The 57,019-nt window shown below is 73.1% G+C and carries 52 protein-coding genes and 2 tRNA genes (1 of these 54 cut by a window edge); 19 read left to right on the top strand and 35 right to left on the bottom strand.

What is annotated here, in order from left to right; translation table 11 throughout:
• Positions 1–71 precede the first annotated feature (71 nt).
• Positions 72–1,352 (bottom strand): S8 family peptidase, encoded by a 1,281-nt coding sequence (locus AC4H2S_RS00005; protein WP_491494905.1) that lies wholly within the window; start codon positions 1,350–1,352, stop codon positions 72–74.
• Positions 1,353–1,529: 177 nt separating this feature from the next.
• On the opposite strand from AC4H2S_RS00005, the gene AC4H2S_RS00010 reads away from it, so the two are divergent.
• Complete coding sequence (locus AC4H2S_RS00010; protein WP_491494906.1) at positions 1,530–4,145, top strand: CHAT domain-containing protein; 2,616 nt, start codon at positions 1,530–1,532, stop codon at positions 4,143–4,145.
• A gap of 54 nt (positions 4,146–4,199) precedes the next feature.
• On the opposite strand, the gene AC4H2S_RS00015 is transcribed toward AC4H2S_RS00010, so the two are convergent.
• The 7 genes from AC4H2S_RS00015 to AC4H2S_RS00045 all read right to left on the bottom strand — a co-directional run bounded on the left by AC4H2S_RS00015 (position 4,200) and on the right by AC4H2S_RS00045 (position 9,668).
• Positions 4,200–4,272, bottom strand: a tRNA-Ala gene (locus AC4H2S_RS00015).
• Between the two features lie 125 nt (positions 4,273–4,397).
• Positions 4,398–5,390, bottom strand: a complete 993-nt coding sequence (sepX, locus tag AC4H2S_RS00020) for a divisome protein SepX/GlpR (protein WP_491494907.1) — start codon at positions 5,388–5,390, stop codon at positions 4,398–4,400.
• 60 nt (positions 5,391–5,450) lie between these two features.
• Positions 5,451–6,056 (bottom strand): GNAT family N-acetyltransferase, encoded by a 606-nt coding sequence (locus AC4H2S_RS00025; RefSeq protein ID WP_491495830.1) that lies wholly within the window; start codon positions 6,054–6,056, stop codon positions 5,451–5,453.
• Positions 6,053–6,529 (bottom strand): MogA/MoaB family molybdenum cofactor biosynthesis protein, encoded by a 477-nt coding sequence (locus AC4H2S_RS00030; protein ID WP_491495831.1) that lies wholly within the window; start codon positions 6,527–6,529, stop codon positions 6,053–6,055. The genes AC4H2S_RS00025 and AC4H2S_RS00030 overlap by 4 nt, the downstream gene beginning before the upstream one ends.
• 13 nt (positions 6,530–6,542) lie before the next feature.
• Complete coding sequence (gene moaC / locus AC4H2S_RS00035) at positions 6,543–7,016, bottom strand: cyclic pyranopterin monophosphate synthase MoaC (RefSeq protein WP_491494908.1); 474 nt, start codon at positions 7,014–7,016, stop codon at positions 6,543–6,545.
• The gene (gene glp / locus AC4H2S_RS00040; RefSeq protein ID WP_491494909.1) at positions 7,016–8,245 is read right to left on the bottom strand and encodes a molybdotransferase-like divisome protein Glp; all 1,230 of its coding nucleotides are present in this window, start codon (positions 8,243–8,245) and stop codon (positions 7,016–7,018) included. The genes moaC and glp overlap by 1 nt, the downstream gene beginning before the upstream one ends.
• Positions 8,238–9,668 (bottom strand): UTP--glucose-1-phosphate uridylyltransferase, encoded by a 1,431-nt coding sequence (locus tag AC4H2S_RS00045; protein ID WP_491494910.1) that lies wholly within the window; start codon positions 9,666–9,668, stop codon positions 8,238–8,240. The genes glp and AC4H2S_RS00045 overlap by 8 nt, the downstream gene beginning before the upstream one ends.
• Positions 9,669–9,691: 23 nt before the next feature.
• Here AC4H2S_RS00045 and AC4H2S_RS00050 point away from each other — a divergent pair, with 23 nt between their 5' ends.
• The gene (locus tag AC4H2S_RS00050; protein ID WP_491494911.1) at positions 9,692–10,279 is read left to right on the top strand and encodes a 5-formyltetrahydrofolate cyclo-ligase; all 588 of its coding nucleotides are present in this window, start codon (positions 9,692–9,694) and stop codon (positions 10,277–10,279) included.
• Between the two features lie 21 nt (positions 10,280–10,300).
• Here AC4H2S_RS00050 and AC4H2S_RS00055 read toward each other — a convergent pair whose 3' ends face one another.
• Entirely contained in the window at positions 10,301–12,949 is a 2,649-nt protein-coding gene (locus AC4H2S_RS00055) for a penicillin acylase family protein (protein WP_491494912.1), read from the bottom strand.
• A gap of 120 nt (positions 12,950–13,069) precedes the next feature.
• On the opposite strand from AC4H2S_RS00055, the gene AC4H2S_RS00060 reads away from it, so the two are divergent.
• Genes AC4H2S_RS00060 through AC4H2S_RS00070 form a run of 3 tightly spaced genes read left to right on the top strand, consistent with a single transcriptional unit; the run spans position 13,070 to position 14,485 of the window.
• Positions 13,070–13,390 (top strand): FmdB family zinc ribbon protein, encoded by a 321-nt coding sequence (locus AC4H2S_RS00060; RefSeq protein ID WP_491494913.1) that lies wholly within the window; start codon positions 13,070–13,072, stop codon positions 13,388–13,390.
• A 52-nt stretch (positions 13,391–13,442) separates the two neighbouring features.
• Positions 13,443–14,075, top strand: a complete 633-nt coding sequence (locus AC4H2S_RS00065) for an SAF domain-containing protein (protein WP_491494914.1) — start codon at positions 13,443–13,445, stop codon at positions 14,073–14,075.
• Between the two features lie 59 nt (positions 14,076–14,134).
• Complete coding sequence (locus AC4H2S_RS00070) at positions 14,135–14,485, top strand: MscL family protein (protein WP_491494915.1); 351 nt, start codon at positions 14,135–14,137, stop codon at positions 14,483–14,485.
• A 28-nt stretch (positions 14,486–14,513) separates the two neighbouring features.
• On the opposite strand, the gene AC4H2S_RS00075 is transcribed toward AC4H2S_RS00070, so the two are convergent.
• Together AC4H2S_RS00075 and AC4H2S_RS00080 are read right to left on the bottom strand one after the other, a co-directional pair.
• A complete protein-coding gene (locus AC4H2S_RS00075) occupies positions 14,514–14,774 on the bottom strand; it encodes a hypothetical protein (protein ID WP_491494916.1) in 261 nt (86 codons plus the stop codon).
• 11 nt (positions 14,775–14,785) lie between these two features.
• The gene (locus AC4H2S_RS00080) at positions 14,786–16,069 is read right to left on the bottom strand and encodes an LCP family protein (protein WP_491494917.1); all 1,284 of its coding nucleotides are present in this window, start codon (positions 16,067–16,069) and stop codon (positions 14,786–14,788) included.
• A gap of 160 nt (positions 16,070–16,229) precedes the next feature.
• Here AC4H2S_RS00080 and AC4H2S_RS00085 point away from each other — a divergent pair, with 160 nt between their 5' ends.
• Positions 16,230–17,744, top strand: coding sequence for a SulP family inorganic anion transporter (locus tag AC4H2S_RS00085; protein ID WP_491494918.1), 1,515 nt, complete (start codon positions 16,230–16,232; stop codon positions 17,742–17,744).
• Positions 17,745–17,835: 91 nt separating this feature from the next.
• Positions 17,836–17,908 (top strand) — tRNA-Arg (locus tag AC4H2S_RS00090).
• Between the two features lie 44 nt (positions 17,909–17,952).
• Here the strand turns inward: AC4H2S_RS00090 and AC4H2S_RS00095 are convergent.
• Entirely contained in the window at positions 17,953–18,714 is a 762-nt protein-coding gene (locus tag AC4H2S_RS00095) for an MmyB family transcriptional regulator (protein ID WP_491494919.1), read from the bottom strand.
• Positions 18,715–18,832: 118 nt separating this feature from the next.
• On the opposite strand from AC4H2S_RS00095, the gene AC4H2S_RS00100 reads away from it, so the two are divergent.
• Together AC4H2S_RS00100 and AC4H2S_RS00105 are read left to right on the top strand one after the other, a co-directional pair.
• Positions 18,833–19,177, top strand: coding sequence for a DUF1330 domain-containing protein (locus AC4H2S_RS00100; RefSeq protein ID WP_491494920.1), 345 nt, complete (start codon positions 18,833–18,835; stop codon positions 19,175–19,177).
• 92 nt (positions 19,178–19,269) lie between these two features.
• Positions 19,270–20,778 carry a serine hydrolase domain-containing protein gene (locus AC4H2S_RS00105; protein WP_491494921.1) on the top strand — a complete coding sequence of 503 codons (1,509 nt, stop codon included), beginning with the start codon at positions 19,270–19,272 and terminating at the stop codon, positions 20,776–20,778.
• Between the two features lie 48 nt (positions 20,779–20,826).
• On the opposite strand, the gene AC4H2S_RS00110 is transcribed toward AC4H2S_RS00105, so the two are convergent.
• The 5 genes from AC4H2S_RS00110 to AC4H2S_RS00130 are packed head-to-tail and all read right to left on the bottom strand — an operon-like array spanning position 20,827 to position 25,502.
• Positions 20,827–21,600, bottom strand: coding sequence for an ABC transporter ATP-binding protein (locus AC4H2S_RS00110; RefSeq protein ID WP_491494922.1), 774 nt, complete (start codon positions 21,598–21,600; stop codon positions 20,827–20,829).
• Positions 21,597–22,571, bottom strand: a complete 975-nt coding sequence (locus AC4H2S_RS00115; RefSeq protein WP_491494923.1) for a FecCD family ABC transporter permease — start codon at positions 22,569–22,571, stop codon at positions 21,597–21,599. Before AC4H2S_RS00115 ends, AC4H2S_RS00110 begins: the two co-directional genes overlap by 4 nt.
• 53 nt (positions 22,572–22,624) lie before the next feature.
• A complete protein-coding gene (locus AC4H2S_RS00120) occupies positions 22,625–23,614 on the bottom strand; it encodes a FecCD family ABC transporter permease (protein WP_491494924.1) in 990 nt (329 codons plus the stop codon).
• Entirely contained in the window at positions 23,611–24,486 is an 876-nt protein-coding gene (locus tag AC4H2S_RS00125; RefSeq protein WP_491494925.1) for a siderophore-interacting protein, read from the bottom strand. The genes AC4H2S_RS00120 and AC4H2S_RS00125 overlap by 4 nt, the downstream gene beginning before the upstream one ends.
• Positions 24,483–25,502, bottom strand: coding sequence for an ABC transporter substrate-binding protein (locus AC4H2S_RS00130; protein WP_491494926.1), 1,020 nt, complete (start codon positions 25,500–25,502; stop codon positions 24,483–24,485). Before AC4H2S_RS00130 ends, AC4H2S_RS00125 begins: the two co-directional genes overlap by 4 nt.
• Positions 25,503–25,663: 161 nt before the next feature.
• On the opposite strand from AC4H2S_RS00130, the gene AC4H2S_RS00135 reads away from it, so the two are divergent.
• The gene (locus tag AC4H2S_RS00135) at positions 25,664–26,479 is read left to right on the top strand and encodes a helix-turn-helix transcriptional regulator (protein WP_491494927.1); all 816 of its coding nucleotides are present in this window, start codon (positions 25,664–25,666) and stop codon (positions 26,477–26,479) included.
• Positions 26,480–26,491: 12 nt separating this feature from the next.
• Here the strand turns inward: AC4H2S_RS00135 and AC4H2S_RS00140 are convergent, their stop codons facing one another.
• Entirely contained in the window at positions 26,492–27,937 is a 1,446-nt protein-coding gene (locus AC4H2S_RS00140) for a DHA2 family efflux MFS transporter permease subunit (RefSeq protein WP_491494928.1), read from the bottom strand.
• 85 nt (positions 27,938–28,022) lie between these two features.
• A complete protein-coding gene (locus tag AC4H2S_RS00145) occupies positions 28,023–28,553 on the bottom strand; it encodes a helix-turn-helix domain-containing protein (RefSeq protein ID WP_491494929.1) in 531 nt (176 codons plus the stop codon).
• A gap of 75 nt (positions 28,554–28,628) precedes the next feature.
• Between AC4H2S_RS00145 and AC4H2S_RS00150 the strand changes: the two genes are divergently transcribed.
• On the top strand, positions 28,629–30,620 hold the full coding sequence (locus AC4H2S_RS00150) for a vWA domain-containing protein (RefSeq protein WP_491494930.1): 1,992 nt from the start codon (positions 28,629–28,631) through the stop codon (positions 30,618–30,620).
• A gap of 126 nt (positions 30,621–30,746) precedes the next feature.
• Here AC4H2S_RS00150 and AC4H2S_RS00155 read toward each other — a convergent pair whose 3' ends face one another.
• Together AC4H2S_RS00155 and AC4H2S_RS00160 are read right to left on the bottom strand one after the other, a co-directional pair.
• Positions 30,747–31,766 (bottom strand): serine/threonine-protein kinase, encoded by a 1,020-nt coding sequence (locus AC4H2S_RS00155; RefSeq protein ID WP_491494931.1) that lies wholly within the window; start codon positions 31,764–31,766, stop codon positions 30,747–30,749.
• A gap of 30 nt (positions 31,767–31,796) precedes the next feature.
• A complete protein-coding gene (locus tag AC4H2S_RS00160; protein WP_491494932.1) occupies positions 31,797–32,990 on the bottom strand; it encodes a saccharopine dehydrogenase family protein in 1,194 nt (397 codons plus the stop codon).
• A 52-nt stretch (positions 32,991–33,042) separates the two neighbouring features.
• On the opposite strand from AC4H2S_RS00160, the gene AC4H2S_RS00165 reads away from it, so the two are divergent.
• The 3 genes from AC4H2S_RS00165 to AC4H2S_RS00175 are packed head-to-tail and all read left to right on the top strand — an operon-like array spanning position 33,043 to position 36,043.
• Complete coding sequence (locus AC4H2S_RS00165) at positions 33,043–34,908, top strand: beta-propeller domain-containing protein (protein WP_491494933.1); 1,866 nt, start codon at positions 33,043–33,045, stop codon at positions 34,906–34,908.
• 47 nt (positions 34,909–34,955) lie between these two features.
• Positions 34,956–35,222 (top strand): DUF2277 domain-containing protein, encoded by a 267-nt coding sequence (locus AC4H2S_RS00170; protein ID WP_186339204.1) that lies wholly within the window; start codon positions 34,956–34,958, stop codon positions 35,220–35,222.
• Complete coding sequence (locus tag AC4H2S_RS00175) at positions 35,219–36,043, top strand: Sir2 family NAD-dependent protein deacetylase (RefSeq protein ID WP_491494934.1); 825 nt, start codon at positions 35,219–35,221, stop codon at positions 36,041–36,043. The genes AC4H2S_RS00170 and AC4H2S_RS00175 overlap by 4 nt, the downstream gene beginning before the upstream one ends.
• On the opposite strand, the gene AC4H2S_RS00180 is transcribed toward AC4H2S_RS00175, so the two are convergent.
• Entirely contained in the window at positions 36,040–36,720 is a 681-nt protein-coding gene (locus tag AC4H2S_RS00180) for an iron-dependent transcriptional repressor DtxR (protein ID WP_491494935.1), read from the bottom strand. The genes AC4H2S_RS00175 and AC4H2S_RS00180 overlap by 4 nt on opposite strands.
• A gap of 62 nt (positions 36,721–36,782) precedes the next feature.
• On the opposite strand from AC4H2S_RS00180, the gene AC4H2S_RS00185 reads away from it, so the two are divergent.
• Both AC4H2S_RS00185 and AC4H2S_RS00190 read left to right on the top strand, forming a co-directional pair.
• The gene (locus tag AC4H2S_RS00185) at positions 36,783–37,592 is read left to right on the top strand and encodes a hotdog family protein (protein ID WP_491494936.1); all 810 of its coding nucleotides are present in this window, start codon (positions 36,783–36,785) and stop codon (positions 37,590–37,592) included.
• Between the two features lie 13 nt (positions 37,593–37,605).
• A complete protein-coding gene (locus AC4H2S_RS00190; RefSeq protein WP_491494937.1) occupies positions 37,606–39,201 on the top strand; it encodes a glycoside hydrolase family 13 protein in 1,596 nt (531 codons plus the stop codon).
• A gap of 48 nt (positions 39,202–39,249) precedes the next feature.
• On the opposite strand, the gene AC4H2S_RS00195 is transcribed toward AC4H2S_RS00190, so the two are convergent.
• From AC4H2S_RS00195 to AC4H2S_RS00230, 8 genes are all read right to left on the bottom strand, one after another.
• The gene (locus AC4H2S_RS00195; RefSeq protein WP_491494938.1) at positions 39,250–39,696 is read right to left on the bottom strand and encodes a MarR family winged helix-turn-helix transcriptional regulator; all 447 of its coding nucleotides are present in this window, start codon (positions 39,694–39,696) and stop codon (positions 39,250–39,252) included.
• A gap of 8 nt (positions 39,697–39,704) precedes the next feature.
• Positions 39,705–41,291, bottom strand: coding sequence for an MDR family MFS transporter (locus tag AC4H2S_RS00200; RefSeq protein ID WP_491494939.1), 1,587 nt, complete (start codon positions 41,289–41,291; stop codon positions 39,705–39,707).
• 442 nt (positions 41,292–41,733) lie between these two features.
• A complete protein-coding gene (locus tag AC4H2S_RS00205) occupies positions 41,734–43,749 on the bottom strand; it encodes an ABC transporter ATP-binding protein (protein WP_491494940.1) in 2,016 nt (671 codons plus the stop codon).
• The gene (locus AC4H2S_RS00210; RefSeq protein ID WP_491494941.1) at positions 43,746–45,479 is read right to left on the bottom strand and encodes an ABC transporter ATP-binding protein; all 1,734 of its coding nucleotides are present in this window, start codon (positions 45,477–45,479) and stop codon (positions 43,746–43,748) included. Before AC4H2S_RS00210 ends, AC4H2S_RS00205 begins: the two co-directional genes overlap by 4 nt.
• Entirely contained in the window at positions 45,479–45,628 is a 150-nt protein-coding gene (locus tag AC4H2S_RS00215; protein ID WP_491494942.1) for a hypothetical protein, read from the bottom strand. The genes AC4H2S_RS00210 and AC4H2S_RS00215 overlap by 1 nt, the downstream gene beginning before the upstream one ends.
• A gap of 47 nt (positions 45,629–45,675) precedes the next feature.
• Positions 45,676–46,314 (bottom strand): pyridoxamine 5'-phosphate oxidase, encoded by a 639-nt coding sequence (gene pdxH / locus AC4H2S_RS00220; protein WP_491494943.1) that lies wholly within the window; start codon positions 46,312–46,314, stop codon positions 45,676–45,678.
• Positions 46,315–46,360: 46 nt separating this feature from the next.
• Positions 46,361–46,999, bottom strand: coding sequence for a VldE C-terminal domain-containing protein (locus AC4H2S_RS00225; protein ID WP_491494944.1), 639 nt, complete (start codon positions 46,997–46,999; stop codon positions 46,361–46,363).
• A gap of 87 nt (positions 47,000–47,086) precedes the next feature.
• Positions 47,087–47,452, bottom strand: a complete 366-nt coding sequence (locus AC4H2S_RS00230; protein WP_491494945.1) for a thiol-disulfide oxidoreductase DCC family protein — start codon at positions 47,450–47,452, stop codon at positions 47,087–47,089.
• 437 nt (positions 47,453–47,889) lie between these two features.
• On the opposite strand from AC4H2S_RS00230, the gene AC4H2S_RS00235 reads away from it, so the two are divergent.
• Complete coding sequence (locus AC4H2S_RS00235) at positions 47,890–50,043, top strand: DUF5005 domain-containing protein (protein WP_491494946.1); 2,154 nt, start codon at positions 47,890–47,892, stop codon at positions 50,041–50,043.
• Between the two features lie 40 nt (positions 50,044–50,083).
• Here AC4H2S_RS00235 and AC4H2S_RS00240 read toward each other — a convergent pair whose 3' ends face one another.
• Complete coding sequence (locus AC4H2S_RS00240) at positions 50,084–50,584, bottom strand: GNAT family N-acetyltransferase (protein ID WP_491494947.1); 501 nt, start codon at positions 50,582–50,584, stop codon at positions 50,084–50,086.
• A gap of 140 nt (positions 50,585–50,724) precedes the next feature.
• Here AC4H2S_RS00240 and serC point away from each other — a divergent pair, with 140 nt between their 5' ends.
• Positions 50,725–51,846, top strand: a complete 1,122-nt coding sequence (gene serC / locus AC4H2S_RS00245; RefSeq protein WP_491494948.1) for a phosphoserine transaminase — start codon at positions 50,725–50,727, stop codon at positions 51,844–51,846.
• 24 nt (positions 51,847–51,870) lie between these two features.
• On the opposite strand, the gene AC4H2S_RS00250 is transcribed toward serC, so the two are convergent.
• The 4 genes from AC4H2S_RS00250 to AC4H2S_RS00265 form a co-directional block, all read right to left on the bottom strand.
• Positions 51,871–52,866 (bottom strand): DNA topoisomerase IB, encoded by a 996-nt coding sequence (locus AC4H2S_RS00250; protein ID WP_491494949.1) that lies wholly within the window; start codon positions 52,864–52,866, stop codon positions 51,871–51,873.
• Between the two features lie 111 nt (positions 52,867–52,977).
• Positions 52,978–53,490, bottom strand: coding sequence for an O-acetyl-ADP-ribose deacetylase (locus AC4H2S_RS00255; protein WP_491494950.1), 513 nt, complete (start codon positions 53,488–53,490; stop codon positions 52,978–52,980).
• A 4-nt stretch (positions 53,491–53,494) separates the two neighbouring features.
• Positions 53,495–54,865 (bottom strand): protealysin inhibitor emfourin, encoded by a 1,371-nt coding sequence (locus AC4H2S_RS00260; protein WP_491494951.1) that lies wholly within the window; start codon positions 54,863–54,865, stop codon positions 53,495–53,497.
• Positions 54,866–54,928: 63 nt separating this feature from the next.
• Positions 54,929–55,750 (bottom strand): hypothetical protein, encoded by an 822-nt coding sequence (locus AC4H2S_RS00265; RefSeq protein WP_491494952.1) that lies wholly within the window; start codon positions 55,748–55,750, stop codon positions 54,929–54,931.
• 283 nt (positions 55,751–56,033) lie between these two features.
• Between AC4H2S_RS00265 and typA the strand changes: the two genes are divergently transcribed.
• Positions 56,034–57,019, top strand: the 5' portion of a protein-coding gene (gene typA, locus AC4H2S_RS00270; RefSeq protein ID WP_491494953.1) for a translational GTPase TypA. Its footprint extends 907 nt past the window's final position; only the first 986 of its 1,893 coding nucleotides appear in the window; its start codon is at positions 56,034–56,036; the stop codon falls past the right edge of the window.

Below are 57,019 nucleotides of genomic sequence, written 5' to 3' on the forward strand. Positions count from 1 at the left end.
AACCCACGAACATGTGTGAGTGAGGCCCCGGCCCGCAACCAACTCAGGACGAGCCGGTCAATCCATACCGTCTAGGCGTCGTAGGGCTGGCGCAGCGCCTGGAAGGGCCCCACCGCGGGATCGGACGTGTACACGCTGGTCGCCAGCACGGCCTCCGCGGCGTCGGCTGCGGACGAGCCCGACGCGTAGATCTCGCGGGCGATGAGGCCGGCCACGACCGGGGCGGAGAACGACGTGCCGGACCACCGCGCCATGCCGGTGCTGAAGACCCGGACGTCGCCCTTGCTGGGCGTCTCCTCGCACGTGAAGGTGCCGTCGGGGAACGCGTTGACGATGTTGCGTCCCAGGGCGTAGACGTCGGCGGAGACGCCGTAGTTGGAGTAGCTCGAGACGCGACCGTCGTGGTCGAGCGACCCGACGCCGATCGCCCACGGGGCCGCGGCCGGCCAGAACGGGGCGGGCGACGCGTCGTTGCCCGCGGCCGCGACGAGCACGCAGTCGCGCCCCTTGAGCAGCGTCTCGTAGAAGACCTCGAAGGCGAGCGAGGGGAAGTCGTCGTGGGTGCGGCACCCCGCGGAGAGGTTGATGACCTGCGGGTCGCGCGCGAGGGCCTCCTCGAGCTGGTCGACGATCTGGGACTCGAGGATCCCGCCGCCCCCGGCGCCGCCGATGCAGAACCCCTCGACGTAGATGTCGGTGTGGGGCGCGAGGCAGCGGATGACGCCTGCGATGAACGTGCCGTGCCCGGCGTACTCGCGAAGGTTGGGCCCGTTGAGCTCGTCGTCGCCCTCGACGCCCGCCAGCCACGGGGTGCGCGGGTCGGTCGCGGCCGGCGGGTGCCAGCCGGAGTCGACCACCGAGACCCGCACGGGCTTGCGCTTGCGCCTCCGGACCTCGCACTGCCCCGGCCACGGCTTCTTCAGGCCGGTCTCCTCCGGCTCGATCGCCGGGCAGAGGCTGCCGCCGCCCGGCGCGACGTGGACCCAGTGGTCGAGGCTCACGTCACCGGGCGGGAAGTCGCCGATGCGGCGCAGCTCGGTCACCACGTCGGGAAGCGCCAGACCGGCACGGCGGGGAGGGACGCGATAACGGGCGAGGCGGCCCGGGACCGTCTCCTCGGACCGGGTGAGCTCACCCTCGAACAGTTCGTCCTTGGTGGCCTCGACGGCACGCTCGAACGCCTCGACGGCGCTCGTCCGCACCAGCACGTGGTCGGGGTCGAAGAGAAAGGTGAAGTCGGCGGGGGCCTCGGTGTTCCATGCGACGGCGTCACCGTTGGCGTCGTGGAAGTTCACCACTTGGTCGGTCAGCTTGCGACGGGCGTCGTCCTTGATGTTGTGGTCGTGAGCCATGTTCGGACCCTAGACCCAGTCGAGGGGCTCCAGGCCGGTTTGCCGGCAACAGGATCTGCCGCGCGCGACCACGCCGCCGGCCGGATCGTCCACGGGGCGCGGAGTGGGCCCGCCGTACGCCGGACCTCAGTAGGATTTCGGTGGGCCCGCTGGGGTGGGCCGCCGAGAGGGGGCCCGTTGACCGACCGGTCCGCGCGCGTGGACGAGTCGCAGGCCGAGGCCGCCGAGCTCCTGCGCAGCATGTTCGCCGACGTCGGCGCCGCCCAGGCGCGCGCGGAGGCCCTCCTGCGCAGCAGCAGCGACCCGATCACCCAGTCGTACGCGCGCCAGGTCATCGGCATCGCCCGCCGCGAGCAGGGCGACGTGCCGGGCGCCCTGCGGGAGCTGCGCACCTCGATGCGCCTCGCCGACAAGGCGGGCGACCACTCGCGCAAGGCCGATGCCCAGGCCACGCTCGGCGGGACCCTCGCCACGGCCGGGCGGACCCGCGAGGGCCTCGAGCACCTCGACGCCGCCATCGTCGTCCTGCGCGGCAAGGACCGGGCCACGGCGCTCACGCGACGCGGGTGGGTCTACATCACGGTGCAGGGTCGCTTCGACGAGGGCGCCGCCGACATGACGAAGGCCGTCGAGCAGTTCACTGCCGACGGCAACGACGTCTGGCGTGCGCGCGCTCTCAACCTCCTCGGCTACGCGTGCCTGTTCCTCGGCGACCTGGAGGCGGCCGACCGGCACTTCGCCCTCTCCGGCAGCGTCTACGCCGAGCTCGGCCACCTGGCGGACCGCGCCGTGACGGTCCAGAACCGCGGCTACACCGCCTACCTGCGAGGTGACTTCCCTCGTACGTTCGCGCTGCTCAACGAGGCCGCGCCCGTCCTGGTCGCAGCCGACACCGGGGTCGCAGACCTCGTCATCGACCAGTGCACGGCCTACCTCGCCGCAGGGTTGCTGGCCGAGGCCACGGACACCATCGAGACGGCACTCGCCGGCCGGGTCGCGAGGGAGCAGGCCGAGCTCTTCAACGCACGCGCCCAGGTCGCCCTCGCCGCCGGCGACCTCGAGCGAGCCGAGAAGTCAGCCGCCACGGCTGCCCGGGCCCTGGCCCGGCAGGGTCGGGACTGGTTCGCTGCTCGTGCCGAGCTCGTCGCGCTCTCCGCCCGGCACGCCCGCAGCACGCGCAGCTCACCCGCGCTGCGGCGAGACGCCCTCGCCCTGGTCGAGACGTCACGTCGCCTCCGCATCCCCGAGCACGTCCAGGTGCTGCTGCTGGCGGCCACCATCGTCGAGGACCGCCAGCCCGAGGTCGCCGACCGGCTCCTGCGCGAGGCCGAACGCGCGCGACGGCACGACGCCGCCCTGACCCGTGCGCTCGGGTGGCTCGCCACGGCCCGCCGCCAGGCGGCGGCGGGGAGGACGGCGGCCACGTTGCGCGCGTGCGAGTCCGGCCTGTCGGCCATCGCCGAGCACCAGAGCCTGCTCGGCAGCGACGAGCTGCGCGCGCTGGCCTCGGCCCGCGGTCAGGACCTCGCGACGCTGGCGCTCCGCTCGGCGCTGGCTGCCGGCCGGCCGCGGCAGGTGCTGCACTGGACCGAGCGGTGGCGGGCGACCGTCGTGGACGCGCCGACGGTCGCGCACCGCGACGACGACACCGCGCGCGACCTCGCCGCCCTCCGGTCCCAGACCCAGCAGGCAAACTCCGCCCGCGACGCGGGCCAGCCCACCGAGCACCTCGACCGCCACATCGCCGCGCTCGAGCACCGCATCCGCGAGCGGCACCTGCTCCGCAGCGGGCAAGCGTCGGGCGGCGCCGACCGGACCGGCGCGGACGGGACGCGGGGCGAGGTCTCCGAGCTGCTCGACGCCCTGGCCGTCCTCGACACGACGCTCGTGGAGCTGCTCACGCTCGACGGGGACCTCCACGCGGTCGTCGCGCACCGCGGACGGGTCCGTCTCGTGCACGTCGGCAGCCTCGACAAGGCCGTGCAGGCGCAGGAGTACGCCCGGTTCCTGCTCACCCGGGCCGGGCGCGGGCAGTCGGTCGCGCTCGCCCAGGCCGGTGCCCGCCTCCAGGCCGCGCTCCTCGGTGACGAGGCGGTGCCCGGATCTGGACCGGTGCTGGTGTCGGCCCCCAACCAGCTCCAGCGACTCCCGTGGGCGCTGCTGCCGGCGCTGACCGACCGGGCCGTGGCGAGCACACCCTCCGCGCGGCTGTGGCTGCGCGCGTCGCGCCTGCGCCCGGCCAGCGACCGGCGCGGCTTCATCGTCGGCCCGGGGCTGGCCTCCGGGGGCGCCGAGGTCGAGACCCTCCGCCGCCACGACCCGGACGCCGTCCACCTGGCCGGCGACACCGCCACCGTCCAGGCCTGCCTCGCCGGCATCGACGGCGCCGCGCTCGTCCACATCGCCGCGCACGGCAGCTTCCGCAAGGACAACCCGCTGTTCTCCTCCATCGAGCTCGCCGACGGTCCGCTGATGGTCCACGACCTCGAGCGGCTCACCCGCCCGCCGCACCGGGTCGTGCTCTCGGCGTGCGAGACCGGCGACATGCAGCCCGTCGGCGCCGACGAGCTGCTCGGCCTCAGCGTCAGCCTGCTCGCGATGGGCAGCGCCGGCGTCGTCTCGAGCCTGGTCAAGGTCCACGACCACGCGACCGCCGAGGTGATGACGCACGTCCACGCGGCGTTGCGAGACGGCGAGAGCGGCGCGTCGGCGATGCTCCGCGCCCGTCGCGCCGTGGCGGACGACCACCTGCTGTACGCGACGGCCGTCAGCTTCACGGCCCTGGGGACCTGAGCCCGTTCGGCTGGGCGGAGCATGGTCCGTGCCTGCCGGACCGGTGATGGTGGGTGGAGCTGAGGGGATTCGAACCCCTGACCTTCTCATTGCGAACGAGACGCGCTACCAACTGCGCCACAGCCCCATGCGCCTCACGGCGCGTCGCCAAGATACACGAGCGGTTCGGGGCCCACCCAATCGGCCCGGCGGGACGTCATGAGGACGCCCGGTCCGGACCGGGGATTGCCATGACGTCCGGGTGGGGAGGGGTCAGGCGCCGCTGGCGCGGCGCGCCTCGCCGGCCTCGCGGGCCGACTTCTCGGACTGCTCGGCGGAGCGGGCGAGGGCGGAGTCGCCGTCGTGGTGGCCGCTGGACCACACCCCGGTGGAGTCGAGGTCGATCGTGGAGACGGTGCGCCGCTGCGCGGACTGCTTGCCGACGTAGGTCGGCAGCGTGGTGGGCACCATGTCCCAGCCGCCGACGACCGGGATGTCACCGGTGAGCACGGCCGGGGCGTCGGCCGCGGCCGGGGTGTCCCCCGCCTCGACGGGCTGGGCGGGCTGGACGGTCTCGACGGTCACGTCGGGCGTACGTGTCGGGGGCGACGTCACGGAGATCTCGCCGGTGGCGTCGAGCTCCTCCTCGACGGCCGGCGGCACGCCGACCTCGATGGCGGAGCGGGCGGCGCGCTGGCGCCGCTCGGCGCGGACCGAGACCCGGCAGGCGACCAGCCACGCGACGAGGACGGCGACGGGGACCGCGAGCCACGGCCAGGCGACGACGCGGGTGGCGGCCAGCACGGCGACGACGAGGTTGGCGAGCAGGACGAGGGCCAGCACGGTGCGACGGCGCTTGGCGGCGCGGCGCGCGGACGCCCGCTCCGCGGCCGGCGACGGCCGTCGCGAGGGCGTACGACCGGGAACGCCAGAGGCGGGCCCGGAGGGCGTGGACGTGGCGGTGACCTCGCGCGTCACCTCCGTGGTGACCGACGCCGACACGACCGCGGAGCCGGCGTCGGGGAGGGCCTGGGCGCGGGCCTTGGTCTCGACCGGCGGCCGCAGACCGGTGCGGATCGGCGAGACGACCAGGCGGGCGTTGCGGCGGTCGACGGGCTCGCGGCGGGCCAGGACGCGCATGGTGTGGGAGAACTTCTCGACCGAGCGGCTGCGCACCACCTCGTCGTGGTGCTTGAGGGCCTTGGGGATCAGGTAGACGGCCCACGCCACGGCAAGGGCGACGAAGATGAGAGCGCTCAGGTCCACGGTCGAAGCGTATGAGCGTGGAGCGTGACCGGGACGGATGTCAAGTGGTGTGTCGCAGAACTACTGGTGTGACTGGTGTGTTTCGAGCCGGACGAGCACGCCCTCCGGCGCCTCCTCGGCGGTGACGGCGAAGATCCGGTGGTCGCGCCAGGCGCCGTCGATGTGGAGGAAGTGCGGGGCGTAGCCCACCTGGTGCAGCCCCAGCTTCTCCACCACCCGCAGCGAGTTGGTGTTCTCGGGGCGGACGCAGATCTCCAGCCGGTGCAGGCCGACGGGACCGAGGCAGTGGTCGATCACCATGCCGACCGCGCGGGGCGCCACCCCGCGACCGGCGACGTCGGCGGAGACCCAGTAGCCGATGGACCCCCACTGCGCCGAGCCGCGCGCGACGTTGCTCACCGTCACCTGGCCGGAGAAACGGCCCTCGACCTCGATCACGAACGGCAGGCAATGCCCCTGGCGCGCCTGCTGGACGAGGGAGCGGGTGACCACCTTGTACGACGAGGGACGCGGCGCGGAGCCCGGCGGGACGGTCGCGTCCCACGGCCGCAGCCAGTCGTGGTTGCGGGCACGCACGGCCTGCCAGTCGTCGGCGTCGCTCCGGCGCAGCGAGCGGACGACGACCCCCTCCGACTCGAGGCGGGCGGGCCAGCCGGGGGCGCTCAGTGGTCGCTCCCGACGACCTGCTCGACGGCGTGGCGCACGACGGGCTCGAGCACGCCGAGGCCGTCCTTCACGCCCCCGCGCGAGCCCGGGAGGTTGATGACGAGGCACTGCCCCGCGATGCCGGCCCGGCCGCGGGACAGCATGGCGGTCGGCACGCCCTTGGCCACCCCGGCGGCACGGATCGCCTCGGCGATGCCGGGCACCTCGCGGTCGAGCAGCGGCGCCGTGGCCTCGGGGGTGCGGTCGGTGGGGGTGAGCCCGGTGCCGCCGGTCGTGAGGACCAGGCGAGCGCCGGCCGCGACCGCCGCGGCGATCGCCTCGCGGACCGGGTCGCCGTCGGGCACGACGGCCGGCTCACCGCACTCGAAGCCCTGCTCGCGCAGCCACACGACGATCACCGGCCCCGTCTCGTCGGCGTAGGTGCCCGCCGCGGCGCGGTTGGACGCCACGACCACCGCCGCCGGGAGGCTCACCCCTGCCACGGCGTCACCGGGTCCACGAGCCCGACCGGCCACCGGTCTTGGTCTCGACACGGATGTCGGTGATCGTCGCGGCCTTGTCGACGGCCTTGACCATGTCGACGACGGTGAGGGCGGCCACCGACACGGCGGTGAGCGCCTCCATCTCCACGCCGGTGCGGTCGGTGGTGCGCACCGTCGCGGTGATCTCGACCGCGTCGTCGGCCACCTCGAGGTCGACGGTGACGCCGGAGATCGCGAGCGGGTGGCACAGCGGGACCAGCGCGGGGGTCTGCTTGGCGCCCATGATCCCGGCGATCCGCGCGACGGCCAGCGCGTCGCCCTTGGGCACGCCCTCGCCGCGGAGCAGCTCGACCACGGCCGGGCTGACCAGGACGCGGCCGCTGGCCGACGCCGTACGCGTCGTGACCGGCTTGTCGCCGACGTCGACCATGCGGGCGGCGCCGTGCTCGTCGACGTGGGTCAGCCGCTGGTCGTCCATCAGAACTCCTCGTCGAGGCGGCGGATGGCGACCATCTCGCCGGCCGGGATCGACGTCGTCGCGGCCGGCACCTCGATGAGGCAGTTGGCGGCCGCGAGGTCGCCGATCAGGTGCGAGCCGTGGCCGCCGACGGGGGACACGAACGTGCCGCCGCGGTCGGTCTCGTAGAGCCCGCGCACCAGCTGCACCTTGCCCTCCGGGGAGGACAGCCCGTGGGTCAGGCGCGCCCGGCCGGCGGGGCGGACGTAGGGCAGCTTGCCCATCATCCGGCGGATCGCCGGCAGCACGAACATCTCGAAGGAGACGTAGGAGGAGACCGGGTTGCCGGGCAGGGTGAAGACCGGGGTGTCGTCCTCGCCGACGGTGCCGAAGCCCTGCGGCTTGCCGGGCTGCATGCCGACGCCGCCGAACCACATCGAGCCGTGGTGCGACAGCGACTCCTTGACGACGTCGAAGTCGCCCTCGCTCACGCCGCCGCTGGTGACGACGAGGTCGGCGCGCACGAGCTGGTCGCTCAGCGCCTCGGTGAAGGCGTGTGCCTCGTCGGGGACGATCCCGACCCGGTAGGCGATGGCACCGGCGGCGCGGGCCGCCGCGGCGAGGAGGTAGGAGTTGCCGTCGTAGATCGAGTCACGGCCCAGCGGGGTGCCGGGGTCGCGCAGCTCGGAGCCGGTCGAGATCACGACCACGCGCGGACGCGGACGCGTACGCACCGTGGCACGACCGACGGCGGCGAGCATGCCGAGGTGGCGCGGCCCCAGGACCGTGCCCTCCTCGAGCAGCATGTCGCCCTCGGCGATGTCGTCGCCGGTCGGGCGGATGTGCTGGCCGGGGGCCGCCGCGCGGGTGATCCGCACGGACGCGACGCCGCGGTCGGTCCACTCGTAGGGCACCACCGTCGTCGCGCCGGCCGGCACCGGCGCGCCGGTCATGATCTTCACCGCCGAGCCCGGCGAGATCGCCATGATCGAGGACCGCCCGGCGCCGATCTCGCCGACGACGGGGAGGGTGACCGGGGTGTCCTCGCTCGCACCGGCGACGTCCTCGGCGACCACGGCGTAGCCGTCCATCGAGGAGTTGTCGAAGCTCGGCAGCGAGATCGGGGCGACCACGTCCTCGGCGAGCGCCAGGCCGAGGGCCTCCATCAGCGGCTGCGGGAAGGCAGGCAGCGGGGAGACCGTGGCCAGGATGCGCTCGACGTAGTCGGCGACCGGCAGCAGGTCAGCCATCGCTGGCCCGGTCGTCGGACCCGTCGTCGGCCTGCTGCTCGCCGAGCACCGCGCCGGCCTCGACCCGCTGGGCGGCGGGCGCCGTGAGGGACACGTCGCCGACGACGCGGACGCCGGGGCCGAAGGTCCAGTCGCCCTCGACCGTGAACGACTCCGCCTCGCGCAGCGACGGCGCGCCCTCGGGGAAGCGCTTGTCGAAGTCACGCACGAGCTTGTAGAAGCCGCCGTCGAGCGAGACGAACGGCACCTCGTCGCCGGCCTGGTCGAGCACGAAGTCGCGGCGCAGGTCGTAGACGTCGGAGCGCAGGACCAGCAGGTCGTCGGTCGTCTTCACCGGCACGAAGCGATCGCGGCCCACCTCGATGGTGCGTGCCCCCTCGAACACCTCGATCGCGGCGCCCATCGCGGTCTCGATCTGGATGACCTCCGGCGTGGAGGGGTCGGCCGGGTCGAGGTGCTTGACGTTCTTGATCAGGGGCAGGCCGAGGATGCCGCCGCGCGCGTCGAGCGCCTCCACCATCGCCTGCAGGTCGAACCACAGGTTGTTGGTGGAGCAGTACTTGTGGCGGCTCAGGTCGGCCAGCGCCTCCCTGTCGGCGTCGAGCGTCTGGGCCGACTCGCGCAGCACGATGCGGCCGTCGGACTTGCGGCGCGCGAAGTGGCCGCCCTTGCGGTCCGACGGCGTACGCCGCACCGCCTCGATCGCGAACGGCGCGCCGCTGTGGGCGAACCAGCCCGCGACCCGGGCGTCGGGCACCGCGCCGAGGTTGTCTGAGTTGGAGACGAAGACGTGGCGGTAGCCGGCGTCGAGCAGCTGGGCCAGCAGCCCGGTGCCGCGCAGGGCGGTGTAGATGTCGCCGTGCCCGGGCGGGCACCACTCGAGGTCGGGCGCCTTGGGGTAGGCCGCGGGCATCAGGTCGGCGGCGAGCAGCTTGGGCTCCTTGTTCTGCAGGAACTCCAGCGGCAGGCCCTCGACCGGCAGGTCCTCGTAGCGCGCCAGCGCCGCCATCGTGTCGGCGGAGGTGCGGAACGAGTTCATGAACATCAGCGGCAGGGCGGCGTCGTGCTCCTTGCGGAGGTGCAGCACCTGCCGGGCGATGATGTCGAGGAAGCTCAGGCCGCGGCGCACGCACAGCAGCGACTTGGCGCGGTCCATGCCCATCGACGTGCCGAGCCCGCCGTTGAGCTTGATGACCGCCGTCCTGCGGATGGCCTCGGCGCCGGCGTCCTCGGGGACCTCGACGTCGTCCAGCGACTCCATGTCGAGGGGCTCGATCGAGTCCTCGGAGATCATCCCGGTCTCGCCGTGCTCGAGGAGCCGGTAGTAGTGCGCGAACGTGTCGATCGCGACCTCGTCGACACCGGCGCTGCGCATCTTCTCGCGCGCGAGCTGGAGGCCCTGCGCACTGCCCTTGCTTGCCATGGATCGATCGTAGGCTGCGGGGCGTGGAAGCAGGACACTCGGCGGCCAAGACCGCCCTTCGCGACCAGGTGCTGGCGGCCCGGAGACGTCGTCCGCTCGAGGCCGGTGCCGCGTTCGCGGCCTCCGTCGCGGAGGTCGCGCGGACGTGGGAGCCGGTCCGGCACGCGGGCACCGTCTCGGCGTACGTCTCGGTGGGCAGCGAGCCCGGCACCGGGCACCTGCTCGACGCGCTCCTGGCCGCCGGCACCCGGGTGCTGCTGCCGGTGCTGCGGCCCGACAACGACCTCGACTGGGCCGTCCACACCGGACCGGACAGCCTCGTCAAGGCCGCCCGCGGCCTCTACGAGCCGGCCGGCGCCCGGCTCGGCGTCGACGCCGTGCGCACCGCCGACGTCGTGATCGTGCCCGGGCTCGCCGTGTCCGCGACCGGCGACCGCCTCGGGCGCGGCGGCGGCTCCTACGACCGCGCGCTCGCCCGGGTGCCGGAGGGCACGCCCGTCGCGGTGCTGCTCTACGACGACGAGGTGGGGCTCGCGGTCCCGACCGACGCCCACGACGTCCCGGTGGGCTTCGCGCTGACGTCGAGCGGGGTCGTCCGACTCAGCCGGTGAGCGGGCGTCAGTCGGCGGGCGTCAGTCGGCGGTGGGCACCAGCGTCAGCCGGTCCTGGGTCGCCGCCTCGACGGCCTCGCGGCTCCACGCCCACGGCAGCGTCTCGCCGTCGACGTAGAGCTCGGTCTGGTCGGTGTAGTGCGACGACATCGGGTGCCCCGAGACGCCGGTGAGGTTGATCCACCGGGAGTCGTCCCAGTCGGCGAGCGAGACGACCATGCGCATCGACGGCGCGGCCGTGACCTCGAAGCCGTTGACGGCGTTCCACGACGTGGCGTCGACGAGGGAGGACCCGCCGCCGACCTCCCAGCCGTCGCGGTTGAAGAAGCGCTCGACCGGCGCGACGCCGGAGTCGCCCAGGGTGGCGTTGCGGAGGTTCATCCGGTGCAGGCGGCCCCACTCCCACAGCCGGGGGTCACGCGACTGGCGCCTGGTCATCTCGTCACGCGCCTCGATGAGCGCCGTTCGCAGGATGTCGTCACGCGTCTCGACGCGGTCGTCGGTGCGCGCGTCGTCCCACCACGGCCCCGCGGGGTCGGCGAGCATGTCGCCCACCACGCGGAACCAGCGGTCGCCGCCGTCGGGCCAGGTGCGTTGGCGCAGGTCGTCGTGGAAGGTCAGCTCGAGGATCGTGCGCCACACGACGTTGAAGTACGCGGCCGGAGCGCTGTCGGCCGGTGACGTGAAGTCCCAGTCGCGCAGCAGGTTCTGCGCGTTGCGGTAGTAGGGAGAGGGCAGCCGCTCCACGTCCAGGAGGTAGGGCACGAGCGTCTCGGCCATCGGGTTGACCGAGTCGAGCTGCAGGTCGTCCATCTCCGCGACGGAGAGCTCGCCCTCCGACTCGAGCACCTCGCGGATCCGCGTCGAGCGGTAGCCGTAGTCCCAGTCCTTCGTCAGCAGGTAGGGGTAGCGCTCGTCGATGACGGCCTGGTTGGCCGTGACGATGTAGCCCTCCTCGGGGTCGAGCACGCTGGGCAGGCCGTCGAAGGGGATGTAGTCGCCGGTCCAGTCGTTGGCGCTGACCCACCCCTCCACCGGCATGGTGCCGTCGTTGCCGCCGCGCCGGATCGGGATGCGCCCCGGGGCCTGGTAGCCGATGTGGCCCTCGCGGTCGGCGTAGACGAGGTTCTGCGCGGGGACCGCGAAGTCGGCGGCGGCCGCGCGGAACTCGTCCCAGTCGGAGGCGCGGTTGAGGGCGAGGATCGCGTCGGCGGTGGGGGCGGGATCGAGGGCGGTCCACGCCAGCGCGACGGCGTAGCCGCTCCCCCGGTCACCCGGCTCGTCGGTCGGCGCGTTGGCGCCCACCGTCGCGAACTCCGAGGACACGTCGCTGATCAGCGGGCCGTGCACCGTCTCGCGCACCCGCAGCTCGATGTCGTCCTCACCGCGCACCCCGATGGTCTCGGTGTGCACCTGCAGCGGCACGGTGGCGCCGTCGCGGACGTAGCGGTCGTCGCCCTCGGTCTGCTCCAGGAACAGGTCGGTGACGTCGGGGCCGAGGTTGGTGAAGCCCCACGCGATGTCGGCGTTGTGGCCGATGATGACGCCCGGCACGCCGGAGAAGGTGAAGCCCGAGGTGTCGAGCGTGCAGTCGGCGGCCTCCTCGCGGCAGTGCAGGCCCATCTGCATCCAGATGCCGGGCTGGCTGATGCCCAGGTGGGGGTCGTTGGCCAGGATCGGCATACCGGTGGCGCTGTGCTCGCCGTCGACCACCCACGAGTTGCTGCCGACGCCGCGTCCCTTGCCCATCAGCTCGGGCATCGCGTCGAGCCGGTCGCGGACCCGCTCGAGCGCGTCGACGACGGCCGGGGGGTAGGCCGGACGGCGCGGGTTGCGGGTCGCGTTGCCCGACGCGTTCTGCTCGAAGACCCCGTCGACGACGCCGCCGCCGCGGACGATCGGGGGGTGCTCGTCGAAGGCGTAGTCGGGCCAGAGAGCGGCGACCTCCTCCGCGGTGTGGTCGAGGGAGAGCAGCACCCGGTCGACCTCGGCGTCCATGTTGCCGCGCAGGTCCCACGCCATCGCCTTGAGCCAGGCGAGCGAGTCGATCGGGTCCCACTCGGCGGGCTTGTAGTCGAGGCCGGTCAGGCCGAGCACGCTGTACTCCGCCGCGAGCTGCGAGGGCCGGCGGTCGCCGATGTAGGCGTTGACGCCGGCGGCGTAGGAGGTGAGCGCGTCGCGGGTGGCCGGCTCGAGCAGGGCCCACTCCCGCTCGGCGACCCGGCGCCAGCCCATCGTGCGGATGAACTTGTCGGTCTCGAGGGTGTCGGGGCCGAAGATCTCCGAGAGCCGGCCGGCGGTCACGTGGCGGCGGAAGTCCATCTCGAAGAAGCGCTCCTGGGCGTGCACGAAGCCCTGGGCGAACATCAGGTCGGCGTCGGTGTCGGCGTAGACCTGCGCGATGCCCTGCTCGTCGCGCAGCACCTGGACGGAGGCCGACAATCCGGGCACCTCGATCTCGCCGTCGGTCTGCGGCAGCGGGCGGCGTACGACGACGACCGTCACGGCCGCGAGCGCGACGAGCACCACGACCAGGCCCAGCGCCGTCCACGCCGTCCAGCGCACCGCCCTCGGGGCGCGGCGGAATGCCTGCCAGCGGGAGCGCCGGGCGGGCTCGGTGGCCGGCTCGGTGGCGGCCGTCGGGTCGGTGGGGGGTGCAGGCTCGCTCATGTCCGAGCCATTGTGCCGTACCATTGGCAGTCGAAGGGCCCGAGTGCCAGCGCGTCGCGCCGGCCCGGCCGATCACCGCACCACCGTCGCTCCACCCCGTCGCTGTCAGAGGACCCACACATGCCGACCTACCAGTACGCCTGCACCGAGTGCGGCCACTCCTTCGAGCAGTTCCAGAGCTTCAGCGAGGACGCGCTGACCGTCTGCCCCGAGTGCCAGGGCCGGCTGCGCAAGCTCTACAACGCCGTGGGCGTGGTGTTCAAGGGCTCCGGCTTCTACCGCACCGACAGCCGTTCCGACGCCTCGTCGACCCCCGCGGCGTCCTCGTCGAGCTCGTCCGGCTCCTCCGACTCCTCGTCCTCGAAGACCGCCTCCACGACGACCTCCACGTCCTTAACGTCGTCCTCGTCGTCCTCGTCTTCCACGTCGTCCGCCGACTGACCCCTGTGGAGAGGCCCGGCGCGAGCCGGGCGTTCCGGCCTAGCGTCGGGGCATGTTCCCGGGACTCCCGCCGGCACGTCGCCGGCTGCGCGCCGTACGCCACCAGCTGCGGCGCCGCCGTCGGCTGATCGCCGCGACGCTCGCGGCCCTCGCCGCCCTCGCGGCGCTGCGCACGTGGGCGCCGCCGCCGCCCGAGACCGTCGAGGTGCTCGTCGCCGCGCGCGACCTCCCGTCGGGCACCCGGCTGGGCGCCGACGACCTCGCCGTGCGTGCCTATCCCGTCGGCCTGGCCCCGGCCGGTGCGGCCACCGTCGCGGCCGGGCGGGTGCTGGCGGCGCCCATCGGCCGCGGCGAGGTGGTGACCGACGTACGCCTCGTCGGTCCCGGCCTGGCGCTGGCGCAGCCGGGGCAGACGATCGTGCCGGTGCGCCTGCCCGACGCCGGCATGGCCGCGCTGCTGCGCGCCGGCGACGAGGTCGACCTGCTGGCGACCGACCCTGGCACCGGCGAGGCGGCCCTGGTCGCCGGCGACGTCACGGTCCTCGCGACGCCGAGGGGCCTGCCCGACGGCCCGGCGGGAGGCTCGGGCGGCGCGCTGGTCGTGGTCGGCGCCAGCGCCGAGGAGGCCGTGCGGATCGCGGGCGCCGCGCTGACGCAGTTCCTGAGCGTGTCGTGGGACCGTTAGCGTGGGTTGATCGACTCGCCATCGGCTCCACCCCGGGGCCTGAGCAGAGGAGCACCAGCATGAGCGGCTTCAAGGCATTCATCCTCAAGGGCAACCTGATCGAGATCGCCACCGGCCTGATCATGGCGCTCGCCTTCGCGGCGGTGGTCACGACCTTCACCGAGTGGCTCACTGGCCTGCTGCCCAACACCGACGACTTCTTCAACAACGAGACCGGCAGCTTCGGCGCGTTCCTCAACGCCCTCATCGCGTTCCTGATCATGGGCGCGGTCGTCTACTTCTTCGTCGTGCTGCCCTACACCAAGGCCCGCGAGCGCTTCTTCCCCACCGAGGAGGCCGGGGCCGCGCCCGACGTCGCCCTGCTGGAGGAGATCCGCGACCTGCTCCGCGCCCGCGGCGGCGCGGTCTGACCCACCGCCCCTCCCCTGGTCCCGCTCCTCAGCCGTGGTGCGGCGGGACCTGCTGGCGATACCAGTCGTCACCCTTGCCCGAGCGGTCCTCGCGCGGGTCGCGGTCGTCGCTCGTCTGCTCCGGCGCGCCCTCGCCGAAGACCGCCGCCAGGCGCCGGCGACGCTTCCACTCCGGCTCGGGCGCCGGGCTCGAGCCGTCGGCCGCGGGGTCCGGCTGATGACCGGGCTGATGGCCGGGCTGATGGCCGGGCTGGTGGTCGGGCTGGTGGTCGGAGTCGTCGGGGTGCACGTCGGATCAGGCTAGGCGCAGATGCCGGGGATGGGGTCCTGCTTCGTGGTGACCGGGGCCTGGGACTCGGGGCTCTCGGACTCGGGGCTCTCGGACTCGGGGCTCTCGGACTCCGGAGTCTCGGTCTCGGTGGTCCCGCTCGGCGAGTCGGGGTTGGACGGCGTCTCGCTGCCGGCCTCTCCGCCGGGCGACGAGGTCGACGCTCCCGGCGGCCCCTCGGCGCTGACGGACGTGCCGTTGATCAGCTTCGGCGGCAGCACCTTGTCCTGGTTGAGCAGCTCCCAGATGCGATCGGCCGCCGGCGTCCAGTAGACCTTGCCGCCGAACTCGGAGTCGCTGGGGTAGTACTCGGTCGGGAGCGTGACGAACTTGACCTGGTCGAGGCCGATGTCCTGCACCTGCATGGCGACCTTGCCCAGGCGCGTGACGGACGCGAACTCCTCGTCGGTCTGCAGCGACTTGGTCGCGGCGTCGAGGAAGCGCACGATCTTGTCGAGACGGGTCAGCGTCCCCGCCGACATCACCTTGCGCACGAGGGCCCCGATGAACTCCTGCTGGCGCCGGATGCGCGAGATGTCGTTCTGCTGGATCTTCTCGCCGACGTAGCGCGCGCGGACGTAGTCGAGGGCCTCGTCGCCGGTGAGGACCGACGGGTTGCCCTTGGGCACGAAGATCTGGCGCGGCTTGTCGACCAGGTCCTCGGGCACGCACACCGGCACCCCGCCGACGGCGTCGACCATGTCGCCGAAGCTGCCGAAGTCGACCACCACGAAGTGCTCGACGCGGATGCCGGTCATCTGCTCCACCTGCGCGAGCGTGCACACAGGGCCACCGATGCCGTAGGCCTCGTTCCACATCACGTCGGTCTCGGCCGGGGAGTCGCAGCCCTGCTCGGGCCGGTCGACGATCGAGTCGCGCGGGATCGACACGGCGTACGCCCGGGAGCGGTCCGCGGAGAGGTGCACCAGGATGGTGGTGTCGGAGCCGCCGCCGCCCTCCGTGTCGATGCCGCAGCCCTCGCAGTCGCGGGAGTCCGAGCCCATCACGAGGATGTCGAGGGGCTCGCCGTTGCCCGTGTAGACCTCCTCGGGACGGTCGTCGCCGAGGGCGTCGAGCGAGAGTCCCTCGATGTTGCCGTTGAGGTGGCGGATGAAGTAGACCGTGCCCAGGCCGGTGACCAGCGCCAGCACCACCACGCTGATGAGGATGACGCGGCCGACCGTGTGCTTTCGCGGGGGCTTGCCCCGGCGTTTGGGCGCACCCGAGGGAGGCTCCGGACGCGACTCGTCGGACACGGGCTCACCTTCGAACGGGTGGAGGGACTGACCGGGAAGGAATCTACTTCACCTCCGCAACATTTCCGTGCTCAGCGACGCCTGCGGGTCGGTGCCAGGACCGTGCCTGCGTCGGCCTCGACGACGAGCACACCTGGACGCGCGGGTAGGTTGGTCCCTCGTGCCTGACGCCACGGACCCGTTCGTCTCGACCGCACCGGAGGCCACCGTGCGCGGGGCGCTGCGCTCCCCGCGGTTGCTCCGGACCGAGGTGCTCGCCGGGCTCGTCGTCGCGCTGGCGCTGATCCCCGAGGCCATCTCGTTCTCCATCATCGCCGGGGTCGATCCGCGGGTGGGGTTGTTCGCATCGTTCACGATGGCGGTCTCGATCGCCTTCCTCGGCGGACGTCCGGCCATGATCTCGGCGGCCACGGGTGCGATCGCGCTGGTCATCGCCCCGGTCGTGCGTGAGCACGGCATGGACCACCTGGTGGCCACGGTCCTGCTGGGCGGCGCGATCCAGATCGCGCTGGGACTCCTGGGGGTCGCCCGGTTGATGCGGTTCATCCCCCGCCAGGTGATGGTCGGCTTCGTCAACGCCCTGGCCGTCCTGATCTTCCTGGCCCAGCTGCCGCATCTGGTCGACGTGCCGTGGGTGGTCTATCCGATGGTCGCGGTCGGCATCGCCGTGATCGTCGGCCTGCCGCGCGTCACCGACGTCGTACCGGCTCCGCTGGTCGCGATCGTCGCGCTCACCGGGTTCGCGCTCGCGACCGGCCTGTCGGTGCCGGACGTCGGCGACGAGGGCGTGCTGCCGGACAGCCTGCCGTCCCTGTTCCTGCCGGACGTGCCGTGGACCTTCGAGACGCTCCGCACGATCGCTCCCTACGCCGTCGCGATGGCGCTGGTCGGACTGCTCGAGTCGTTGCTGACGGCCAAGCTGGTCGACGACATCACCGACACCCCCTCCGACAAGACGCGTGAGGCGTGCGGCCAGGGCGCGGCCAACGTCATCACCGGCTTCTTCGGCGGGATGGGCGGTTGCGCGATGATCGGCCAGACGATGATCAACGTGAAGGTGTCCGGGGCGCGCACCCGGATCTCGACCTTCCTCGCCGGCGTCTTCCTGCTCGTCCTGGTCGTCGGCTTCGGCGACGTCGTCGCGCTCATCCCGATGGCTGCGCTCGTCGCGGTCATGATCATGGTCTCGGTCGGCACCTTCGACTGGCACTCCGTCCACCCGTCCACGCTGCGGCGGATGCCGAAGTCGGAGACGACGGTCATGCTCGCCACCGTGGTGGTCACCGTGCTCACCCACAACCTCGCCATCGGCGTCGGCGTGGGCGTCCTCGTCGCGATGACGCTGTTCGCCCGCCGCGTCGCGCACGTCACCGAGACCCACCGTGAGCTGGTCGAGGAGGACGACGGCACGACCACGGCCGTCTACCGGGTGACCGGCGAGCTCTTCTTCGCCTCCAGCAACGACCTCTACGCCCAGTTCGACTACGCCGCCGATCCCGCTCGGGTGGTCATCGACCTCTCCCTGTCGCACGTCTGGGACGCCTCCACCGTGGCCGCGCTCGACGCCATCACCACCAAGTACCACCGCAAGGGCAAGACGGTCGAGATCATCGGTCTCGACGCCGCGAGCGCCGAGCGCCACCAGCGGCTGTCCGGGACGCTGCCGCCGCTCTGAGGCTCGCGCGGATCAGTGTCCGGATGCGCGACGGGGCACGACGTCGTGGCAGGATGCTTCCCGCCGCAGCACGATCGCGTGACGTGGCACCGCCCCAGTAGCTCAGTGGATAGAGCAGCCGCCTCCTAAGCGAAAGGTCGCGCGTTCGACTCGCGCCTGGGGCACGCTCCCGGGGCTCTTGCGGGCCGAGCCGGCCACGGGCACCGGGTCACGACGCGCGGTTGAGGAACGTCCGGGTCACGTCGTCGGCCGGATAGAACGCCTCGATCGCGAGCTCCGACAGCGTCACCTCCCGCGGGGTGCCGAACACCGTGGTGGTGGAGATCAAGGACAGGACGGTGTCTGGCGTGACCCGCAGCTGCAGCGGCACGACCAGGGCCGATGACGGCGGCGCCTGCACGTCTCCCGAGCGCACCTCTGCCAGGAGCTCGCCTATGCCGGGGTCCCCGCTGGCCTCGTGCTCGCGCCGGAGGCGTTCGACCAGGTGCGCCCGCCACACCGGGAGGTTCTCGATCCGCGGGGCGAGCCCTCGTGGGTGGACCGACAGTCGGATGACGTTGACGGGCGGCGCGAGCAGGTCCGGGTCGAGGTCGCCGAGCAACGCGTACATCGCGTCGTTCGCCGCCACGAGGTCCCACTGCCGGTCGACGACCAGAGCCGGATAGGGGTGGTGTGCTTCGAGGATGGCCTCCAGAGCAGCGTTGGCCTCGGCCATGGATGCCTCACCCAGCTGGTGCTCGGGATGTGCTGGGGCATGGCCTGCCGCGAGCAGCATCCGGTTCTGTTCGCGCAGCGGGACCGCCAGGTGGTCGCACAGTCGCAGCACCATCGCGCTGGTGGGCCGGCTCCGTCCCGTCTCGACATAGCTGAGGTGACGCGAGGACACCTCGGCCCGGCTCGCGAGCTCGAGCTGTGACAGGCGCCTACGCACGCGCCATTGGCGGATCAGGGTTCCTGCGGGTGCGCTCATGGGCGCCAACGTAGCCACACCGGATCAGGCGGGACATGACCTCGGAGGTCATCGACTGCGACCCGTTCGCCAGGTGGACTTGGCACCGACGACTTCTTCGACACTGGAGGGCAACACCATGAACGCGGACACTGCCAAGACCTACGCCGTCGCCTACCTGCGCAACGTCGAGATGGGCGCCGAGATCATCGGCTACATCGAGCGGATCGACGAGACCCTGACGCCGTTCGGCGGCAGGTTCCTGGTGCACGGCGGCCACCTGACCGCCCTCGAGGGCGTCTGGGACGGCGACATCGTGATCCTGGAGTTCCCGGACGGCGCAGCCGCCCAGGCCTGGTACGACTCGCCGGGATACCGGGACATCCTGCCGCTCCGGGTGGAGCACTCGGACTCCATCGCCTGCCTGGTCGAGGGCGTTCCGGAGTCGTACCGCGCGGCAGACAAGCTCGCAGCCCTCCGCTGAAGGTGCAGGCCGGATCCGCCCCTCAACGGTCAGTCCCGGCACGTGAGATCCGCCGTCGTGACCGCCACCACCTTCGCCAAGGTGGCTGCGTGATGTCACACACACCTCGTGCCGGGGCCGCGAACCCCACCCCGGGCGTACGCCGGCTCCCGCACCGCGTGCTGCTGGCGCTCGCCCTGCTCGCGGCCGTCGCCGCGTCGTTGCTCCGACCGGCCTGGGCCGCTGTGGAGAGCAGCGAGCAGGCGCTCGACCCGGCGGCGGTCGACAGGTGGGTCCAGGAGTACGCCGAGCGCCACGGGCTGCCCGGCGTCGCCGTCGCCGTGGTCAAGGACGGTGTCACGGTGCACACGGCGGCGCACGGCGAGGGAGAGGCACCGGTCACCGACCGCACGCCGTGGGCCGTCGGGTCCGTGGCGAAGACGTTCACGGCGTTCGCGGTGCTTCAACTGGTCGACCGAGGCGAGATCGACCTGGACCACCCCGTGCAGCGGCACCTGCCGGAGCTCGCGGTGGACGATCCCCGCGCTGGAGAGATCACCGTGCGACACCTCCTCAGCCACACCTCGGGGCTGCCCAACCCGACGCTGGTGGCGCCGGCGCACTCGCTGGGCGAGGCGGTCGCCCGCGTCGCCGACGCGAAGCTGTCGTCCGACCCGGGGACGGCCTACTCCTACGCCAATCCCAACTACTGGGTGGCTGCCCGGCTCGTGGAGGTCGTGTCGGGCAGATCGTTCGAGCAGTACCTCGACGAGGAGGTCTTCACGCCGCTCGGGATGGCGGACACCCGCGCGGTGGTGCGCAGCGGGCCGGGCGTCGCGGGCATGGAGGACGGGCACGTCACCGCCTACGGCCTCGCCGTCCCGTTGCGGGAGATGGAGGCGGTCGTCGGTGGCGCCGGTGGCGTGGTCAGCACTGCTCGCGACATGGCGCTGTGGCTGGGCATGCAGCAGCGCGGAGGGGTGAGCGAGGACGGCGTCCGGCTCCTCTCCGAGGAGCTCATGGACGAGGCACACGCCAGACAGCCGGAGGCCGGTACGTACGGCCTCGGGTGGCAGCACACCAGCACGGCGGAGCCCCCGAGGGTCGGCCACGACGGCTCGCTGACCCGCTACAGCGCCCGGGTCGACCTGGTGCCATCGAGTGGTTATGGCGTGGTCGCCATGCTCAACAGCTACACGCCTACCTATACCCACCCGTTCTCGATCAGCACCGGCGTCATCGAGCTGACCGAGGGGCGTACGCCGAAGGTGGGAGCACCCGTGGCGAGCCTCGTCGACATCTCGCTGGGCGTCCTGACGGTCGTGGTGCTCGGTCTCGTGGCCCTCGGCCTGCGCCGATCCGGGGCCTGGGTGGAGAAGCGTCGCGGGCGACCGGCCTGGCGATTCGCGCTCCGTCTCCTGCCTCAGCTGTCACTGGCGGCGGCCGCGGTGACGGTCTACCTCGTGCTGCCCGCGGTCGAGGCCAACGAGGCGACGGTGGTCGACGTGATCGGTCTGTGGCCCGCGGCGATGGTCCTTCTCCTCGTCGCGGGGTCCGGGGCGGCGGTCCTCACCCTGGCCCGGGTCCGGGCTCGGGTCCGCAGCACATCCCCGACCGCATAGAAGGCAGGGCTCTCACCGCTTCGCAACCAGCGCCGACGCCGGGCGACGTCAGCGCGCGGGCACGACCATCGGCGTCCCGGTCACGGGGTCCGGCACGACGACGCAGTCCATGTCGAACACGTCGTGCACCAGCTCCGCGGTGACCACCTCCGACGGTGCCCCGCTCGCCACGATCCGGCCGTCGCGCATCGCGACGACGTGGTCGGCGAAGCGGCAGGCCTGGTTGAGGTCGTGGAGCACCACCACCACGGTGCGACCCTCGTCCACGAGCCGGCGGAGCAGGCGCAGCAGGTCGTACTGGTGGGCGATGTCGAGGAAGGTGGTCGGCTCGTCGAGCAGCAGGTAGGGGGTCTCCTGGGCCAGCACCATCGCGACCCACACCCGCTGCCGCTGCCCACCGGACAGCTCCGCGACGAGCCGGTCGGCCAGGGGCGCCACCCCGGCCGCCTCCATGGCCCGGGCGACGGCCTCGTCGTCCGCGGGGCGCCACGACCCCAGGATCGACTGATGGGCGTAGCGGCCGCGGCGCACGAGGGCCTCGACCCGGATGCCCTCCGGGGCGACCGTCGCCTGCGGCAGGAAGCCGACCTCGCGGGCCACGTCCTTGCTCCTCCACTCCGTGATCGCCCTGCCGTCGAGCTCGACCCCTCCGGAGCGGGCCGGGAGCAGCCGTACGAGGGCGCGCAGCAACGTCGACTTGCCGCACGCGTTGGGCCCCACCACCGCCGTGAACGCGTGGTGCGGGACAGCGAGGTCGAGCCCGTCGACCACCAGGCGGTCGCCGTAGCCGAGGGTCAGGCCGCGGGCCTGCAGGCGTGTCACGTGCGGATCTCCTTCGTCAGCAACCACAACAGGTAGAGCCCGCCCACCCCGGTGGTCACCACGCCGACCGGCAGCGCCTGAGGGGCCAGGATCCACTGCGCCAGCAGGTCGGAGGCGGTCAGCAGGAACGCGCCCGTCAGGGCGGCGGGCAGCAGCGGGACGCCGGCCGCGCGCGCCAGCCGACGTCCGATCTGGGGGGCGGCGAGCGCGATGAACGCGATCGGTCCGGCCATCGCGGTGACCGTCGCCGAGAGCGCGACGCCGACCACCACCAGCAGCAGGCGGAGCCGGCGTACGTCGGTGCCGGACGTGGTCGCCACGTCGTCGCCGAGCGCCAGCTGGTGCAGGGGGCGGGCGAGCAGGGCGAGCATCACGACGAGGACGGCGATCAGCACGAGCGGCGTGTCGACGTCCGACCAGTCCAGGCCGTTGAGCGAGCCCGCCTGCCACACGCTGGCGGCGATCGCGAGGTCCAGCTCCGCGCGCAGGATGATCCACGAGTTGACGGCTGTCAGCACCGCCTGGACCGCGATCCCGATCACGACCAGGCGCACGCCGGAGAAGCCCGTCCCGGTGGAGAGCAGGTAGACCACGAGCGCCGAGGCCAGCCCTCCCGCGACGGCCGCGGAGGTGATCGCCGGCTCGGTGACGGTGGTCAGCGTGAAGACGAGCAGGACCCCGGTGTAGGCGCCGGCGTCGAGCCCGATCACGTCGGGCGACCCGAGCGGGTTGCGGGTCAGGTTCTGGAAGACCGCTCCGGCCAGCCCGAGCGCCGCACCGAAGACCAGGGCGGCCACCACCCGGGGCATCCGCCACTCGGTCACCGAGATCCGGACCGGGCCGGCACCTCGCAGCGCGTCCAGCACGTCGGCGGGACGGTTCCACCCGTCGCCGAAGCAGAGCGCGGCGAAGGCGACGAGCAGCGCGGCCACCACCAGCCCCGCCGACACGTAGGCCGTCCGACGGTCCACGCGGAGCACCTGGCCGGCGCCCAGTGGGATCGACAGTGGGATCGACAGCGCCCTCACCCGCCCACCGCCCCGTGGCGCCGGACCACCCAGATGAGCGCCGGCCCGCCGAGCACCGCGGTCACGATGGCCACCGGCACCTCGCCGGTCTCCAGGAGGACACGGGCCAGCACGTCGGAGAGCACCATGAGCAGCGGGCCGAAGACCACGCACAGGCCGATCAGCCAGCCGATGGACGCACGGGCGAAGTGGCGTACGGCGTGCGGCACGATCAGCCCAACGAAGACGATCGGGCCCGCGACGGCCGTGGCCGTCGCTGCCAGCACCGTGGCCACCAGGAGGGTGAGGACCCGGGTGCGCACGACCGAGGCGCCGATCCCGTGGGCGACGTCGTCTCCCAGCATCACGGCGCTGAGCGCCCTGCCCAGCAGCAGGGCGGAGGCCAGCGCCACGACGAGGACGAGGCACGGCAGGAGCAGCGGCGCCTGCTCGCGGCCGGCGAGCGAGCCGACCGACCAGAAGCGGTAGACGTCGAAGGTGGCGGGATCGGTGAGCCGGATGCCGATCGACATCCCGGCCAGCACGGCGGTGAGGGCGACGCCGGCCAGGACCAGTCGCAGCTGGTCGGCTCGGCCGACGGCGTAGACGAGCGCCGCCGCCAGCGCCGCCCCGACGAAGGCCACCACCAGCGTGACGGCCTGCCCGGACGCGCCGAGCTGCGTGGCCACGACCACCGCGAACGACGCACCTCCGGTGACCCCGAGCAGCCCGGGCTCGGCCAGGGGGTTGCGCGTCAGGGTCTGCACCAGGGCACCGGAGACCGCCAGGGCCGCGCCCACCAGGACGGCGAGCAGGGCGCGCGGCAGGCGTACGTCGAGCACCGTGATGTGCGCGTTGTCGCCCGGGTCGTGGGCGACGATCGCGCGGTAGGCCTCCGCCATCGACACCGCGCCCTGGCCGACCGTCAGGCTGAGCATGACCGCCCCGGCGAGCAGCACGAGCCCGGCGCCGAGGGCGTACGCCGCTGTGCCCCCCTTCGCGCTCACGCCTCGTCGTCGTGGTCGTCGTGGTCGTCGTGGTCGTCGTGCTCGGTGGCGCCGCGCTTCCAGTAGCCGGTCACCAGGGCGTCGATGCCCCTGTCCCTGGCCCAGCGCCGCAGCGGCTTGACGTCGCCCGCCTCACCGGCGGCGAAGAGGAAGACGTCGGCCGGCTCGTGCCCGCCGAGGTCGAGGCCGGCGACCACCTCGGCCAGCCGGGACCCGCCGCTGCGCGAGAGCCACTCGACGCTCACGCCCGGTCGCTGTCGCAACGGGTATCCCGTCTCGTCGTCGTGGTCGTGGTCGATCACGACCTGCGCGCTCACGCCGCGCTCCTCGAGCCAGTCACCCTCGTCGAGCCAACGGGCGAGGGCGGGGAGCGCCGTGGTGTCGACGGCGAACACGTAGTGACCGTAGGTGTGGGGGAAGACGAGCGCTCCCGGCGGCCCGGCCAGCACCACCTCGGTGCCGACCCGGGCCTGCGACGCCCACTCGGACGCGAGGCCGCCGGGGTGGAGCACGACGTCGAGGTCCATCTCCCCCGTCTCGGCGTCGAGGCGGCGGATCGTGTACTTGCGCATGGTCGGCTGGGGGGAGCGCCAGTCGAGCATCTGCCGTTCGGGGTCGTAGGTCGGGTCGTTGCGCGTGCCGTCCTCGAGCGGGAACACGATGCCGACGTGGTCGTCGCACGCATGGCTGACCACGTCCCTGACGGCCGGGGACGCCACCGTGAGGCGCAGCATGTGGGGGGTGACCTGGGTGCGCGCGACCACGGTCGCGGTGCGGATGCCGATCGGGTAGCCGACCCGGCGGGTGCCGCGACCGCCCTGCTGGTGCGCGAGCACCCGGGGGCCCGGCCGGGACCTGTCGATCCCGCTCACTCCAGCTCCCCGGCGAACGCCTCCTCGAAGGCCTCGTCGATCGCGTCGAGGGTGCGCATCGCCGACTCGTAGGTCGCGGCCTCGGTGTGGCGCACGGCGATGGTCATGTCGTCCTTGACCGCCGGGAGGTTCTTCCACAGCGGGGAGTCGAGCACGTACTGCACGGCCTCGACCGGCGTGCCGTCCTGCTGGACGCTGTAGGTGATCACGTCGGCGTCGCCGAGGCTCTCGGGCAGCTCCTCGATCGAGGGGTACTCGCTGACCTCCGCCGAGCCGCCGTCGCTGGGGTCCTTCACCTCGCCGTAGTAGGTGACACCGATGTCGGCGGCGACGTTGGTGCCCCACGAGCCGGCGAACTCGCGGTGGAACTGCCCGGCCGTGACGTCGCCGTAGGAGCCGACGTGACCGAAGTCGAGCCCGTCGAGCACCGCGGCGTACTTCTCCGTCAGCTCGGCCGCGCGCGCCTCGTAGGCCTCCTGCTTCTCCGCGTACGTCGCCGACGAGCCCGCTGCCTCGCTCTGGCGCGCCCCGAGGTCCTTCCAGTCGTCGGGACGGCTCGGCCCCAGGACCACGACGGGCGCGATCGTCTCGAGCCGCTCCATGTTCACGTCGCCGAGCACCGGCAGTGGCACCCCGAGGATGATCACGTCGGGGTCGGCCTCCGCGACGGCGTCGTAGTTGATCGAGTCGGCGGACTCGCCCATGACCTTCGGGGTCTCCTCGTAGGTCGCCAGGTCCTCCTCGGTCATCAACGCGGTGCCGCGGCCCCACTCGGAGATGCCGACCAGGGGGGCGTCGACCTCGAGCAGCACCGGGACGGCGTAGCCGGTCGCCACGACGCGCTCGGGGGCGGCCGGGATCTCGACCTCGCCGTTGTCGGCGGTGAACGTCACCGTCTCGGGCCCGCCGTCGGCCTGGGCCTCGTCGCCCTCGTTGCCGCACGCGGCGAGGACGAGGCTGAGCGAGGCGGCCGTGGCGAGCGCGGCGGCGCGACGGACGGGGCTGTGGGTGCGCATGGGGGTTCCTCGGGTCGTCGATCGGCCACCGGCGACCCCGGCGGCGCAGCGGCAGCCGCGCACTGGTCGTCAGGGCGCGGCTCCGGGGGTCCACGGAGGGGAACCCGACGACTAAGGGTAGGCTAACCAACCCCGAGAAGTTGTCGCGAAGGAGACAGATGGTGTCGTCGAGCCGACACGTCGGCGTCGCCACGCACACCGCGACGGCGGCGGGGGCGATCACGGTCGAGGAGTACGGCTACGGCCTCGGTCCGCCCACCGGGATCCTCGTCCTGCGCTATCCCCCGCAGGCGGCGATCCCCGACTTCCCCGCCGACCGCGACGACTTCGTCCACCAGGTCTTCTGGTCGCCCGACGGCGTCCTCAGCGCGCACCGCGGCAACGCCTCGCGGTTCCTCTCCTCCTCCGAGATGCTCTGGGTCCGCCGCGGAGCGGTGGCCGAGGTCCGCGGCCTCGGTCGACAGACGGTCGTCCGGGTGTGCCTGCGGCAGTCGCACCCCGCCCTGAGTGCAGTCGAGGCGGGCGTCCTGACGCCCGACCCCGAGGTCGGGAGGCGACTGCTCGCGATCGCCCGCCCCGGCGTCGAGGAGGACGACGGCCTCCGCGCGCGACACGACATCGTCGAGGCCCTCGCCCGGTGCACCCCGGCGCGTGTCGACCACGTCGACCGCGGCCCCACCCCGGCGCGGGCAGTCACGCAGGCCCTGCTGCGCGACCCCGCCGACGCCACGAGCCTCGCAGCATGGGCGGCCATGCTGCACGTGAGCGAGAAGACGCTGCAGCGCCACTTCGAGCGCGAGCACGGCACGACCTTCACCGCGTGGCGCACGACGACCCGGATGCGGGCCGCGGCGGCCATGCTGCACCACCTGTCGGTCACCGAGACGGCGCACCGGGTGGGCTACTCCAGCGTCTCGGCCTTCGCGGCCGCCTTCACGCGCGAGTTCGGGACCAGCCCCGGACGCTACGTCGCCTGAGCGCGCCGCCGCTCACTGCGCCGCGGGCTCGCGCGGGCGGCGCACCAGCAGGGCGACGAGGACCGCCGCGGCGGAGATGACGCCGCCGTACATCAGCGCGGCGTGCACGCCGTCGGCGGTCGCCTCGACGAGGGTGGCACCCTCCTCGGTCCGGGCGACCGTCACGCGGGTCATCACGGTGACGAAGAGCGCCGTGCCGGCCGCGCCCGCGACCTGCTGGAGCGTCGAGACGATCGCGCTGCCGTGGGAGTAGAGCTGCGGCGGCAGCGAGCCCAGCGCGGAGGTGAGCAGCGGGGTGAACATGAACGCGAGCCCGACGCTCATCAGCACGTGCAGGCCGACGACGGTGGCCTGCCCGGTGCCGGCGTCCAGCGTGGTCATCCCCCACAGCGCGACGCTGACGAGCGCGGCGCCCGGCGAGACCAGCGGCCGGGGGCCGACCCGGTCGAAGAGGCGCCCGACGATCGGGGCGAGCAGGCCCATGGTGAGGCCGCCGGGGAGGAGGATGAGTCCGGTGTTGAGCACCGACAGGCCGAGGACGTTCTGCAGGTAGAGCGGCAGCAGGATCAGCGTGCCGAAGAGCGCCATCATGCTGACCGCGACCAGCAGCACGGCGACGCTGAACGAGCGCACGCGGAAGGCACGCAGGTCGAGCAGCGCCCGGTCGCGCAGCCGCAGCTGGCGCGCGACGAAGGTCACCAGCGCCAGGCCGCCGAGCACGAGCGGCACCCAGACGGGCACCGGGGTGTGGCCGGAGGCGCTCTCGCCGATGCTGCTCAGGCCGTAGATCAGCCCACCGAAGGCGAGCGCGGACAGCACGACGGACAGGACGTCGACCGGCACGTCGCGCGGCTCGGTCACGTTGCGCACCCACGCGGCACCGAGGGCGAGCGAGAGCAGCGCGATCGGCAGCACGATCCAGAACATCCAGCGCCACGACAGCTGGTCGAGCACGAGCCCGGAGATGGTCGGACCGATCGCCGGGGCCACGGAGATCACGATCGAGATCGTGCCCATCGTCTGCCCGCGCCGGCGCTCGTCGACGACGTTGAGGATCGTGGTGATGAGCAGCGGCATCATCAGGGCGGTGCCGACGGCCTGGACGACGCGCCCGGCCACCAGCATCGGGAAGACCGGCGCCAGCGCGGCCACCAGCGTGCCCGTGCTGAACGACGCCATCGCCGCGACGAACACGCTGCGCAGGGGGAAGCGCGTCAGCAGCCAGCCGGTGATCGGGATGACCACGGCCATGGTGAGCAGGAAGGCCGTGGTGAGCCACTGCGCCGTGGTGGCCTGCACGTCGAACTCGCGCATCAGGTCGGGCAGCGCGACGCTCATGATCGTCTCGTTGAGGATCACCACGAAGGCGGATGCGACGAGCAGCCCGATGAGGCGGCCGTGCCCCTGGGGCGACGCGGTCCCGACGTCGGGAGGTGTCGGCTGGGCGGTCGTGGTCACGTGGAACGTTCCTCCGGATCTGCGGGCACGGCGGCGTCCTCGCCGCCATCGGCGTCAGTGACTGCCAACCCGGTGGGAGCGGGCGCTATTCCCCCGGGCCGGACGGGTGCCGGGTGAGCCCGGTCAGCCCGTCGAGGTGGGCCCGCACGTCCTCGGCCGAGCCGGTCCCGTGCACGCGGATCAGCTCGGCGAGCGCCGGGTGGTCGGTGGCGAGCAGGTCGGCCGCCCGCAGGAGGTCCTGGCCGGAGGCCACGGCTCGCAGCAGCTCGGCAGTCGTCGGCTCGGCCGGCGGACGCGCGGCGGCACCCGTCAGGGTGGTGGAGTCCTGCTGGCGGATCTCCTCCAGGCGCACCGCGACCTGGCTGTGCGCCAAGCCGGCGGCGACCTCGTCGGACAGCTCGACGAGCGCGCGCAGCCGCTGGACCGCCAGCGGGTTGCCGATGGTGGTGCGCCGCCCGCTCGCCAGCTGCGACAGCATGGGCGCGCTCACCCCGATCGTGCGGGCCACGGCCGCCTGGCTGAGCCCGAGCGCCGCGGTGACCCGGTCGAGCACGTCGCCGATCGCGGCGCCGTAGAGCTCCTGCTGGCGCCGGCGGCTCTGCGACTGCCCGATCATGACCCGACGATAACGCACGCACATATTGTGTTTGCGATTGCTAACGCTGGGTAGGACCGTCCCAGGAGGTGCCCCATGACCCACCGGATCCGGACGATCCCCCACCGTGCGACGACGGCAGTCGCCACCCTCGCCGCACTGACCATGCTGGTCCTCGCGGCCGCGCTCGGCGCGAGCAGCCCGGCCGGCGCCACCAGCGGTGAGACCGACCCACCGGCGAGCGACACCGAGCCCGACGCCGAGCCCGACACCGACTACGCGCGGATGGTCCTGGTCCTCGACGCCTCGGGGTCCATGGCGGAGCCGGCGGGCGGCGGGACCACCAAGATCGACGCTGCCCGGCAGGCGCTAGGCACCGTCGTCGACGGGCTGCCCGACGAGGCCTACGTCGGGCTGCGGGTCTACGGCGCCACGGTGTTCTCCCGCGACCAGAAGGGCGCCTGCACCGACTCGCAGCTCATCGTCGACCCCGGCACCGACAACCGCGACGAGCTGCGGGCGGCGCTGGAGTCGTACGAGCCCTACGGCGAGACGCCGATCGGGTACGCCCTGCGCCAGGCGGCGGGCGACATCGGCGGCGAGTCGACCCGGTCGATCGTGCTGGTCTCCGACGGCATCGCCACCTGCGAGCCCGACCCCTGCGTCGTGGCGGGCGAGCTCGCCCAGCAGGGGATCGACCTCCAGATCGACGTCGTCGGCCTGAGCGTCGACGCCAAGGCCCGCGCCCAGCTGCGGTGCGTCGCGGCGAAGGGCAACGGCACCTACTACGACGCCGCGGACGCCGACGAGATCGTCGCCAGCCTGGAGACAGCGGCCGACCGCGCCGTGCGCCCCTTCGCACTCGACGGCACGCCACTGGCCGGCGGCGCCTCCGACGACCCGACGCCGGTCGAGGCCGGGCTGTGGAGCGACAAGGTGGGCACCACGCCGCAGGACTCCGAGCGCTGGTTCTCCTACACCCGCACGATGCCCGGCTCGACGGTCCGGGTCGGGCTGTCCAGCCTGGGCGGCGACCCCGACGAGTGGGACACCGTGCAGCTCGAGACCAGCACGCCGCTCGGGGATTCCTGCGGCACCGACAACAGCTTCAAGAACGTCAACTCCGCCGAGCTCCTCGGGGCCGAGGTCGCCGTGGGCGAGCCCCAGAGCAACGAGGCCTGCGTGAGCTCCGACGAGGTGCTGATCATGGTGTCCCGCTCGCTCAGCAACATGGGCCGCGGACAGTCGCCGTTCAGCCTCCAGGTGGTCGAGGAGCCACCGGCGGACGGCACGTCGCTCGCCGCGGCGGGCTCCTGGAGCGGCATCGTCCTCGACCCGCCGGTCGTCTCCGGCACGCCGGAGGAGGTGACGGGCGGCGACTCGTTCGCCACCGCGCCGGTCCTCACCGACGGCGTCTACAAGGGCACCATCGTGCCGGGCGAGACGCAGGCCTTCCGGGTGCAGCTGGCCTACGGCCAGAAGCTCAGCGCGCGGCTGCGCACTCCCCCCGCCTCCCCGGCGCTTCACGAGCAGATCGGCCACCAGGGCCCGTTCGCTTCGGTCCTGGTCTACAGCCCGATGCGCGGGAACGTGCCGATCAGTGGGGAGGGGATCAACACCCACGGGTTCGCCGCCACCAGCTCCTCGCAGGTGTTCGGCGTGCAGACCCCCGAGGTCCGCTACAACAACCGCGTCAGCTCGGTCACCGTGGGCACCAGCCTGCCCGGCTACTACTACCTCGTCTTCGCGGCCGATGCCGACCACCGCGGGGAGTCCTACGAGATGCCCTACCGGCTCGAGCTCCAGGTGCACGGCGAGGAGTCCGGCGCACCGGAGTACGCCGAGGGGCAGGCGCTCCTCACCGGCACGGACGCCCCGCTGGGCGCGCCCGTCAGTGCCGCGGCCGAGCCGGGCGACGAGCCGGGCGACGCGGCGGACGACGCGGCGGACGACTCCGGGCAGGCGGCGCAGGGCGAGCAGGACACGTCCCTCTCTGCCGGCACCCTCGCCGCCGCCGGCGCCCTGTGCGTCGTGGCGCTCGGGTGCGTCGCCGTCGCGGTCAACCTGCTCCGGGGACGTCGCGCCTGAGCGCGGGCTCCGACCAGAGTCAGCCACCGTGCAGGCAGTCCGGCGCTCGCTGCGCCCGGCCGAGCGTGGCCCGCGTCCGCAGGCAGGCGAACTGCCTCCAGGGTGCACGCCCGGCCACCGCAGCGGTCACCCCAGGAGCAGCCAGACCGCGCCGAGCAGGCAGCCAGCGGCCACCACGAGCAGCAGCACGGCCAGTCCGCGCCGGTCGGCGGGAGCAGCGGGCTCCCCGCCGGTCGGCCCAGTGACCGGGCTCGGCGCAGAGCCACTGGCCGCACCGCCGGGCTCGCTCTTCCCGGCGGTGCGGGTCTCGTCCCCGACGACTCCCGCCAGCTGGTCGAGGACGACCACCGGCTCCCCCGGCGCCGGGGTGCCCGACAGGTCGAGGGCGGTGAGCCGCTCGCGCAGGGCGGCGGCGGTGGCCGGACGCGCGGCGGGCTCGGTGCTGACCGTCTCGAGGAGCAGTGCCGCGAGCGGCTGCAGGCTCGGCTGGGCGGCGACGAGGGCGGTGACGGAGTCGGTGGCGTGGGGCGGGCGGACGCCGGTCAGCATCTCCAGCCCGACCATCCCCGCGGCGTAGACGTCCTGGGCGACCGACGGGTCCGCCCCGGCGAGCTGCTCCGGCGCCATGTAGCCCGGCGAGCCGATCACCTGGCTGGCACGCGTGAGCCGGGGGTCGTCGGTCCGGGCCGAGATCCCGAAGTCGGTGAGCAGCAGGTGGGGGCGCGCGGTCCCGGTCGCGCGGAGCAGCAGATTGGCCGGCTTGACGTCGCGGTGCACGACCCCGGTCGCGTGCACGGCCTCCAACGCGGTGAGCAGCTGCACGAGCAGCTCACGCACCCACGTCGCGGGCAGCGCGCCGTGGTCGCCGATCAGGGTCGCGACCGAGCCCCCGCGCACCAGCGGCATCGTGAACAGGACGCGGTCGTCCTCCCCCGCCCACGACAGCGGCGTGACGACGTGGTCGTGCGGGATGCGGGTGCCCTGCTCGCGCATGAACCGCACGAGCGACGCCGAGTCGGACTGGCGCAGCACCTTGCCGGCGTAGACCTCCCCGTCGCGGCGGTCGCGGACGACCCAGACCGAGCCCATGCCACCGTCGGCGATCGGCTCCAGCAGCTCGAACCGACCGGCGAAGACCTCACCCACGAGAGGCCGCCTCCCCCCGGGACCAGCGCCTCACAGCGTCTCGAAGCGCATACCGGCCTTCTGCAGCCGGGTGAGCAGCGCGTCGCCCATCGCCTGCGCGGTCGTGACCTGGCCGGCGGTCTCCGGGGTCTCGTCGAGGGCCAGGCAGAGCGCGGCCTCGGAGAGCATCTTGGCCGTCTCGGTGTAGCCGGGGTCGCCACCCGAGACGCGGGTGCGGACCGTGCGTCCGCCTGCCTCGCCGACGAAGTCGACGGTGAACCACGACCGCTCGCGCTTCTCCGGCGAGGGCCCCGACCCCTGCGGCACCTTGGACTTGATGAAGTCGCGCACCGGCGCGACCTGGGCGGCCAGGGCCAGCGCGCCGACGCCCACGACGCCGCCGACCGCGTAGGGCAGGGTCTTGGTGCCGGCCCAGTGCGAGTAGCGGAACCGCGGCCCGTACGACGCCAGCGCCGCTCCGGTGCGCGCGACGACGATCGGGTCGATGGTGGGCAGCGGGAGCAGCCAGTAGCCGAGCACCGGGTCGCGGTGGGGCCGTCCGCGCTCGGCACGGGACGAGCGTCCCTCGGGCCGCGGCTCCGCGCGACGGCGGGCGGCGTAGGCCTGCTTCATCTGGGTGCCGCGGGCGAACTGGTCGAGTGCGGAGTGGAGGGTGCCGCCGGAGAAGGTGCCGCCGGAGCGGACCACCCCGCGCAGCGTGATCGGCTCGTCGGACGGCAGCTGCTGCACGGTGAAGTAGGCACCCAGGTCGTGCGGGATCGAGTCGAAGCCACAGGCGTGCACGAGCCGCGCCCCGGTGCGGATCGCGGTCTGGTGGTGCTCGAGGTACATCCGGTCGACGAACTCCGGCTCGCCGGTGAGGTCGAGGTAGTCGGTGCCGGCCTCGGCGCACGCGGCGACGAGCGGCCCGCCGTGCTCGAGGTAGGGACCGATCGTGGTGGCGACGACGCGGGTGCGCCGGGCGACGTCGGACAGCGCGGCGGCGTCGGTGGAGTCGGCGACCAGCACCTCGACGTCGACGCCCCGCTCCTCGGCCAGTCGCCGGCGTACGTCGTCGAGCTTGTCGGGGTTGCGGCCGGCGATGGCCCACCGCAGCCCGGCCGGTGCCGCGGCGGCGAGGTAGTCGGCGGTCAGGCCCCCGGTGAAGCCGGTCGCCCCGAAGAGGACGAGGTCGAGGTCGCGGTCCTGGCGGCTGTCGGCGCGGCTGTCGAGGGGGTCGCTCATCGCGCCATCGTGTCACGCGGAACCCCGGCCGGGGCGGCTCCGTCCGACGGCCATGCGCGCTCGAAGCATCATCGCCCCGATCACCCTCGTCACCAGCCTGGCCGCGGCGCTCGGCATCGGCTACGCCCTGGGCAACGACCCGGGCCGCGAGGAACGACCGCCCACCTCCCCGCCCCTCGCGCTGGCCAACGCCGACCTCACCGTGGCCCCGAGCTGCGCCGCGCTGCTCAACAGCTATGTCGAGCGGGCGCTCACCGAGGTCGGGCCCTTCGGGTGGGGCGACCTCGGCGCCTCCGATGCGATGTCCGGAGCGGACGCGGCCGCGCCCAGCGATGCCGCGGAGAGCGCCCGCTCGACGGTCAGCACGTCGCGGAGCACCAGCGCCGGGTCGGGCACCAACGTCCAGGAGGCCGGCGTCGACGAGTCCGACGTGGTCAAGGTCGCCGGGAGCCTGCTGGTGCGGCTGCGCGAGGGCGAGCTGCTGGCCTACGACGTCTCGGGCGAGGAGCCGAGCCTGCTGTCGACCACGCGGCTCGACGACGCCCGGGGCAGCAACGGCTGGGTGGGCGACCCCGGCGGCGAGCTGCTGCTCGTGGACGGACGGGCCGTGGTGCTCGGCACGTCGGCTGACGGGTCGTCGACGACGATCACCACGGTCGACCTCGCCGACCCGACCGCGCCCGCCGTCGTCGACGCCACCACGATCGGCGGCCGCGCCTCCGCCGTGCGCCTGCACGGTGACGTCGTACGCGTGGTGGTGCACACCAGCCTGCCGCAGCTCGACTTCTCGATGCCTGAAGGGCCGCTGGGCGAGCTGCGCGCCCGGCTGGGCAACCGCGCGCTGGTGCGCGAGACCACGCTCGCCGACTGGCTCCCCACCGTGGACGGCGAACCGGTCGTGGACTGCGCGGACGTGGCGATCCCCGACGACCCCGAGGTCGCCCTCGGCACCACCACCGTGATCGCCCTCGACCCGACGGAGCCGACCGACCTGACCACCACGGCGGTGGCCACCGACTCCGACATCGCCTACTTCTCCACCGACCGCTTCTACCTGGCCGCGACCGCGCCCCAGTGGGGCTGGACCGACTGCATCACCTGCCGGTTCGCGCCCTCCGTGCCCAACGGCACGACGCCCCTCTTCGCCTTCGCGCTCGACGGCGCCGAGACGACGTACGTCGCGTCGGGCGAGGTGGAGGGGACGATCGCCGACCGCTGGTCGATGGATGCCGTGGGCGGGTCGCTGCGGGTCGCGGTCGGGCCGAGCAGCGAGACGGGCGACTTCAACTCGGTCGTCACGCTGCGCGAGGACGGCGCCGACCTCGTCGAGGACGGCCGCGTCGACGGCCTCGGCGTCGGGGAGGAGATCAAGTCCGTGCGCTGGTTCGACGAGCTGGCGATCGTGGTGACCTTCCGCCGCACCGACCCCCTCTACGCCGTCGAGCTCGCCGACCCGTCCTCCCCGCGGCTGCTGGGCGAGCTGAAGATCCCCGGATTCTCCGAGTACCTCCACCCGCTGGGCGAGCAGCGCCTGGTCGGGATGGGCCAGGACGCCTCGCTCGACGGCGTCGCCCGCGGCGCCCAGGCCGCCCTGTTCGACGTCACCGACCTCACCGCGCCGCGCCAGCTCGACGTGGTTCGCTACGCGCCGGGGACCCAGGCCGGGGCCGCCACGGACCCCCGCCAGTTCACCTGGCTGCCCGAGCGGCGCACCGTCCTGACCGTGGTGAGCCGCGGATGGACCGGCTCGACCGGGTGGGTCTCGGTGCTCTCGCTGGCCGACGGGTCGATGCGCAACCGGATGATCGAGGTCGAGCACGGCAGCGACGTCGCCGACGTACGCCTGGTGCCGCTCGCCTCGGGCGAGGTGGCGCTGGTGACGGGCGACGACGTGTCGTTCCTCCCCCTCGACGGATGAGGCGTGAGCCCTCGATCCGGGCCCCCGCCCCGTCGTAGGCTCGGAGCATGTGCCGCAACATCCGCCCGCTCAACAACTTCGAGCCGCCGGCGACGCGTGACGAGGTGACCGCGGCCGCCCTGCAGTACGTCCGCAAGGTGGCCGGCACCACGAAGCCCTCGCAGGCCAACGAGGCCGCCTTCCACGCCGCGGTGAGGGAGATCGCCCACATCACCGAGCACCTCCTCGACGAGCTGGTCACGACCGCGCCGCCGAAGAACCGCGAGGTCGAGGCCGCCAAGGCCCGCGCCCGCGCACAGGCGCGCTACGCGTGAGCCTCGCCGCGTCCGGCTCGGCCGAGGACGAGGCCCTCGACCTGCTCTGCTCGCGCCCGCTGGTCGTGCTGACCGGCGCCGGGCTCTCCACCGACTCCGGCATCCCCGACTACCGCGGCCCGGGCGCGCCGGTGCGGGCGCCGATGACCTACCAGGAGTTCGTCGCCACCCCGCAGGCCCAGCAGCGCTACTGGGCGCGCAGCCACCTCGGCTGGCAGCGCATGGGGCGGGCGCAGCCCAACGCCGGGCACCGCGCGCTCGCGGCGCTCGACCCCGAGCTGCTGATCACCCAGAACGTCGACGGCCTCCACGAGGCCGCCGGGTCGCGCCGGATGGTGGCGCTGCACGGACGGGTGGCCGACGTGGTGTGCCTGGCGTGCCGCACCACCTCCTCTCGTGCGGCGCTGGAGGCCGAGCTCGACGCGCTCAACCCGGGCTGGCTGGAGCGGCACGGCTGGGTCGCGTCGCGCCCCGACGGCGACGTCGACCTCGACGACACCCGCGACTTCGTGGTGCCGTGCTGCCCGTGCGGCGGCGCGCTCAAGCCGGACGTCGTGTTCTTCGGCGAGAACGTGCCTCCCGGCCGGGTGGCGCGCTGCTACGCCGCCGTAGAGGGGCTCGGCGGTGACGGCGCGCTGCTGGTGGCCGGCTCGTCGCTCACGGTGATGAGCGGGCTGCGCTTCGTCCGGCGTGCCGCCCAGGGAGGGACGCCGGTCGTCATCGTCAACCGTGGCCTGACCCGCGGCGACGCGCTGGCGTCGTACAAGCTCGACGTGGGGTGCAGCGAGTTCCTCGGTGAGCTGGCCGCGCGGGCTGCTTAGCGGCGTACGAAGATGTGCTCGGCGGCCTCCACCACGAGCTCGGCGGTCTCGCCGCCGGAGCCGATGAGGATGCCCTCCTCGGTGCGGGCGATGGTCACCGTCTTGCCCGGGAGCGCGCCGACGCGGCGCAGCAGGCCCATCAGCTCCTCGTCCTTCTGCATCTCCTCCGAGATCCGCTTGACGTGGACGCGCTGGTCCTCGACCTCCGCGGCGCCCGAGAGCGGCTCGACGTTGTCCATGAACTCCTCGCCGACCCGGTCGCCCAGCTCGTCGAGGCCGGGGATCGGGTTGCCGTAGGGCGACTCCGTCGGGTGGTCGAGCAGCTCCAGCAGCCGGCGCTCGACCGTCTCCGACATCACGTGCTCCCAGCGGCACGCCTCGGCGTGCACGAGCTCCCAGTCGAGGCCGATGACGTCGGTGAGCAGCCGCTCGGCGAGGCGGTGCTTGCGCATCACCCGCGTGGCCAGGCGCCTGCCCTCCTCGGTGAGCTCGAGGTGGCGGTCGCCCTGCACGGTGACCAGGCCGTCGCGCTCCATCCGGGCCACCGTCTGCGACACCGTCGGGCCCGACTGGTGCAGCCGCTCGGCGATGCGCGCGCGCAGCGGCGGGATGCCCTCCTCGACGAGCTCGTAGATCGTGCGGAGGTACATCTCGGTGGTGTCGATCAGGTCGCTCACGAGGCTCATTGTGTCCCATCCCCCAACTGCCGCGCCCACGCGAGGCGTGGCACAGTGAGCCGGTGACCGCGCTGATCGTGCCCCGACGCTTCTGCGGCCCGCCCGACTCCGGCAACGGGGGCTGGACGGCTGGATCGCTCGCCGCCTACGACGACGCGGACGCGCCCGACGACCACGGCACGAGCTGGCCGGCCATCGAGGTGTCGCTGCGCCAGCCGCCGCCCCTCGACACCCCGCTCGACGTCTCGACCGACGCAGGCGTCACCACCGCGTCGCGCGACGGCGTGCCGGTCGCGACCGCCCACCGCGTCGACCGCACGCTCACCGACGTCGAGCCGGTCGAGCCTGCGGTGGCCGAGGCGGCGACGGCGGGCTACCCCGGCCACACGTTCCACCCCTTCCCCACCTGCTTCGTCTGCGGCACCGACCGGGAGGAGGGTGACGGGCTGCGGATCTTCCCCGGACCGGTCGGCGGCGACCTCGAGGGCGAGCGGGTGGCCGCGCCCTGGACGCCCCACCCGAGCCTCCACGAGGACTGGCACACCTACGCCGACGACCAGCCCCGCGCGAGCGTCGCCGCGACCTGGGCGGCGCTCGACTGCATCGGCGGCTGGGCCGGCGACCTCACCGAGCGGCTGATGGTGCTCGGGCGGATGACCGCGCGGGTCGACGCCCTCCCCGTCATCGGCGAGGCCCACGTCGTCGTCGGTGAGCCCCGCGGTCGCGACGGTCGCAAGACGTTCACCGCATCGACGCTCCACGACGCCGACGGCCGGATCGTCGCCACCGCCGAGCACACCTGGATCGCCGTCGACCCCGCGCAGTTCGGCGGCCGCTCGCCCGGCGGCCGAGGAGCCGCTGGGACCGTTTGAGAAGATGCCTCGCATGGCTGATGTGAACGATCCAACGACGTACTGGTGGCGCAACGCCGTGATCTACCAGGTCTACGTCCGCAGCTTCGCCGACAGCGACGGCGACGGCGTCGGCGACCTGCCGGGCATCACCTCGCGCCTGCCCTACCTCGCCGACCTCGGCGTCGACGCGCTGTGGATCACGCCGTTCTACACCTCGCCCCAGCGCGACCACGGCTACGACGTCGCCGACTACCGCGACGTCGACCCGCTGTTCGGCACGCTCTCCGAGGCTGATCACCTGATCGCGCGCGCCCACGAGCTCGGCCTGCGGGTGGTCGTCGACCTCGTGCCCAACCACACGTCCGACCAGCACGAGTGGTTCCAGGCGGCACTGGCCGCCGGTCCGGGCAGCCCGGAGCGGGCCCGCTACCTCTTCCGCGACAGCGACGACGGCACCCCGCCCAACAACTGGCAGTCGGTCTTCGGCGGCCCGGCGTGGACCCAGGTCGACGACGGCCAGTGGTACCTCCACCTCTTCGACTCCTCCCAGCCCGACCTCGACTGGCGCAACCCGGAGGTCCCGGCGATGTTCGAGGACGTCCTGCGCTTCTGGCTCGACCGCGGCGTGGACGGCTTCCGCGTCGACGTCGCGCACGGGCTGTTCAAGGAGGAGAGCCTGCGCGACCAGGTGGTCGAGGAGGGCGCCCGGCCCAGCTCCGGGCAGGTCAACACCGACCACTCGATGGTGGCCCGCGAGCTCAAGGACGAGCCGATGTGGGACCAGCCGGAGGTGCACGACGTGTACCGCGCCTGGCACCGCGTCCTCGACGAGGCCGGACCCGACCGGATGGCCGTCGCGGAGGCGTGGACCCAGACGTCGGACTCGATGGCGGCGTTCGTGCGCCCCGACGAGCTCGACCAGGCGTTCAACTTCGCGTGGCTGCTGGCCGACTGGTCGGCCGACGACTTCGCGCGGGTCGTCACCGAGACCCTCGCGGCGGTCGGGCCGGCGGGCGCCTCACCGACGTGGGTGCTCAGCAACCACGACGTCGTACGCCACCCGACCCGCTACGGCGGCGGCGAGCAGGGCCTGGCCCGGGCACACGCGGCGACGCTGGCGATGCTCGCCCTGCCCGGCGCGTGCTACCTCTACCAGGGCGAGGAGCTCGGCCTGGAGCAGGTCGACGTCGCGCCCGAGGACCGGCAGGACCCCGCCTACCTGCGCACCGGGGAGGTCGGCCGTGACGGCTGCCGCGTCCCGATGCCCTGGGGTGGGAGCGAGCCGCCGTACGAGTTCGGGCCCGGCACCGGGCAGCCGTGGATCCCCCAGCCGGCCGACTGGGCAGGGCTGACGGTCGAGGCGCAGACCGGCACCAAGGGGTCGAGCCTCGAGTTCTACCGCCAGGCGCTGGCCGCGCGCCACGAGTTCGCGTGGACGGCCGGCGAGAAGGTCGAGCTCGTCGACCTCGGCCCGGACGTCCTCGCCTTCCGCCGCGGCCCGCTCACCGTCGTGCTCAACTGCGGCTCCACCCCCATCGACCTCCCCGACGGCGAGGTGCTCGTGGCCAGCGCTCCCGTCGAGGACGGCCGGCTCCCCGCGGGCGCCTCGGCCTGGCTGCGGCGCTGACGGCTTCCCCCTGCCTTTGCGTCATACGTCCGGCGACGGGAGGGCGGGTCAGTCGTCGCCGAGGGCGCGGTTGTACGCCGCAAGCTGGGCGCCGAAGGCGGAGAGCTCCTCGTCGCTCCAGGCCGAGAGCCGCTCGTCGAAGCGGTTGCTGCGCGCGCGGAACATCGCCTCGAGCCGCCGGCGGCCCTCCTCGCTCACGTCGAGCAGGATGGCGCGGCGGTCGTCGGCGGCCGGGTGGCGCTCGACCAGGCCGAGGTCGACGAGGGTCTGCACCTGGCGGCTCACGCCGCCCTTGTCCATCCCGAACGCGTCGGCCAGGTCGGCGGCACGCAGGGCGCCGTGCTGGGCCAGGTGGCTCAGGATGAAGTAGGTGATGGGGTGCAGGTCGGGGTGGACCTCCCTGGCCCGATCCGCCATCACCCGCTTGACCCGGCGGACCAGGATGCCGACCTCGGCCTCGATGAAGCGCAGGCCGTCCTGCCTCGTGGTCGTCACGGGCGCGCTCATGACTGCGGCGTCTCCGCCAGGAGCTCGTCCTCGCGCTTCACCGAGGTGCGCAGCGGGACCTCCTTGATGAAGAGCACCGCGATCAGCGCGCCCACCGCGAACGGCAGGGCGACCAGGAAGATGTGGCCGGTCGCGTCGCCGAACGCGCTCTCGAAGATCGCCCGCACCGGGGCCGGCAGGCCCGAGACGTCGGGGATGCTGCCGGTGTCGTGCGAGACGGCCGAGGCGTACTCCGGGTGGATCGCGAGCAGCTTCGTCAGCCCGGACTCCACGGCCGCGGCGACCTGGTGGGCCAGCACGGCGCCGAGCGCGGCGATGCCGATGGAGCCGCCGAGGGAGCGGAAGAAGGCGACGACGGAGGAGCCGGCGCCCATGTCGGAGAGCGCGATGGTGTTCTGCACGGCGAGGACGAGGTTCTGCATGGTCGCGCCGAGGCCGAGGCCCAGCACGGCCATGAACAGGCCGGTGCGCCACAGCGGGGTCGAGGCGTCGATCGTGGCGAGCAGCGCGATGCCGGCGATGACCGCCACCATGCCGCCGACGAGCCAGCGCTTCCAGATGCCGGTGTGGGAGATGATCCGCCCGCTCAGGATGCTGGAGACGAGCAGCCCGCCGACCATGCAGATCGACATCAGGCCGGCCTCGGTCGGGCTCATGTCCTTGGCGCGCTGGAAGTAGAGGCTCAGGTAGACCGTCGAGCCGAACATCGCGACGCCGATCAGCACCGACGCGACAGTGGCGAGGGTGAGGGTGCGCTCGCGGAACAGGCGCAGCGGGATCATCGGGTCCTTCGCGACGTTGGCCTCGACGTGGATCGCGAGACCGGTGACGACGACGGACGCGACGATCATCAGACCGCTGGTCCAGGAGATCCAGGCGAAGTTGTTGCCGCCGAGCGACATCCAGACCAGGAGGATGGACACGCCGCCGACGAGGAGGGTCGCTCCGAGGTAGTCGATCGAGACGTCACGCTTGACCACGACGGGCAGGCGCAGGGTGCGCTGGAGGACGACGAACGCCAGCAGGGCGACGGGCAGCCCGGCGAAGAAGCACCAGCGCCAGCCGATGGTGTCGACGAGCACGCCACCGACGAGCGGGCCGCTCACCGTGGCGAGCGCGAAGACCGCGCCGATGTAGCCGCTGTAGCGGCCACGCTCGCGCGGGGAGACCATCGTGGCGATCACGACCTGGACCAGCGCGGTCAGGCCGCCGACGCCGAGGCCCTGGACGAAGCGGGCCCCGATCAGGACCTCCATCGACGGCGCGAAGCCGGCGGCCAGCGAGCCGACCGAGAAGATCACCAGCGCGCTCTGCACCAGCGTCTTCTTGTTGAACATGTCGGCGAACTTGCCCCAGATCGGCGTGGTCGCCGTCATCGCGAGCATGGTGGCGACGACCACCCAGGTGTAGCCGGTCTGGCTGCCCTCGAGGTCGTCGACGATGGTCGGCAGGGCGTTGCTGACGATCGTGCTGGAGAGCATCGCGACGAACATCGCGAGCAGCAGGCCGCTGAGGGCCTCGAGCACCTGGCGGTGCGTCATCTCGCCGGCCTGCTCGGCGGTGATGGGGGGAGCCTGGGTCACTGCGATCCTTTTCGGTTGCTTAGAGCAATAGTTGCTTTCCACAACCATAAGGCCGGCCGTCCTGTTCCCCAACCCGGCCCAGACCCGGCGCACACGCGAGGTGGATCACGGCCCGGGCGCGTCAGGATGCGCCGACTCGACCCCGTCCTGGCGTCAGGACGCGCCGACTCGACCTCGACCGGGCGTCAGGACGCGCCCACTCGACCCCGGACATGCAGCGACCCGCAGGCCTGCTGCCCCTCTGGGAGGGGCCCCGGGGGATGACACCGGGAGCCTGCGGGTCGGGTGGCTGCAGTGGATTCGCCGGCAGCTGTCGGCGATGCGGGCTGCCTAGCTGGCAGCCACCTCACTCATCCGATAAGAACTCATTCCTCGGACCACCTCCCTTCTGTGTACGACCACCGTACGTCGCCGGGTGGGAGCGCTCAACGCATTAAGCCGATCAACCCACGACGTCCTCGACCGCCGCCTCGAACTGCGAGCGGTAGAGCCGGGCATAGGCCCCGCCGGCCGCGAGCAGCTGCTCGTGCGAGCCCTGCTCGACGATCGAGCCGTCCTCCATGACGAGGATCAGGTCGGCGTCGCGGATCGTGGAGAGCCGGTGGGCGATGACGAACGAGGTGCGGTCCGAGCGCAGGGCGGCCATCGCCTGCTGCAGGAGCAACTCGGTGCGCGTGTCCACCGACGACGTCGCCTCGTCGAGGATGAGCAGCGCCGGGTCGGAGAGGAACGCCCGCGCGATGGTCACCAGCTGCCGCTCGCCGGCCGAGAGGTTGGAGCCGTCCTCGTCGATGACGGTGTCGTAGCCCTCGGGCAGCGAGTGCACGAAGCGGTCGACGAAGGTCGCCCGGGCGGCCTCGAGGATCTGCTCCTCGCTGGCGTCGGGCCGGCCGTAGGCGATGTTGTCGCGGATGCTGCCGGCGAACAGCCAGGTGTCCTGCAGCACCATCCCGATGCGGGTGCGCAGCACGGAGCGCGGGATCGAGGTGATGTCGACGCCGTCGATGAGGATGCGCCCGGACTGCACGTCGTAGAAGCGCATCACGAGGTTGACCATCGTGGTCTTGCCGGCGCCCGTGGGCCCCACGATGGCGACGGTCTGGCCCGGCTCCGCGACGAGCGAGAGGTGCTCGATCAGCGGGCGCGCGGGGTCGTAGGAGAAGGACACGTCCTCGAAGCGCACCTCGCCCCGCGGGTGCTCGGCCGGCCGGCCCGACGCGTCGGGCGACTCCTCGGGCGCATCGAGCAGCTCGAAGACCCGCTCGGCCGAGGCGACGCCGGACTGCAGCAGGTTGAGCATGGAGGCGACCTGCGTGAGCGGTTGGGTGAACTGGCGGGAGTACTGGATGAACGCCTGCACGTCGCCGAGCGACATCGTGCCGCTGGCCACCCGCAGCCCGCCGAGGACCGCGATGACGACGTAGTTGAGGTTGCCGACGAACATCATGATCGGCATGATCAGGCCGCTGACGAACTGCGCGCCGTAGGAGGCCCGGTAGAGCTCGTCGTTCTGCTCGGCGAAGACCCGCTCGGCCTCGGCCTGGCGACCGAAGACCTTGACGATCGCGTGGCCAGAGAAGGTCTCCTCGATGTGGGCGTTGAGCGTGCCGGTGCGGCGCCACTGCTGGATGAACATGCCCTGCGAGCGCTTCATCACCGCGCCAGTGATGAGCATCGAGATCGGTACCGAGACCAGCGCGACCATCGCCAGGAGCGGCGAGATCCAGAACATCATCGCGAGCACCGCGAAGACGGTCAGCAGCGAGTTGAGCATCTGGCTCATCGTCTGCTGCAGCGTCTGGCTGATGTTGTCGATGTCGTTGGTGACACGGCTGAGCAGCTCGCCGCGCGGCTGCTTGTCGAAGTAGCCCAGGGGCAGCCGGTGCACCTTGTCCTCGACCTCCGAGCGCATCCGCAGCACCGTGCCCTGGACGACGTCGTTGAGCAGGTAGCCGCCCAGCCAGGACAGCAGCGACGCGCCGACGTAGACCGCGAGCACGATCAGCAGCACGTCGGCGACCGCGGAGAAGTCGACGCCGTCGGTGAGGTCCATCGAGGCGAGCATGTCGGCGCGGTCGTCCTCGCCGCTCGCGCGCAGCGACTCCACGGCCTGCTCCTTCGAGGCCCCGGAGCCGAGCACGTCCCTGCCGATCAGGCCGGCGAAGATCAGGTCGGTCGCCCGGCCCAGGATCCACGGGCCGAGGGCGGTGGCGACGACGCTGAGCAGCGTCAGCACCACGACGGCGTACGCCTTGTGGCGCTCGGGGTGCAGCCGCGCGAGCAGCCGCTTGAGCGAGGGCCAGAACGTGTCGGCCTTCTGCCCGATCATCCCGCCGCCCATCGGGCCGCGCCCGTGGCCGCCGCCGGACTGGACCCGCTCGGTCTCCTTCAACGTGCCGGAGTCGGCCGGGGAGTCGGCGGTCCCGGAGGTCGGGCCGGACTGCTCGCGGATGCTCATGCCACCTCCTCGGCGGTCAGCTGCGACGCGACGATCTCGCCGTAGGTCGAGCAGGTCTCGAGCAGCTCGTCGTGGGTGCCGGTGCCGACCACGGCGCCGTCCTCCATCACCACGATCCGGTCGGCGTGGCGGATGGTCGCGACGCGCTGGGCGACGATCACCACGGTCGCGTCCCGGGTCGCCGGTCGCAGCGCCGCGCGCAGGCGGGCGTCGGTGGTGAGGTCGAGGGCGGAGAACGAGTCGTCGAAGAGGTAGATCCCGGGGCGGCGGATCACCGCGCGGGCGATGGCCATCCGCTGGCGCTGCCCGCCGCTGAGGCTGGACCCGCCCTGGGCCACGTCGGACTGCAGTCCGTCGGGCATCGCCTCGACGAACTCGCGCGCCTGGGCGATCTCGAGCGCCGCCCACATCTCGTCCTCGGTCGCGTCGGGCTTGCCGTAGCGCAGGTTGTCGGCCACGGTGCCGCGGAACAGGAACGCCTTCTGCGGCACCAGCCCGAGCCGCGACCAGAGCGTCTCGGCGTCGAGGTCGCGCACGTCGACGCCCCCCACCCGCACCACTCCCCCGGTCGCGTCGAACAGTCGCGGCACCAGGTTGACCAGCGTGGACTTGCCGGCGCCGGTCGAGCCGACGATGGCCACGGTCTCGCCGGGGGCCGCGCGCAGCGAGACCTCGCGGAGCACGGGCTCGTCGGCGCCGGGGTAGGCGAAGCTCACGCGGTCGAGCTCGAGGCCCAGGCGCTCGGGCAGCGCGGTGACCGGGTCGGCGGGCGGGACGACGGAGGAGTCGGTGTGGAGCACCTCGGTGATGCGCTCGGCGCACACCGCCGCGCGGGGCACCATCATCAGCATGAACATCGCCATCATCACCGACATCACGATCTGCATGAGGTAGGAGATGTAGGCGGTCAGCGCACCAACCTCCATCTGGCCGGTCTCGACCCGGTGCCCGCCGAACCACAGCACGCCGACGGTCGCCACGTTGGCCACGATCATCACCGTGGGGAACATCGCGGCCTGCCAGCGCCCGGCCCGGATCGCGACGTCGGTGAGCTGGACGTTGGCGTCGGCGAACCGCGCGGTCTCGTGCTTCTCGCGCACGAACGCGCGCACCACCCGGACGCCGGTGATCTGCTCGCGCAGCAGCCGGTTGACCTCGTCGATGCGCTCCTGCATGAGCCGGAAGCTCGGCACCATCTGGCGCACGATGAGCCCGATGGACAGGCCGAGCACGGGCACCACGGCGAGCACCAGCCACGACAGGCCGATGTCCTCGCGGGCGGCCATGATGATGCCGCCGACCATCATCATCGGCGCCGCCACCATGAGCGTGCCGCCCATCAGCACCAGCATCTGCACCTGCTGCACGTCGTTGGTCTCGCGGGTGATCAGCGAGGGCGCACCGAACTGCTGCACCTCGCGCGCCGAGAACGACCCGACCCGGTGGAAGATCGCGGCGCGCAGGTCGCGACCGAAGCCCATGGCGTTGCGGGCCGAGAACCACACCGCCGTGATCGAGCAGGCGACCTGGACGAGCGACACGGCGAGCATCAGCCCGCCGTGGCTCACGATGTAGCCGGTGTCGCCGGTGACGACGCCGTTGTCGATGATGTCGGCGTTGAGGCTCGGCAGGTAGAGCGCGGCCAGCGTGCCGACGAACTGCAGCGCGACCACGGCGGCCAGCGGCACGGCGTACGGCCGGAGGTAGGTGCGGACGAGTCCGAGGAGCATCAGGAGTCCTTGCCGGTCGCGGTGGGCTCGGGCGCGGAGACGACCACGCCCTTCTCAGCGCGCCGCCCCTCCTCGAGGTGCCGGGAGGACACGGCCGGATCGAGGGGCCCCGTCGCGGTCGTCAGCGAGAGGACCCCGCGGAAGCGCACGCCGCCAGCATAGGTCGGCGCCCACCCGGCAACCACCGGTTTCGCGCTCAGGGGGCGAGCCGCTCCACGGTCCAGCCCGCGCCGTCGCGGCGGTAGACGAGCCGGTCGTGCATCCGGCTCCGGCGTCCCTGCCAGAACTCCACGGCCTCCGGCGCCACGCGGTAGCCGCCCCACTCGGGCGGCACCGGGACCGGCGCGTCGTCGCCGAAGCGCTCCTGCGCCCGCGCGTACGCCGCCGCGAGGTCGGCGCGCGAGGCGACGGGACGCGACTGGCTCGAGGCCCACGCGCCGAGCTGCGCACCGCGCGGCCGCGTGTGGAAGTAGGCCTCGACCTCGTCGTCGCCGAGCACCGACGCGGTGCCCTCGACGCGCACCTGACGCTCGAGCGGGTGCCACGGGAAGAGCAGCGCGCAGCGCGGGTCGGTGGCGAGCTCGGAGCCCTTGCGCGAGGAGCGGTTGGTGAAGAAGACGAAGCCGTCGGGGCCCACGCCCTTCAGCAGCACCATCCGGCTCGACGGACCGCCGTCGGGCGTCGCCGTCGCCAGCACCATCGCGTTGGGCTCGTGCAGCCCCGCCTCGACGGCCTGGCGCAGCCAGCGGCCGAACATCTCGACGGGGTCGTCGGCGAGGTCGGGCAGGTCGAGACCGCCGCGGCCGTACTCCTCACGCAGTCCGGCGATGTCCATGCCGCCGACCCTACGCCGGGCCGCGCACCCGCCCGGCGACCGAGGTTCAGGGCTGGGACGCCGCCTGGGCGTAGTACCACGAGGTCCTGGCCTTGGCGCCCTTGCGCGTCAGCGAGACGTGCAGGTGGTCGCGGTGGCGCAGCGTGGGCGAGCAGGTGCGGCGCGTGCGGCAGCCCGAGCTGAGGTAGCGCTTCGCCGCGAACCCGTCGTAGGAGGCGTACATCGTGTCGTCCCAGATGATGTACATGATGCCCATCCGGCGGGCCAGGGCGTGCGGCTGGCCGGTGTCGTCGGGCGCCAGGACCTCGTCGATCAGGGCCGCGGCGAGCGCGGCGTCGGCAGGGTCGGTGGCATCGAGCAGCCAGTCGAAGGCCCGCGACTCCTTGTGCTCGCTGCGGCTCGACCCGGCGCACGAGCGGCTGATCGGGCCGTAGCCGCCGCCGCGGGCGACCAGCCAGTCGGCGAGCATCAGCACACCCGCCTTCGGCCGGCGCCGGCACGTGGTCTGCGGCTGGTAGCCCGAGTAGGGCTCCATCGGCATCAGGAAGGGCGCGGAGGACGTGACGGTCCCGCGCCGGTTGCCGGGCTCCTCCGCGGAGGCGGCTCCCGGACCGCTCGCGAGCAGGCCGAGCAGCAGCACGACGGCGCCCGAGACGCGCGCGGCGACCCGCGCTGAGGCTTGCATCGAAACGTCCCACCCTCCCCTGTGACCACACCCGGCACAGGGACCGTAGGCGGGCCCGCGCGCCGCCGTCAGGGGTTCGTCAGAACATCACCGCTGTAGTTCGCAGGCGGGTGTCCCGCCGGGCAGCCGGTGCCGGTTGGCGGCGACCCAGGCGTAGGTGCGGCGGGCGATCGGGTCGACCCCCGGAGCGGTGATCAGGCGCCCCGCGAGCCGCGCCGGCAGCGGCCCGGTGCGCAGGATCGAGGCGAACGCGCGGTGGCCGTAGTCGACGCGACCGTCGGGGTGGACGTAGGGCATCTCGACGACGGCACGTGCCGGGTCGACACCGAGCTCCTCGAGGTCGGCGGCCTGCACGGTCGAGCTGTCGACGTCGACGCCCAGCCGCGGCACCAGGCGGGCGGTGCGCATGCAGAAGCCGCAGTCGGCGTCGTTGAGCATGAGACCTCGGTCCACGGCACAAGGCTACGTCGCGAGGTGGCACCAGCACGGCTCCGCAGTGGCGCGCGGGTGCGGTTGAGCGGGGGCGTCCCCGCTCAACGGCCCGGATCCGGGGGTCCTAGCGGGGACGAGACGTGTCCAGTGGTCGCCGGACGCGCGGGCGTCGTTCAGCCGGATCGAGGCGCCGGGGGACATACGCGCGCGCCGGGGTTGAGCGGGGACGTCCCCGCTCAACGGCCCGGATCCGGGTGTCCTAGCGAGGACGAGACGTGTCGAGTGTTCAGCGGGACCCGTGGGAGGCCGTTCTCATCGTCAGCAGTCTGTCCGCCTTGGCGGGGGCGCCATCCGGGCCAGCCGCGGCGAACGGGCCCCCGGCGACGGTCCGGGACGCTTCCCGCACCTCACCGACTCTGGGAGGATCGACCCACCTGGCCGACGGCGGATGGGGCGACGTGGCAGCGGAGCAGCGAGCGCGTCGTGCGACCGCCGTGGCGTGCCTGGCCGTGGTCCTCGCCCACGGGGTCGCCCTGGCGGTGATCACCCGGAGCGCCGAGGCCCAGGAGCCGCACCGGGTCCCGCTGCTGGTCGCCGCCCCGGCGGTGGTGGCCTCGTCGCTCGCCGACGAGGCCGACGCGATGCCGGGCGCGCCGTTCGACGCCAGCTGGACCGACGACGCGGAGGAGGCCCGCACGGCCGTGCGGGACGGCACCGCCGTGGCCGCGGTGCTGGTCGACCTACGCACCACCCGGGACGTCGTGCTCGTCGACGCGCGGGCGGACGCTGCGCTCAACGACGCGGTCACCGACCGGCTCGAGGCGATCTCGGCGTCGAAGGACCGGACGTTCGCCGTCGAGGAGCTCGCCCCGGAGGACTCGGACGCCGCCGACCGGGTCCGCTGGTTCGTCCTCCTGGCAGGCGCGCTGGGACTCGGCTTCGCGCTGGCGCTCTCGCTTGTGAGGGGCCGGGCCGGCGGGTCCGACCGGGCGCGGGTGCTGCCCGGGCTCGCCGCCCTCGCCGGGGTCGCTGTCGCCGGCGCCTCGGTGCTCGCGCTGGCCCCCGTGACGCGGCTGGCCGGCGACGGCCCGGCCGTCATCGGCGTGGGTGCGCTGTACGTCTTCACGATGGGCGCGGTCGTCCTCGGCGCCGAGGCGCTGGCGGGGGTCGTCGGGCTGGCCGCCGCCACGGCGGCCCACTTCGTGCTCGCGACTCCGCTGCTGTTCGCGACCAACCACTACCTGCTGCCGCCCTTCTGGGCGACCGCGACGTCCTGGCTGCCGACCCGTGCCGCGCAGGAGGCGCTGACGGAGGTGGCCTACGTCGAGCCCGCGGCAGCCCGCCAGCAGGTGCTCGGGCTCGCCGCCGTCGCGCTGGTCGCCGTGCTCGCGGTCGCGCTCGCCCACCGTGTGCACGAGCGATCCCGGGGGCCCGGGGCGGCGGCGGTGCCGGTGCGGCACTGGCGGCTGTGGGTGCTCGGCGCCGTGGTGCCGCTGGCGGCGGTGCTGTGGCTGGTGATCGCCCTCGCGCCGACCGGCGTGGTCGACGCCGCGTCCCTGCCCAGCGTGGCGACGCGGACCACGTGCGTCGATCCCGGCGGCCGGCCCACGTCGGTCGCCCAGCTCAACGACCAGGTCGCGCACCTGCAGGGGGTCCCTGCGTTCCAGGGTGGCGACGTGGGGGCCGACGTCCAGCTCACCGACGGACGGTTCCTCGTCGTCTTCGGCGACACCCTGCGCGACGAGGACTTCGACGGACCGCGGCTCGTGCGCAACTCGATGATGCTCTGGGACGCCGACTGCGTCTCGGTGGTGCTCCCACCCTCCCGCGGGGCCCTGATCCCCGATCGCCGTGACGGGGTCGGCTACTGGCCGATGTCGACCGCGGTGGCCCACCGACCCGGCTACGACCTGGTGCTCGTCTCGGCCCAGCGCGTCGCCGCGACCGGAGCCGGCTCCTTCGACTTCGCCAACCTCGGGCCGTCCCTGGCGGTGTTCGTGGTGGCCGATGGCCGGACGCCACAGCTCATCGAGGTCGAGGACATCGGGCCCGACGACCCGCGGCCGAGCCGGCCGGAGTGGGGGGCGGCGATGGCCGTCGCCGGCAGGTGGCTCTACCTCTACGGCACCGCCAACCCCGGCAAGGACGACGTCTTCGGGTTCTCCCTCCGGGTCGCGCGGGTGCGCCCCGACGACGTGCTCGACGCCTCGAGGTGGCGCTTCTGGGACGGCAGCGCGTGGCAGCGCGACGCCGGCGAGGCGGCCCGGCTCGTGCCGGCCGCGGGAGGGGTGTCGCAGACACTGAGCGTCTTCCGTCGCGGCGGGCGCTGGTACGCCCTGAGCAAGCTGGACGGCGACCTCGGCGACCAGATGGTGCTCTGGACCGCCCCGCGTCCGACCGGACCCTTCACCCGGACCGCGCCGGTCGCCTCGTTGCCCGTCGACCCCGACTCCGGAGCGGTCACCTACATGCCGCTCGCGCACCCGGGGCTGTTCCCCCGCCCCGGGTCCGTGGTGGCGTCCTACAGCAACAACAACACCGACGCACGGAGGATCATCGACGACCCGAGCCGCTACCGCCCGACGTTCCTGCGCGTCCGGCTGCCGAGGTGACGGGGCCCTCGCGCCCGACCGGGAGCGGCTCGTGGATGCGTCAGATGAGGCGTCGGATGCGCCGTCCGAAGCAGCGGCTGAGCTCGGAGCCGCAGTAGTGGCCGAACCCGGGGATCGGCTCGTAGCCCGAGGACAGGTAGAGCTCGATGGCCTCCGGCTGCTTGATCCCGGTCTCCAGCACGAGCGCCTCGATCCCGGCCTCGGCCGCGGTCGCCTCGAGGTGGGCGAGCATCCGCCGTGCCAGGCCGCGCCGCTGGGCGGCGGGCACGACGTACATCCGCTTGACCTCGGCGCTCACCTCGGCGCCCAGCGCCGTCACCGAGCTGCGCCGCCACGCGCCGGTGGCGACCGGGACGCCGTCGAGGTAGCCGACGAAGAACTGCCCGAGCGGGTCCTCGAAGTCGGCAGGGTCGACGGGCGACTCGTCGCGCCCACCGTAGCGCGCGACGTACTCCTCCTGGACCGCCTCGACCAGCAGCTGCGCGTCCGGATGGGTGATCGGGAGCCGCTCGATGCGCAGCTCGGACGCCGGCTCAGGCAAGCGACTGCCCGCAGCTGTCCGGCGTGCCGTCGGTGTTCATGATGCGTCCCCCGTCGTGTGATGTGCGGCTGCGGGTGTCACAATAGGCGCTCTGACAGCGTCGTCAGGACCGCCCTTCCGCACCACACGTGAGGCCTCCCATGACCGACGCCCTGCAGATCCCCGCCGAGCTCCTCCCGGCCGATGGCCGCTTCGGCGCGGGTCCGTCCAAGATCCAGACCAGCCACCTCGACGCGCTCGCCGCGACCGGCTCCTCGCTGATGGGCACCTCGCACCGCCAGGCCCCGGTGAAGAAGACGGTCGGCCGGGTCCGCGAGGGTCTCACCGCGCTCTTCGACCTGCCCGACGGCTACGAGGTCGTGCTCGGCAACGGCGGGGCGACCGCCTTCTGGGACATCGCCTGCTTCGGCCTGATCCGCGAGAAGAGCCAGCACCTGTCCTTCGGCGAGTTCTCCTCCAAGTTCGCCACGTCGGCCAAGAAGGCTCCCTGGCTGGCCGACCCGACGGTGATCACCAGCGAGCCCGGCTCGCGGCCCGACGCGGTCGCCGAGGAGGGCGTGGACGCCTACGCCTGGGCGCACAACGAGACCTCCACCGCGGTGATGGCGCCCGTACGCCGTCCGGCCGGGGTGGCCGACGACGCGCTGGTGCTGGTCGACGCGACCTCCGGCGCCGGCGGCCTGCCGGTCGACCTCGACCAGGTCGACGCCTACTACTTCGCACCGCAGAAGTGCTTCGCCTCCGACGGCGGGCTGTGGATCGCCCTCATGTCGCCGCGGGCGCTCGCCCGCGCCGAGGAGATCGCGGCGAGCGGGCGCTACGTGCCGCCGTTCTTCGACCTGCCGACCGCGATCGACAACTCCTCCAAGAACCAGACCTACAACACCCCGTCGGTCGCGACCCTCTTCCTGATGGCCGAGCAGCTCGACTGGATGAACAGCCAGGGCGGGCTGAAGGGGATGGTCGAGCGCACGACCGCCAGCTCCGACGCGCTCTACGGCTGGGCCGAGCGCACGTCCTACACGACGCCCTACGTCGCCGAGCCGGCCGACCGCTCGCTCGTGATCGGCACCATCGACTTCGACGACTCGATCGACGCGGCCGCCGTCGCCGCCACCCTGCGCGCCAACGGCATCGTGGACACCGAGCCCTACCGCAAGCTCGGGCGCAACCAGCTGCGCATCGCGATGTACCCCGCGATCGACCCGGCCGACGTGGAGAAGCTCACCGCCGCGATCGACCACGTCGTCGCCCACGGCTGACGACCCGCGCGGGACGCGTCGTGCTCAGGCTGCGAGCAGCTTGAGCACGGCGCGCTCCAGCGCTGCCTGCCGGGCGTCGTCGGTGTCGTAGGACCCGCGCACCGTGATCGTGCGCCCGCGCTCGTAGGCCTCGACGACGCGCGGGTCGACGTAGGCCGTCCTGGCGAGGGTCGGGGTGTTGCCCAGGAACTCCGAGACCTCCTTCATCGCCGCGGACACCGCCCGCTTGCGCGACGCCTTCGTCGCGCCCGGCTCGGCGGAGTCAGCGAGGGCGGCCGCCGCGATGACCGTGGCGTGCCAGGTGCGGAAGTCCTTGGCGGTCGCCTCGATGCCGAAGCAGCCGCGGATGTAGTCGTTGACGTCGGAGGACGACAGGTCGCGCCAGGTGCGGCCGTCCTTCCAGGCCAGGAGCCTGTCGCCACCGGCGCGGCGACGACGCATCACGTCGAGGGCGCCCACGGCCGACGGGTCGTCGATGTCGATGCAGTGCTCGACACCCGACTTGCCGATGAAGCAGAAGCGCATGCCGCCCCGGTGCCGCGAGACGTGCTCCTTGAGCAGGGTGGTGAGGCCGAAGGAGCCGTTGGTGTCGGTGTAGACGTCGTTGCCGATGCGGAAGTAGCCGAGGTCGAGCAGGCGCACGGCGACCGCGCAGGCCCGCTCCTGCGACATGCCCTCGGCCCCGATGTCGGCCAGCACCCGCTCGCGGGCCCTGGACAACGCCTTGCCGAAGAGGAGGATCCGGTCGAACTTGGCCGCGTCGCGGCTCGCGCGCCACTGCGGGTGGTAGAGGTACTGGCGGCGCCCGGCGTCGTCGGTGCCGACGGCCTGGAGGTGGCCGTGGGGGTGGGGCGTGATCCACACGTCCTTCCACGCCGGCGGGATGACGAGGTCCTTGCAGCGCTGGACCTGGTCGGGCTCGAGGCGCTCGCCGTGCTGGTCCAGGTAGACGAAGCCCTTGCCGGACCGGCGTCGGGTCCAGCCGGGCTGGTCGGGGAACGTGCGCCTCAGTCGGGGCATGCCGCGAACCTAGCGAACGCCTCCCCGCTCCGCGGCCACCCGGAGGGAGGTCCGGAGGGAGGTCCGGAGGGAGGTCCGGCGCGAGGTCGGGCGCGAGGTCGGGCGGGGACGTCAGCCCGGCGGGGGCAGGCTCGACAGGACGTCGCGGATCTCGTCGTACGCCGTCGCGCCGAAGGCCACGAGCCGGGCCTCCTCGACCGAGGTCGGGGTGGCGCGCAGCGTGTCGACGGCGGCGGCGATCGCGTCGCCGCGCGGCCACCCGTAGACCCCGGCGCTGACGAGCGGGAAGGCGACCGAGCGGGCCCCGAGCTCGTCGGCCACGGCCAGGGCCCCGGAGTAGCACGACTCCAGCAGCGACCGGTCGCGCTCGCCGGCGTTCCAGTTGGGGCCGACCACGTGGATGACCCAGCGGGCGGGCATCCGGCCGGCGGTGGTCCACCCGGCGGCGCCGGTGGCGAGCCCGTGGGGGAAGCGTCGCCGGCAGTCCTCGAGGACGTCCGGGCCGCCCGCGGCGTGGATGGCCCCGTCGACGCCTCCGCCGCCCCGCATCCGGCGGTTGGCGGCGTTGACGACCGCGTCGACCTCCTGGGTGGTGATGTCGCCCTCGACGACGGTGAGCCGCACGCGCTCAGCCCGCCCATCCGGCGTCCGCACCGGGGCGCAGGACCCGGCTGGCGAGCTCGGCCTGGCTGGCGGTCAGCAGGTGCTCGGGCACCCGCACCGGCGCCCGGTCGTCGACGGTGAACGTGTAGACGAACATGTCGGGCCGCGGCGGGCCGTCGGTGCTCGCCGACCCCAGCACGGCCTCGGTCACCAGCCGGCCGAGGTCGGGGTCGGCGGGGTCGAGGTCGACCTCGGCCGCCTCGGTGCGGCCGACGAAGCCGCCGCTGCGCTCGACGCGGAGCCGGCCCCCGGCGACGCTGGGCTCGGACGGAGGCGTGGACGGAGCCGTGGACGGAGGCATGGCCGAGGGCGGGACGACCGCGCCGGTGCGGGCCGGCTCGACGCCGACCTGGGCCCACGCCTCGCGGACCGCGTCGGCGTGCTCGCCGGCCGCGGCCACGGTGGCCGCGGCGAACGTCGCGAAGGTGGCGCCCGAGGGGACGTCGCCGCCGACGAGCGCGTCGTACCAGATGCGGCCGGCACCCTCGATCGCCCGGCCCCCGATCGCCACGGCGGCGAGCTGGAACGCCTTGTTGGGGATGCCGGAGTTGAGGTGGACGCCACCGTTGTCGTCGGTGGTCTCGACGTAGTCGTCCAGGTGGGCCACCTGCGGGTCGGCGCCGATCTCGGGGTCGTCGTAGGCGGTGCCGGGAGCAGCCAGGTCACGCAGCGCCCGGGCCTGCACGCGCGGCAAGAAGATCCCCTCCCCGATGAGCCAGTCGGCCTCGGCGGCGTCCTGGCCGAGGAGGCGCTGCTTGAGGCAGGAGGCGAAGGCATCGGCGACCGACTCGTTGAGCGCACCGGACTGGCCGTCGTAGGCGAGGGCGGCGGTGCGCTCGACGACGGCGTGGGAGAACTCGTGCGCCAGGACGTCGACGGGCTTGGTGAAGCGCTCGAACACACGGCCGTCGCCGTCGCCGAAGACCAGCTGGGTGCCGTTCCAGAACGCGTTGTTGTAGCGCGAGCCGTAGTGGACGGTCAGGCTGACGGGGGCGCCCGCGTCGTCGTAGGAGTCGCGCCCCAGGTCGTCGAGGAACATCAGCAGCGTCGCCTCGATGCCGGTGGCCGCCTCGTCGACCGCCGGGTCGCCGGTCGCGGGCTCGCCCGCGCGCCGGGCCGGGTTGCCCGGCAGCGAGGTGCTCGACCCGGCGTCGTGCACCGTCCACGCGACGGTCGCGGCCGCACCCTCGAGCGGGGCGGGCTCCGGCCGGACCCCGCCGCGGGCGGCCCGCTCGCGGCGCAGCGCCTCGTCGGCGGCGGCGCGCTCGGGGCCGTCGACCCGCTCCACGAGCCAGGGCGGGATGAAGGTGCAGCGATCGGCCCGAGACGTGGTCATGGCCCCTGTCTACCCCGCGTCACCGACAGGGGGAAGGACGCGGACGACGCCGGGGGGCGGGAGTCAGGCGCAGGACGCGGCGGTGAAGGTGAGGTCGGTGAGGACGATGCCCTGCCGGCCTCGGGAGGCGAGCGGGCCGGACTGGTCGTTCCAGTAGGTGATCCGGTAGACGTCGGACGCCGGCCGGCCGGCGTAGCTCACGACCACGTTGCCCCGCGAGCCGCTCACCGGGTCCTGCTCGACGTTCGCCCCCGTCGCGCGCCACGGGTCGTTGGCCGTGCCCGCGCCGACGACCTGGTTGGCCCGTGCGCCGCTCGGCGCGCCGCTCACGCTGACCCGGTCCTGGTACTGGCCGTTGCCCATCGTCCGGCCCAGCGAGTCGATGTCGGTCAGGGTGAACGCGAGGTTGGACACCGGACGACTGAACACGAGGGTGACCTCCTGGCGGTGCTGGCTGCGGGGCGTGGAGAGCGAGGTCACCCGCGACGCCGCCTGCTGCATGATCGTCAGGCCGCGGCCGCCGGTGCCGCCGACGTTGCCCGGGGACAGCGCCAGGTTGGAGTAGGCCCCGGTGCTGCCGGCGACGAGGCTGCCCTGGAACGAGCTCGACACCACCATCGTCAGCGGGGCGGTGCCCAGCGCCCCCGAGCCGACGGCGCGCGTCAGCCGGGCGGTCGCCGTCCGGGCCCGCGCGTTGTAGTGCGACGCCCAGCGGATCTCGTACGCGGCGTCCGCGCAGGCGACCGGGCCCGAGGCGGCGGCGTAGGCCGGCACCGCGACGACCATCGAGACCGCGGGCGCGGTCCAGGCGGCGGCCCGGAGCACGGTGCGTCGGGTGGTGGCGTGCGGGGCGGCTGCGTCAGGGGTGACGGTGGTGGTGAGCATGGATCATCCCTCCGGATGACGGCTCGGCACCGGACGAGCGCATCCCCACGCGCTGCACTCCGGCCTGTGTCGGCGACGGTAGTGGGCGGTCTCTCGTCATCGAGACGCTTTTGCCGTGCGGTGGCCGTCTCGTGCGCGAACTGTCTCCCCGCCGTGGGGCGTGGCCGTCGGAATTGAGCGCCTCGGCCGTGCCGCCGGTAACCTTGTCGGGCGATCCACGCCTCTGTGCGTGCGGCTGCTCGGCCGCCTGTCGCCACCTGATCTCCGCCCGGAAGGCCCCTGCATGCCCATCCAGTCCCGCTCCGACCTGCGCAACGTCGCGATCGTCGCACACGTCGACCACGGCAAGACCACGCTGGTCGACGCGATGCTCCGCCAGGCCGGTGCCTTCACCGCGCACCAGGCCGAGAGCGTCGCCGACCGCGTCATGGACTCCGGCGACCTCGAGCGCGAGAAGGGCATCACCATCCTCGCGAAGAACACCGCGGTGCACTACGCCGGTCCCGCCGGCGGCGGCCAGCCGATGGTCATCAACATCATCGACACCCCCGGCCACGCCGACTTCGGTGGCGAGGTCGAGCGCGGCCTGTCGATGGTCGACGGCATCGTGCTGCTCGTCGACGCCTCCGAGGGTCCGCTCCCCCAGACCCGCTTCGTGCTCCGCAAGGCGCTCAACGCCGACATGCCGGTGATCCTGGTCGTCAACAAGACCGACCGCAGCGACGCCCGCATCACCGAGGTCGTCGACGAGTCCTACGAGCTCTTCATGGACCTGCTCGACGAGTCGCACAGCCAGGACGCACTCGACTTCCCCGTCGTCTACGCCTCCGGCAAGGCAGGCATCGCCTCGCTCGAGCAGCCCGAGAACGGCTCGATGCCCGAGGGCACCGACCTCGAGCCGCTCTTCAAGACGATCCTCGAGACCATCCCCGCCCCGCAGTACGACGACGAGGCGCCGCTGCAGGCCCACGTGACCAACCTCGACTCCTCGCCGTTCCTCGGTCGCCTCGCGCTGCTGCGCGTCCACCAGGGCACCCTGAAGAAGGGCCAGACCGTCGCGTGGATGAAGCGCGACGGCACCGTGAGGAACGTCCGCATCACCGAGCTCCTCGTCACCGAGGGCCTCGAGCGCAAGCCGGGCGAGTCGGCCGGCCCCGGCGACATCGTCGCCATCGCCGGCATCCCCGACATCACCATCGGCGAGACCCTCGCCGACTCCGAGAACCCCGTCGCGCTGCCGCTCATCCACGTCGACGAGCCGGCGATCTC

This window comes from Nocardioides sp. Z13_37, from assembly GCF_058355585.1.

What these genes read in the sequence shown, in the direction of transcription:
- AC4H2S_RS00005 (WP_491494905.1), bottom strand. Translation starts at nt 1,352, where the DNA reads ATGGCTCACGACCACAACATCAAGGACGACGCCCGTCGCAAGCTGACC.
- moaC (WP_491494908.1), bottom strand. Translation starts at nt 7,016, where the DNA reads ATGGACGACCAGCGGCTGACCCACGTCGACGAGCACGGCGCCGCCCGC.
- glp (WP_491494909.1), bottom strand. Translation starts at nt 8,245, where the DNA reads ATGGCTGACCTGCTGCCGGTCGCCGACTACGTCGAGCGCATCCTGGCC.
- AC4H2S_RS00045 (WP_491494910.1), bottom strand. Translation starts at nt 9,668, where the DNA reads ATGGCAAGCAAGGGCAGTGCGCAGGGCCTCCAGCTCGCGCGCGAGAAG.
- AC4H2S_RS00055 (WP_491494912.1), bottom strand. Translation starts at nt 12,949, where the DNA reads ATGAGCGAGCCTGCACCCCCCACCGACCCGACGGCCGCCACCGAGCCG.
- AC4H2S_RS00060 (WP_491494913.1), top strand. Translation starts at nt 13,070, where the DNA reads ATGCCGACCTACCAGTACGCCTGCACCGAGTGCGGCCACTCCTTCGAG.
- AC4H2S_RS00065 (WP_491494914.1), top strand. Translation starts at nt 13,443, where the DNA reads ATGTTCCCGGGACTCCCGCCGGCACGTCGCCGGCTGCGCGCCGTACGC.
- AC4H2S_RS00070 (WP_491494915.1), top strand. Translation starts at nt 14,135, where the DNA reads ATGAGCGGCTTCAAGGCATTCATCCTCAAGGGCAACCTGATCGAGATC.
- AC4H2S_RS00095 (WP_491494919.1), bottom strand. Translation starts at nt 18,714, where the DNA reads ATGAGCGCACCCGCAGGAACCCTGATCCGCCAATGGCGCGTGCGTAGG.
- AC4H2S_RS00100 (WP_491494920.1), top strand. Translation starts at nt 18,833, where the DNA reads ATGAACGCGGACACTGCCAAGACCTACGCCGTCGCCTACCTGCGCAAC.
- AC4H2S_RS00105 (WP_491494921.1), top strand. Translation starts at nt 19,270, where the DNA reads ATGTCACACACACCTCGTGCCGGGGCCGCGAACCCCACCCCGGGCGTA.
- AC4H2S_RS00130 (WP_491494926.1), bottom strand. Translation starts at nt 25,502, where the DNA reads ATGCGCACCCACAGCCCCGTCCGTCGCGCCGCCGCGCTCGCCACGGCC.
- AC4H2S_RS00145 (WP_491494929.1), bottom strand. Translation starts at nt 28,553, where the DNA reads ATGATCGGGCAGTCGCAGAGCCGCCGGCGCCAGCAGGAGCTCTACGGC.
- AC4H2S_RS00150 (WP_491494930.1), top strand. Translation starts at nt 28,629, where the DNA reads ATGACCCACCGGATCCGGACGATCCCCCACCGTGCGACGACGGCAGTC.
- AC4H2S_RS00160 (WP_491494932.1), bottom strand. Translation starts at nt 32,990, where the DNA reads ATGAGCGACCCCCTCGACAGCCGCGCCGACAGCCGCCAGGACCGCGAC.
- AC4H2S_RS00165 (WP_491494933.1), top strand. Translation starts at nt 33,043, where the DNA reads ATGCGCGCTCGAAGCATCATCGCCCCGATCACCCTCGTCACCAGCCTG.
- AC4H2S_RS00170 (WP_186339204.1), top strand. Translation starts at nt 34,956, where the DNA reads ATGTGCCGCAACATCCGCCCGCTCAACAACTTCGAGCCGCCGGCGACG.
- AC4H2S_RS00190 (WP_491494937.1), top strand. Translation starts at nt 37,606, where the DNA reads ATGGCTGATGTGAACGATCCAACGACGTACTGGTGGCGCAACGCCGTG.
- AC4H2S_RS00205 (WP_491494940.1), bottom strand. Translation starts at nt 43,749, where the DNA reads ATGAGCATCCGCGAGCAGTCCGGCCCGACCTCCGGGACCGCCGACTCC.
- AC4H2S_RS00210 (WP_491494941.1), bottom strand. Translation starts at nt 45,479, where the DNA reads ATGCTCCTCGGACTCGTCCGCACCTACCTCCGGCCGTACGCCGTGCCG.
- pdxH (WP_491494943.1), bottom strand. Translation starts at nt 46,314, where the DNA reads ATGGACATCGCCGGACTGCGTGAGGAGTACGGCCGCGGCGGTCTCGAC.
- AC4H2S_RS00225 (WP_491494944.1), bottom strand. Translation starts at nt 46,999, where the DNA reads ATGCAAGCCTCAGCGCGGGTCGCCGCGCGCGTCTCGGGCGCCGTCGTG.
- serC (WP_491494948.1), top strand. Translation starts at nt 50,725, where the DNA reads ATGACCGACGCCCTGCAGATCCCCGCCGAGCTCCTCCCGGCCGATGGC.
- AC4H2S_RS00250 (WP_491494949.1), bottom strand. Translation starts at nt 52,866, where the DNA reads ATGCCCCGACTGAGGCGCACGTTCCCCGACCAGCCCGGCTGGACCCGA.
- AC4H2S_RS00260 (WP_491494951.1), bottom strand. Translation starts at nt 54,865, where the DNA reads ATGACCACGTCTCGGGCCGATCGCTGCACCTTCATCCCGCCCTGGCTC.
- AC4H2S_RS00265 (WP_491494952.1), bottom strand. Translation starts at nt 55,750, where the DNA reads ATGCTCACCACCACCGTCACCCCTGACGCAGCCGCCCCGCACGCCACC.